This is a genomic window from Cupriavidus sp. 21MJTG02-4 (assembly GCF_057798975.1).
This window is the reverse complement of sequence record NZ_JBYOJP010000002.1, coordinates 620,175-661,764: the sequence shown is the minus strand read 5'-3', so window position 1 is coordinate 661,764 and position 41,590 is coordinate 620,175. Positions and strand designations below refer to the sequence as shown.

Genomic DNA, 41,590 nt, shown 5'->3' with positions numbered 1-41,590 from the left:
TGGGCGTGCCGACCGCGATGTTCACGCCGCTGTTCGTGATCGCGCGTACGTCGGGCTGGGCTGCGCACATCATCGAGCAGCGCATCGATAACAAGATCATCCGCCCGAGCGCCAACTACACTGGTCCGGAAAATCTGAAGTTCGTCCCGATCGCGGAACGGAAGTAAAGCGCGGAAGTAAAGCGCATGTGAGGCTCGCGTCCGCCACATTCCCCCGACTTGCGCCCGATTATGTAACGAAAGGGCAGGCTACTTGCCCTGTCCCGCAAATCGTAGAGAATATCGGCGGAATCTTGCCCATGCCTGGGAATCCTCCCAGGCGTGCCAGACCATAAAGACACAGACCCCGAAAGGTTATTTCTATGAAAAAGCTCGTCCTCGCAGCGTGCCTCGGCGCGTTCACCCTCGGCACCGCCGGCACCGTGATGGCCCAGGAACCGGCCCACAAGGCCACCAAGAAGGCGCCGGCCAAGAAGAGCAGCAAGGCCGCCCCGGCCGCAGCGGCCGTGACGCCGACCGGCGAAAAATGGCAGTGCGAACTTGGCAACGCCCTGTACATCTCGGGCAACATGCTGCGCGATGAAGTCCTGACCGTGAACTGGCAGGGCCGCGAATACAAGCTGCCGCGCCAGTCCACCGTGACCGGTGCCGACCGCTACTTCGACGCCCGTAGCGGCCTGGACCTGGTGGTGATCCCGAGCAAGGCCATGCTGTTCAACAAGAACCTCGGCCAGCGCCTGGCCGATGAATGCCAGAACGCCGAGATGCAGGCCGGCGGTGCCGCGCCGACCCAGGCTGGCGGCCTGCGCGCGCCGGTGACCTCGCCGCTGCTGGCCGCGCCGCCGCAGCAACAACAGCAACAGCCCGACGCGACCCAGCAATCGGCTGCGCCGAAGCAGTAAATCCGGCGGCTCCCGGGCCGGCCTACACAGGGCCGGGCCATCGGGCGCCATGCCGGCGGGGATGGTTGCCGGCATGGCAGTCATTGCGCGAACGCAGCGTTCGCCGGCACGCGCTGGCGGGCGGCGTGCGCGGCGGTTAGAGTATCAGTCGCAACGACATCGGACCGCGGTGAACGCCATGACGGCGCCGCCGGGGTCAGGTCCGACTCAACGCCACCGCAACATTCCTCGACTGGAGTATGGCAATGCCCCACAACCTCAATAAGACGCAGACCCTACAAGAATTCAAGATCGGCTCTTCAGGCAAGGGCCAGTTTTATTCCCTGCCCCGGCTGGGCGAGGAACTGAACGTGGCGATCGAACGCCTGCCCGTGTCGATTCGCGTGGTGCTCGAGTCCGTGCTGCGCAACTGCGACGGCAAGAAGGTGACCGAGGAACATGTCCGCCAGCTTGCCGGCTGGCAGCCGAACGCGGACCGCGTCGACGAGATTCCATTTGTGGTGGCCCGCGTCGTCCTGCAGGATTTCACCGGCGTGCCGCTGCTGGCCGACCTGGCCGCCATGCGCAACGTGGCCGAGAAAATGGGCCGGAATCCCAAGCAGATCGAACCGCTGGTTCCCGTGGACCTGGTGGTCGACCACTCGGTACAGGTCGACCATTTCCGCGAGAAAAAGGCGCTGGACCTGAACATGCAACTGGAGTTCCAGCGCAACAACGAGCGCTACCAGTTCATGAAGTGGGGCATGCAGGCCTTTGACACCTTTGGCGTGGTGCAGCCGGGCTTCGGCATCGTGCACCAGGTCAACCTGGAATACCTGGCACGCGGCGTCCACAAGAAGGACGGCGTGTATTACCCCGACACCCTGGTCGGCACCGACAGCCACACCACCATGATCAACGGCATCGGCGTGGTGGGCTGGGGCGTGGGCGGCATCGAGGCGGAAGCCGGCATGCTCGGCCAGCCGGTGTACTTCCTTACGCCGGATGTGGTGGGCGTGGAGCTGACTGGCCGCCTGCGCGAAGGCGTGACCGCGACCGACCTGGTGCTGACCATCACCGAGATGCTGCGCAAGGAAAAGGTGGTCGGCAAGTTCGTCGAGTTCTTCGGCGAAGGCACCGCCAGCCTGGCGCTGCCGGACCGCGCCACCATCGGCAACATGGCGCCCGAGTATGGCGCCACCATGGGCTTCTTCCCGGTGGACGAGAAGACCATCGACTACTTCCAGGGCACCGGCCGCTCGGACGAGGAAATCGCCGCCTTCGAGGGCTATTTCCGCGCGCAGCAGATGTTCGGCATCCCCAAGGCTGGCGATATCGACTACAGCAAGGTGGTCTCGCTGGACCTTGGCACCGTGGCCCCGTCGCTGGCGGGACCGAAGCGTCCGCAGGACCGCATCGAGATCGGCCACGTCAAGAGCACCTTCAGCTCGCTGTTCAGCAAGCCCGTGGCCGAAAACGGCTTCAACAAGGAGCCGGCCGAGCTGGACCGCACTTACCAGACCGCCGATGGCATCGACGTGAAGAACGGCGACGTGCTGATCGCGGCCATCACCTCCTGCACCAACACTTCGAACCCCAGCGTACTGCTCGGCGCCGGACTGCTGGCGAAGAAAGCCGTGGAAGCGGGTCTGACGGTGGCGCCGCACATCAAGACCTCGCTGGCGCCCGGAAGCCGCGTGGTCACCGAGTACCTGAAGGCCGCCGGCCTGCTGCCCTACCTGGAAAAACTCGGTTTCGGCGTGACCGCCTACGGCTGCACCACGTGCATCGGCAACGCCGGGGACCTGACGCCCGAACTGAACGAGGCCATCGTCAGCAACGACCTGGTCGCAGCCGCCGTGCTGTCGGGCAACCGCAATTTCGAAGCCCGCATCCACCCGAACATCCGCGCCAACTTCCTGGCCTCGCCGCCGCTGGTGGTGGCCTATGCCATCGCCGGCAACGTGACGCGCGACCTGATGACCGAGCCGGTCGGCAAGGGCAAGGGCGGCAAGGACATCTGGCTCGGCGACATCTGGCCGAGCTCGGACGAAATCCATGCGCTGATGAAGTTCGCGATGGACGCCAAGACCTTCAAGGGCAACTACGAGCAGGTCAAGAAGCCGAGCAAGCTGTGGGGCGCGATCAAGGGCACCAAGGGCCAGGTCTACGACTGGCCCGAGTCGACGTATATCGCCGAACCGCCCTTCTTCGATGACTTCACCCTGGAGCCGTCCGGCGTCAGCCCCAGCGTGCGCGGCGCCCGGGCGCTGGGCGTCTTTGGCGATTCCGTGACGACCGACCACATCTCCCCGGCCGGCTCGATCAAGGACACCTCGCCCGCCGGCAAGTACCTGCTGTCGCATGGCGTGCTGAAGGCGGACTTCAACAGCTACGGCTCGCGCCGCGGCAACCATGAGGTGATGATGCGCGGCACCTTCGCCAACGTGCGCATCAAGAACCTGATGATCCCGCCGAAGGCCGACGGTTCGCGCGTGGAAGGCGGCCTGACGATCCACCATCCGACCGGCGACGAGATGTCGATCTACGACGCCGCGATGAAGTACATCGCCGAAGGCACCCCCACGGTGGTATTCGGCGGCGAGGAATACGGCACCGGCTCGTCGCGCGACTGGGCGGCCAAGGGCACGCAGCTGCTTGGCGTGAAGGCGGTGATTGCCCGCAGCTTCGAGCGCATCCACCGCTCCAACCTGGTCGGCATGGGCGTGCTGCCGCTGCAGTTCAAGGGCACCGACAGCGCGCAAACGCTGGGCATTACTGGCAACGAGACCTTTGACATCGAAGGCATCGAGGGCGAGCTCAAGCCGCAGCAGGACGTGGTGCTCGTGATCAAGCGCGCCAACGGCGACGTGCAGCGCGTGCCGGTGCTGCTGCGCATCGACACGCCGATCGAAGTGGACTACTACAACCACGGCGGCATCCTGCCGTTCGTGCTGCGCCAGTTGCTGGCCGCCTGACCGGCTCGCGTACTGACGACCGCCGCCCGCCCTGCCCGGCCCTGTGCCGGGTACGGCGGGCGGTTTTCATTGGGGCGCAGGAAATCCGTTCATCACTTTTCGGGCTAGCCGCGTGTAAGTTCCACGCAAGCCAGCGCTGCCACACTGTGCCTCACAAGAATGGCGTTCAACGCCCGGAGGCCAGCCAGCCGGCCACAGTCCTCCGATCCACGAATCCAGGAGACACCATGGTCAAGATCATCATCGCGTTCGTCGTCGTCGCGGGCGCCGCCTTCTACCTGCTCAGCAAGGGCGGCGGCGACGTATCAATGGGCGGTGAGCAGCACGGCACCGAAACCCACGCACCGGCTGCTGCCGAGCAAAAGTAAACATTGCCGGCGACACGCCGCAAGACACTCGGACAGGGTCATTCCTGTCAACGCAGCGAGTAGAATACCGTTTTACGAAAAAACGGACGGTTTCTCTATATGGCAGGTTTTCGCCCCAAGGCTTCCCCGCGTCTTTCGCCCGATGCCGAGCGACTGGTGGCCGATGCGCTCGCCCTCGATGCATCGGGCAGCCGCATGGAGGACGCTTACTGGGAACGGCGGCTCTCGCAACGCCTGGGCCGGCTGCTGAAAAATGGCAGCCAGACCGCGCTCGACGCGGCGCTCGAACACCTGTTCAAGCACAACGCGGACGCCTCCGACGTGCTGGCCGAGCAGGCCGAGACGCTGGCCGAATCGGCCACGGTGGAAGTCGATGGCGTGCGCTATGACGCGCTGCTGGTCGCCGCGCCCATCCTGGCGCATACCCGCTACGCCATTCCGTCCGGCTCGCTGAAGCCCGACCTGGCGCAGACCCTGGCCGTGCACCTGCAGGCACACGTTCTCGCCACCGGCACAAAAGTGGCGCTGTCGCCGTACCTGTACAGCATCGACCAGCTGCCGCGCACCCATAGCGACACCTTCGCGCTGACCCACAAGCTGGCCGCCGCCGCACTGAGCGGTACGATGCCCAAGGTCGACCTGCGCGACCTGCCCGAAACCGCGCCGATCCTGGCCGATCCGCGCTACCTGCTGGCCGTGGTGGTGGCGCCGCACGAACAAGGGCTGTTCCGCTGGCAGGAAGATGCGAAGGAACACCACGCCGAGCGCTCGACCTGTCTCGAACAGTGGCGCAGCCAGGTGCAGGCCACCGTGGCCCTGCTGCTGCCGGGCTGCGAGTTCGAACTGCTGCTGCCGGATGCCTTCTTCCTGTCCTGCCGCGAATCCGACAAGAGCATCCGTCCGCTGACCGTGCGCGCTGCCGTGAACTACCTGAGCGGCACGCTGGACGTACCGGCCGGCCAGCTTGCGGCGGTGGTGGCGGCGTTCGGCGAGGAAGTGGTGGAAGAGTACCGCGTCGGCTTCACCATGCGCGGCGAAAAGGACGTCATCTACGGCATCGTCTGGCCAGTCTATGGCCGCGAAGCCGGCGAAGTGGATGCCGACGAAAAGGGCAACCCGCTCGAGCAGATCTGCGAAGAGCTGCGCAATGCCGGCGTCGAGGACATCTTCCGCCACGCCGCGTTGTTCGATCCGGAATACTGCGAAGACTGCGGCACGCCGCTCTATGCGGACCGCAATGGCGAGATCGTTCACGCCGAGTTGCCCGAAGACGCGCCGACGCAGCAGCCCCTGTTCCACTGAAGCAGGGATTTCTCCCGCTTCCACGCAACGGCCCGCACTGCGGGCCGTTGTGCTTTGCGGCTAGCGCTGCGTCACGCAGCGCCAGAGGCCATGCCCTGATGCCGCGTACTTGCGCTCGAACGGCGTCATCGCAGTCTCCGGCTGCCAGGCCTCGGTGGCGGACGAGCGGCCGAGCATGCCCAGCGCCGTCACGAACTCGTCGATGTAGACCTTCCAGTTGCTGCGGCATTCCAGGTAGTCACCACAGGCCGCCAGCGCGGGAAACACGGCGTGTCCCTGCCAGCGCCGTCCGAGATGCCCGATCTTCGGCCATGGATTCGGATAGAGCACATAGTGCCGCGCCACCGGCACGCGATCTTCCTGCAACATGCGCCACACATCGACGAGGTCGGCGCGCGCCCAGCAGAAATTGCCGGGCATGGGCGCGTCGCCCCACCAGTCCTTGCCGGCACCGAGGCGCTTCTCCGACTGATCCACGCCGATCACGAAATGGTCCGGGAATGCCGTGGCCAGGCGCAGCGTGCTTTCGCCCACGCCGCAGCCCGCGTCGAGGATCAGCGGACCATCGCCGGCCTGCCGCCAGCGCGCGAGCGCCTGGTCCAGCGCGCGTCGGCTGACCTCGCCGATCGGCTTGCGAAACGGCTCGGCAAGATGGCGCGCCACGCGCGCTGCGAGGTGTTCGTGTATGTCGGACTGTGCCGAGACAATGTTGGGAGAATTGGCAAACATGGCCGCCATTTTAACGGCGCCGGGCACCAGCGCCTGACTGGAAAGCCTGCATGGATGTCGTTTTGCCGGCACAATGCGGGCAAATTGCCTGACAACCGCCCATGGCCGCGCGCCCGCTTCGCACGCGGCCGACCGGGCCAGCATGAGGAGCCTAGCGCCATGCCTTTCCGCCGCCATTCCAACCCCTCCCGCGCCATCCGCGCCGCGTTGCTCTGTGGCGCCGTCTTCACGCTTTCGGCCATCGGCAGCGCACGCGCCGAAGACCTGCGCATTGGCCTGGCCGCCGATGTCACGTCGATGGACCCGCAGTGGAACAACGCTGGCCCGAACAACGCCATCGCGCTGCATATGTTCGAGTCGCTGGTGTTCATGGACAAGAACGCGCGCTACATCCCGGGGCTCGCGCTGTCATGGAAGCCGCTCAACCCGACCACGTGGGAAATCAAGCTGCGCCCCAACGTGAAATGGCACGACGGTTCGCCGTTCACGAGTGCGGACGTGAAGGCGTCGCTGGAGCGCCCCGAGAAGCTGGTCAACAGCCCCGGTTCGTTCACCAGCTACACCAAGCCGATCGCGCGCATCGACACGCCCGACGCCCTCACGGTGCGCCTGACCATGAACGTGCCGAACTACGCCAACCTGGCCAATGACCTGAACAGCGTGCCGATCCTGCCGAAGAAGGTGGCCGCCACGCTCACGCAGGCCGACTTCGATTCGGGCAAGGCCATGATCGGCACCGGCCCGTTCAAGTTCGTGCGCTTCGCGCGCGGCCAGGAGATCGTGATGGCGCGCAATCCCGACTACTGGGGTCCGAAGCCCGAATGGGACCGCGCGATCTTTCGCATCATCACCGACAACGGCGCCCGCTCCGCCGCCCTGCTGGCGGGCGATGTCGATGTGATCGAAAGCGTGCCGGCGGCCGATGTGGCCAAGCTCAAGCAGAACCCGAAGTTCCGCATCGAGCAAACCGTGTCATGGCGCACGATCTTCTGGCAGATGGACCAGTCGCGCGACAACCCGCCATACGTGACCGACAAGGCGGGCAAGCCGCTGGGCAAGAACCCGTTCAAGGATGCGCGCGTGCGCGCCGCGATCTCCAAGGCCATCAACCGCGACGCCATCGTCAGCCGCATCATGGAAGGCCTGGCGGTGCCGGCATCGTCGCTGGTGTCGCCGCAGATCTTCGGGCACCCGGGGACCAAGCCCGAGGCCTACGACGCGGAAGGCGCGAAGAAGCTGCTGGCCGCCGCCGGCTATCCGAACGGCTTCGGGCTGACGCTGCACGCGACCAACAACCGCTACCTGAACGATGCCGCCGTGGCGCAGGCCACCGCGAGCATGCTGACGCGCGTGGGCATCCAGACCAAGGTCGAAACCATGCCGGTGGCGGTGTACTTCACGCGCGCGCGCCAGGGCGATTTCTCGTTCGAAATGCTCGGCTGGGGCTCCGCCGCGGCCGACGTGGCGCTGCGCTCGATCGTCGGCACGCCCGATCCCAAGACCGGCTACGGTACGTGGAACTGGGGCAAGTACAGCAATCCGCAACTAGACAAGCTGATCGAAAAATCGCTCACCACAGTCAGCAGCGACAAGGCGCGCGAAGAGAACGCGAAGGCCGCCGCGAAATTCGCACTGGACGACCACGCGATCATTCCGTCGCACAGCCAGCTCGCGATGTGGGCGATGAAGAAGGGCCTGAAGTACGAAGCGCGTACCGACGAGTGGTCGCTCGCGCAGTTCTTCCACAAGGAGTGACGGCCCGCTGATGCCGGGGCTGGCCCCGCGCATCAGCTATCCATCAGATCACCAGCCTCTCTTCCTGGCGCGCATTGGCCGCGCGCAGCTTCTTTACCCAGTCGCGCGCCGGCAGCCCGGTGGTCGTTTCCACCACGTCGGCACGCGCTTCCAGCGTTTCCCACGGCACGTCGATGGCCGGCCCGTTGAACGCCAGCGCGATGACGTTGCCGTCGTGGACTTCCGGGAACACCAGCACGCGGTTGTCGAAAGCATCGCAGATGCGCTCGATGTTCTTCGGGAAGCTGTCGTGGTCGCCGAACAGGTTGATCGTCATCACGCCCGGCGATTTGAGGGTACGGCGGCAGGCGCGGTAGAAGGCGGTGGTGTCGAGCACCGGGCCGCGTGCCGTGGCGTCGTACAGGTCCACTTGCAGAGCATCCACCGAATCCGTGCTGGTGGCGTCCATCACATAGTCCCAGGCATCCTGCTCGCGCACGCTCAGGCGCGCGTCGTCCTCGCGCAGGCCGAACATGCTGCGCCCGGCAATGATCACCGCCGGGTTCAGCTCCACCGCGGTGACGCGGGCCCGCGCGAAATGCCGGTGGCTGAACTTGGTCAGCGCCGCCGCGCCCAGCCCGAGCTGCACCACGTGGAAGTCCGGCGCGGAGGGCGACAGGAACAGCAGCCACGCCATCATCTGCTGGGCGTATTCGAGTTCGATCGCATCGGGCTTGCGCAGGCGCATCGCGCCTTGTACCCACTCGGTGCCGAAGTGCAGGTAACGCACGCCGTCCAATTCGGAGAACGTCACCGGCGCAAAGCGCGGCGTCATGCGCTTTTCTTCCCTGGCCGGGCGTTCGCCGCCGGTACGGATGCCGCGCGCGGGGCGGCGCGAGGCCACGGCCTCGATCGATTTGCGTTTCAGTAGGGTCATGTCTTGCTTGTTCGGGCAGGCCAGCAGCCAGCGCAGGAAAGCCGCGATTGTGACAGAAACGCGCGCGGTCATTCTCCGGCGCCGCCGGGAAACCCGGCACCCGCGGCCACCAGTCCATCCACGGCCTGCGGCGTCAGCACCGGTTCGCCTTTCACGGCGCGGCCGATCAGCGCGTCCGCCGCGTCCACGTGGATGCGCTGCTCCTGGTACCAGTCGTCGTCATAGTAGGTGGTCGCGTACCGTTCGCCGCTGTCGCACAGCAGCGTGACGATCGCGCCGCCCTGCCCGGCCGCGCGCATGCGCTGCGCAAGGTACAGCACGCCGACAAAGTTGGTGCCGGTCGATCCGCCCACGCGGCGCCCGAACCGTTGCGCCAGATAGCGCATGGCGGCGAACGACAGCGCGTCGGGCACCTTGAGCATGGCGTCGATGCAGGTCGGGATAAAAGACCGCTCCACGCGCGGACGGCCGATGCCTTCGATGCGCGAGCCCGTGGCGAGCGTCAGCGCCGGATCGGGCTTGCCCGCCAGGCAGCCACGGAAATGATCGAAGAACACGGAGTTCTCCGGATCCGCACACAAGATGCGAGTCTGGTGCCGCCGGTAGGCCACGTAGCGCCCCAGCGTGGCCACCGTGCCACCCGTGCCGCCGCTGGCCACGATCCACGCCGGCACCGGATGCAGTTCCTGCGCCATCTGCTTGAAGATGGACTCGGCGATATTGTTGTTGGCGCGCCAGTCCGTCGCGCGTTCGGCGTAGGTGAACTGGTCCATGAAATGCCCGCCCGATTCGCGCGCGATGCGGTGGGACTCGGTGTAGATCTCCGACGGGTTGTCGACGAGATGGCAGCGCCCGCCATAGAACTCGATGGCCTCCACCTTGGCACGCGAGGTGCCGGCCGGGATCACCGCCACGAACGGCAGCCCCAGCAGGCGCGCGAAATAGGCTTCCGAGATCGCGGTCGAGCCGCTCGATGCCTCCACTACCGTGCTGTCCTCATGCAGCCATCCATTGCACAGCGCATACAGGAACAGCGACCGCGCGAGCCGGTGCTTGAGGCTGCCGGTCGGGTGGCTGGATTCGTCCTTGAAGTAGAAGCGGATGTCCGGATAGCCCGGCAGGTCCAGAGGAATCAGGTGGGTATCGGAAGACCGGTTGAAATCGGCCTCGATGCGGTGGATCGCTTCATGGGTCCAGTCTGAATGCGGCATGGCACTTCCCCGGCAATACTGCGAGTGACAGGCCCGGTCTGCGGAGGGACCGGGGCGGTGGGGCGTGCCGCCATCGTACAGGAAGAGGCAATGCCTACCCCATCGGCCGGCATGGCGCGAACAGCAGATGTAACAGCCCTTGATCTTCATTTAACCAACACGTTAAATGAAGGCATGCCAAACACCAGCGACCCGCTCTCCACCATCTTCGCCGCCCTGGCCGACCCGACGCGCCGCGCGATCCTGGCGCGGCTGTCCGAGGGCGATGCCCCGGTCAGCGAACTGGCGCGCCCGTTCGATATCTCGGGCCCGGCCATCTCCCGGCACCTGCGTGTGCTGGCCGATGCGGGACTGATCGAGCGCGAAATCAACGCCCGCTGGCGCATCTGCCATTTGCGCCCTGGGGCCATGCGCGATGCGCATGGCTGGCTGGAGACCTATCGCCGGCTTTGGGAAGGCAATCTCGACAGGCTGGTGGCTTTTGTCGAGCAAACGCAAACCGAGACCGCTGTCACCGATCGCAAGAAGGGGATCAAGTCATGACTGAAGCTGCAACGTTTCACCTGGAGATGACCCGCCAGATCCGCGCGCCGCGCGAGCGGGTGTTTGATGCCTTCACGGACCAGAGCGCCCTGGCTGCCTGGCATTGCCCGCGTGGCATGCAGGTGCGGGAAGCCAGCGCCGATGCGCGAGTGGGCGGCCGTTACAGGCTGGTGATGGGAGCGAAGGACGGCGAGCAACACATCGTCGGTGGCGAGTACCAGGCGATCGATCGCGCCAACTTCCTGGCCTATACGTGGCAATGGGAAGGCAGCGAACTACCGGCCGGCGTGCGCACGCTGATCGAGATCACGCTGACCGACAAGGATGGCGGCACGCACCTGCATATGCGCCATAGCGGCTTCCCCGACGCCGCCACGCGCGATTCGCACAATATGGGCTGGCAATCGGTCTTCAACAACCTCAGCGACTATGTGGATGCCGAAGGCAGCGCCGGCACGCTGACTGTCTACGGCGATGCGCGCAGCACCTACGTGCGCACGGTGCGCCTGGCGCTGGCGGAGAAAGGCGTGCGCTACACGTTCAAGCCCATGGCGCCGCACGTCGACGAACTGCTGGCCCACAACCCCTTCGGCCGCATTCCGGCATTCACCGATGGTCCGATCGACTTCTACGAGACGCGCGCCATCCTCGGCTACATCAACGAAGTCTTTGGCGGCCCGAACCTGTTGCCGCAAACCGGCCCCACCGCCCGCGCGCGCTGCGAGCAATGGATCAGCCTGATCAACTGCCACGGCTACGATGCAATGGTGCGACGCTACGTGCTCCACTACGTGTTTCCGAAGGGCCCGGACGGCAAGCCTGATCGCACCGCCATCGAGGCAGCCCTGCCCGATATGGAGCAGCAGCTGGATGCATTGGAGCAGGCCTATGGTGGCCGGGATTTCCTGGTCGGGAATGCGTTGTCGATGGCCGACCTGTTCTTTGCGCCGATCGTCGAGTATCTGGGGCGATTCCCCGAAAGCGCGGCGATGCTGGAGACGCGGCCGAATATCCGGCGGGGCCATGCGGTCATGCGCGCGCGGCCGAGCTATGCGGCCACGCAGCCGGATATTGGCTGACCGGTCGGAATATCAGCGTTGTTCCCGCGCCCTGGCAGGCAGCCATGCCTGCAATGCCTGCCAGGCGTGCAGCTTCTGCGCATACGCCAGCGTGTAGGCCGGGCTGCTGGAGGGAAGCATCACAAGCTGGTGCCGATCCGCGTGATGCGCCAGCGCTTTCGCGCCAATGCGCGCCGCCGTGCCACCATTGAACGCAACCGCCACGAGGCTGGGCAAGGACTCGACCAGGCCGATCAGGTCGTTGCCCGCATGGTCTCGGATACTGCTATCGAGGCTGCCTTCGCGCCGCGCCTCGGCCACCACGTCCCACAGGCCGATGCGGTGCGCGAGCAACGCCTGCAGCCGCGCGTCGTACTCCATAGCACGCAGGTCCACGCCGATCGTATCGCCAACCAGCCGCCAGAACTGGTTCTGCTTGTGCGCGTAGTACTGGCCCTGCGCCAAAGACGCCTCGCCGGGCAGGCTGCCGAGGATCAATACGCGAGTCTCGGCATCCACGACAGGGGGAAAACAGCGCTTCAGCGTCATGCGTCGTTATCGCTTACGTCCGGAGGCAAAAAGGGCCGGTCGCCCGGCCCTTTTCCTTAATGCCCGTGTTCAGGCAAGCAACTTGTTCACACGCTGCACATAGGCCGTCGGATCATCGAGCATGCCCCCTTCAGCCAGCAGCGCCTGATCGAACAGCACCAGCAGGCGGTCATTGAAGCCATCGCCCTCCGGCAGATCGCGCAGCTTCTTCACCAGCGCGTGCTCGGGATTCAGTTCCAGGATCGGCTGGGCATCCGGCGCCTTCTGACCGGCCTGCTTCAGCAGGCGTTGCAGGTATCCGCTCATGTCGCCTTCGTCCGAGACCAGGCACGATGCCGACTCCGTCAGGCGCAGCGTCACGCGCACATCCTTGGCCTTGCCTTCGAGCACGGTCTTGGCGCGAGCCACGACATCCTTCCATTCGGTCTCGGCCTTCTCCTGCTCGGCCTTTTCGGCCTCGTCGGCAAGCGACCCCAGGTCGAGGTCGCCGCGGGCGACCGAGACCAGTTCCTTGCCATCGAACTCACGCAGGAACGACAGCATCCACTCGTCGACGCGATCGGTCAGCAGCAGCACTTCGATGCCCTTCTTGCGGAAGACTTCGAGGTGCGGGCTGTTCTTCGCGGCAGCCCACGTATCGGCCGTCACGTAGTAGACCTTGTCCTGCCCTTCCTTCATGCGGCCGACATAGGCCGCCAGCGACACGGTCTGCTCCGCGTCGTCGTTGTGCGTCGAGTTGAAGCGCAGCAGCTTGGCGATGCGTTCCTGGTTGGCCTGGTCTTCGCCCATGCCTTCCTTCAGCGCCTGGCCGAATTGCTGCCAGAAGGTCGCGTACTTGGTGCGCTCGGCTTCGTCTTCGCTGTCGGCCAGCGATTCCAGCATCGACAGCACGCGCTTGGTGCTGCCTTCGCGGATCGCCTTGACGTCGCGGCTTTCCTGCAGCAGTTCGCGCGAGACGTTCAGCGGCAGGTCGGCGGAATCGATCACGCCCTTGACCCAGCGCAGGTACGACGGCAGCAGCTGCTCGGCGTCGTCCATGATGAAGACGCGCTTCACATAGAGCTTGAGGCCGTGCTTGTGGTTGCGGTCCCACATATCGAACGGCGCGCGCGCCGGAATGTACAGCAGCTGCGTGTATTCGCTGCGGCCTTCCACTCGGTTGTGGGTCCAGGCGAGCGGCGCCTCGTTGTCGTGCCCGATGTGCTGGTAGAACGCGGTGTACTGCTCGTCGGTGATGTCCGACTTCGGACGCGTCCACAGCGCGCTGGCCTGGTTGACGCTTTCCCACTCGTCGGTGCGCTTGTAGGTGCTGGCCTCGGCATCCCACACTTCCTTGGGCATGCGGATCGGCAGCGAGATATGGTCCGAGTACTTCTGGATGATGCTCTTCAGGCGCCAGGCCGAGAGGAAATCGTCCTCGCCTTCGCGCAGGTGCAGCGTGATGGTGCTGCCGCGCTCGGCGCGCGTGATGGCGTCGACGCTGAACTCGCCGTCGCCCGCGCTTTCCCAGCGTACGGCTTCGTCAGCAGACAGGCCCGCGCGGCGGGTTTCGACCGTGACCTTGTCGGCAACGATAAAGGCCGAGTAGAAGCCCACGCCGAACTGGCCGATCAGCGCGGCGTCCTTCTGCTGGTCGCCGGACAGCTGCTGGAAGAATTCCTTGGTGCCCGAGCGCGCGATGGTGCCGAGATTGCGGATGGCCTCGTCGCGGCTCATGCCGATGCCGTTGTCGGTGATCTTCAGCGTGCGGGCCGTGGCGTCAGCTTCAATGCGGATGGCCAGGTCGGCGTCGTTTTCGAGCAGCGAGGGGTTCGCGATCGCCTCGAAGCGCAGCTTGTCGGTGGCGTCGGAAGCATTCGAGACCAGCTCGCGCAGGAAGATTTCCTTGTTGCTGTACAGCGAGTGGATCATCAGGTGCAGCAGTTGCTTCACTTCCGCCTGGAAGCTCATCGTTTCGTGCGGTGCGGACATGGTTCTCCTTTTCGAATCCGGAAAATCAGGGTATGAGGGTGGCGCAAGGCCAGTGCTCAGGGAAATAGGGCCGGTTCCGGCCAATTTCAAGGCCGGCCAGCGTTTCAGCGCCGGTCCAGTTGCCGGGACAGGAAGTCGAGCATGTCCGGGTCGCCACTGCTGGCGACGTTGAAGCGCATCCAGCCCGACGGCATCTGCGACGGCGAAAACAGGCTGCCCGGCGCGAACAGGTAGCCCTTGTCATGCCCAGCCGTCGCGATGGCATTGGTATCACGGCCGGTATCGGCCCACAGGTACATGCCCGCATGCTGCCCGGGGAACAGCCGCAGGCCGCGGCGCTCCAGCTCGCGCCGGGTGTCGTCGCGGGCCCGGTCCAGCCGCCCGCGCACCCGCTCCACGTGCTTGCGGTAGTGGCCTTCGGTCAGCACCTTGTACAGCACGCGCTCGTTGATTTCCGGCGTGGCCAGGCCGGCCAGCAGCTTGCTGTCGGTCAGTGTCGCGGCCCGGTCCGGGTGCGCGGCGATAAAGCCCACGCGCAGGTTCGCCGCCAGCGTCTTGGAGAAGCTGCCCAGGTAGATCACGCGGCGTAGCTGGTCCAGGCTGGCCAGCCGCGTGGCGGCATGGCCGGGCGGGCACAGGTCGCAGTAGATGTCGTCCTCGACGATCAGGAAATCGTACTGCTCGGCCATCTGCAACAGCCGGAACGCCTTGGCGGCGGACAGCGAGGTGCCGGTCGGGTTGTGCAGCACCGAGTTGATGACGAACAGCCGCGGCCGGTGCGCCTGCACGATGCGCTCCAGCGCCTCGAGGTCCGGCCCTTCGGCCGTGTATGGCACGCCGATCACCTGCGCCCCCTGCGCGGCAAAACGGCCAAACATCACGAACCAGGCCGGGTCTCCGACCAGCACGGTGTCGCCGGGGCACAGGTAGAGCCGCGCGATCAGGTCGAGCGCCTGCGTGATGCCCGACGTCAGCACGATCTGCTCCGCCGTGGCGCCGATCTCCAGCTCCTCCAGCCGCGTGCGCAGCTGCTGGCGCAGCGGCAGGAAGCCCTGCGGCGTGCCGCTGGCCAGGAAATGGTTGCCAGGCTGGCGGCCCAGTCCACGCAGCGCGCTGGCGATCAGTTCGCCATCGAGCCACTCGTTGGGCAGGAAGCCGAGGCCGGGCGCCTTGCGGGTCTCGGCGGTATGGAACATGCTGCGCAACAGCCAGGTCACGTCGATATTGCGCGCGGCCACCGCCACGGGCGCCACCGGCGCGGCCGAGGCCTGCGCCACGCGTTCGCGCACGTAGAAGCCCGAGCCGCGGCGCGATTCGAGGTAGCCCAGCGCCACCAGCCGCTCGTACGCCTCCACCACGGTAAAGCGGGAAATGCCCTTCTCCTGCGCCAGCTGGCGGATCGACGGCATGCGCATGCCCGCGCGGAACACGCGCTCGTCGATGCGCATGCGGGCCCATTCGGTGAGCTGCTCGACCAGCGTCATCTGCGCCGACGGCACCGGGTCGGGCAGGCGCTCCGTACTGCCGGCCGCGCCCGGCGGCACGACCAGCCGCAACGCGCGCCCCGACGTGTCCTGCGCGCCGCTTCCGCTATCCTTGCGATCGGGCGCGGCGGAGGAATCCTGCTGGTGGCTGCCGTCCATGTGGTGCTCCTGCAACTGTACTGAATACGATCCGCATAACTGTACCGGTACTGTACCGACTACCTTGTCTACCATCAAGCCAACATGAAGCTCGCCCTCGATCACCTCGTCATTGCCGCATCGACCCTCGACGCCGGCACGGCATACGTCGCCGACGCGCTTGGCATTGCACCGCAAGGTGGCGGCGCCCATGCGGCCATGGGCACGCACAACCGCGTGCTCGGCTTGTTTGGCGGGATGTATCTGGAGGTGATCGCGGTCGATCCGGACGCGCCTGCGCCGCAGCGCCCGCGCTGGTTCGGGCTTGACAGCGACAGCGTGCGCGCGCGCCTGCAAAGCGGCCCCTTCCTTCTGCACTGGGCCGCGCGCGTGGAGCGCCCCGCCGACCTGGCGCGCTGGCAGGCGCAGTATCCCGACCGGATCGCGCCGGTCATTCCGATGCAGCGCGGCGACCTGCGCTGGCGCATCACGGTGCCGGAAGACGGCAGCCTGCCCGCCTGGCACGGTGAAGCCGCCAGCGCCGGCGACGGCCTGCTGCCGAGCCTGATCCAGTGGGACGTATCCCCGCATCCGGGCGCCAGCCTGCCGCGGCAGGACCTGGCGCTGCGCCGGCTCACGGGCCAGCATCCGCATGCCGAACTGCTGCGCCAGGGCCTGGCGTGGCTGGGCGGCGAGACGCTGATATCGCTGGAACAAAGCGACGGGCCGCCGCAGCTCATCGCTGAAATCGAAACCTCGCAGGGCATCCGCACCCTGCGCTAGAACCGAACACCAACAAGAACAAGACCACGGAGACCCACCGATGACCGTCACCGGCAAACGCTTCGACGACGACCCTTGCCTCGGCACCAACCGGCGCGTGGTCGTCGACTTCCACTGAGCGCCATGACCGGAGATTTCCTGACCGGCCTGTCGGCCGCGCAATTCCTGGCGCTCATCACGCTGCTTGCAGTGGGTTCCTTCACGCCAGGACCCAACACCACCATCGCCGCCGTGACGGGCGCCAATTTCGGCCTGCGCGCCACGCTGCCCCATTGCATAGGCGTGGCCTTCGGCTTTGCCAGCATCCTGGCGCTGTGCGCGGTCGGCGTCGGCGCGCTGATCCTGAGCAGCCCGGCACTGGCCACCATCGTGCATATGGCCGGCGTGGGCTACTTGCTGTGGCTGGCCGCCAGGATCGCGCACAGCACCGTGCTAGCGGAGAAGCAGGTCCTGCGCCCGCTCAATGTGTGGCAGTCCGCCGTGCTGCAGTACGCCAACATCAAGGCGTGGATGATGGCGCTGGCCACCGCCGCGTCGTACATGGCCGGCGCGCCATCGCCCGCGCAGCGCGTGCTGCTGGTATGCACCACGTTCGGCATGTTCGGTTTCGTCAGCAACAGCCTGTACGGCGTGCTGGGCGCCTCGCTGCGTCAATGGCTGATGCAGGGCAACCGCGTGCGCTGGTTCAACCGCGCCATGGGCCTGGCGCTGGCACTCACCGCCGTCTGGATCGCCGTCAGCGTGCGTCCCGCGACAGCCTGATCCACCCACATCACCATGACTTCTCCGCAGGCAACCGCAACCGCAACCACTTCCGCTTCGCACCCGCCGCATTCCGGCGGCATGCTGCTGGGCTTTATCGGCGTAGCGATCTTCAGCCAGACGCTGCCGTTCACGCGCATGGCCGTGACGGAACTGGACGCGAACTTCGTCGCACTCGCCCGCGCCGTGATCGCTGCCGTGCTGGCGCTGGCGCTGCTGGCCATGCGCGGCGCGCTCGATGCGCAGCGCCGCCCGCGTGGCAGCCAATGGGCCAGGCTGGCCGTGACCGCGCTTGGCGTGGTGGTGGGCTTTCCGCTGTTCTCGTCGCAGGCCATGCGTGAAGTGCCGGCGAGCCATGGCGCCATCGTGATCGGCCTGCTGCCGCTCGCCACCGCGGTGTTTGCGGCGTGGTTCGGACGTGAACGGCCTTCGCCCGCATTCTGGCTGTCGGCCGTGGCCGGCAGCGCGCTCGTGATCGGCTTTGCCGTATGGCAGGGTGCCGGGGCGCTGCAGCATGCGGACTGGTACCTGTTCGCCGCCGTGGTGCTCGGCGCGCTTGGCTATGCCGAAGGCGGCAAGCTGTCGCGCGAGCTGGGCGGGCTGGAGACCATCAGCTGGGCGCTGGTGGTGTCGCTGCCGGTGCTGCTGCCGGTGGTGGGCTGGCTCGTCTGGCGCGACAGCGCCGTGATCGCCGCCGCATCGCCGCGTGCCTGGATCGGCATGGCCTATGTGTCGGTGTTCTCGATGTTCATTGGCTTCCTGTTCTGGTACGCCGGGCTGGCAAAAGGCGGCGTGGCGCGTGTCGGGCAGATACAATTGCTGCAGCCGTTCCTGACGCTGGCAGGTGGCGCGCTGCTGCTGGCCGAGCCGCTGGATCCGGCCACCATCGCCTTCGCCGTGGCGGTGATCGCCGTGGTGGCGCTGGGCCGGCGCGCCGCCGTGCAACAGGCCGCGCCCGCGATCGCCAGCACCGCCGCCAACACCGTCACCGAAGCGCCCCCTATCCTTCCGAAACGCACTCACTGACAGGAGATCACATGTCCGTCTACGACACCCTTGCACGCCTTGGCATCGAACTGCCCACCGCCGGCGCCCCGGCCGCCGCCTATGTCATGGCCGCGCAGACCGGCAATACCGTGTTCCTGTCGGGCCATATCGCCCGCAAGGACGGCAAGGTATGGGCCGGCAAGCTCGGCAAGGACATCGACACCGAAGCCGGCAAGGCCGCCGCGCGCTCGATCGCGATCGACCTGCTGGCCACGCTGCACGGCCACGTGGGCGACCTGAACCGCGTCACGCGCATCGTCAAGGTGATGAGCCTGGTGAATTCCACGGAGGACTTCACCGAGCAGCACCTGGTGACCAACGGTGCCTCGGAACTGCTGGCCGAAATCTTCGGCGACAAGGGCAAGCACGCGCGCAGCGCGTTCGGCGTGGCGCAAATTCCGCTGGGCGCCTGCGTCGAGATCGAAATGATCGTCGAAGTGAACTGAACCATCGGCCGCTGCCGCGATGCGCATCGACAACCTGCCCTTCGGCACCACCGACTGGTCCGCGGTCGAACCCACGCGCCACCCCGGCGAACGGGGCGAGGCGCTGTGGCGCACGCGCCAGTTCGGCGAGATCCGGGTGCGCATGGTCGAGTACTCGGCCGGCTACCTGGCGGACCACTGGTGCACCAAGGGCCATATCCTGTTCGTGCTGGACGGCGAACTGCATACCGAACTGGAAGACGGCCGCCAGTTCGTGCTCAGCGCGGGCACGAGCTACCAGGTCGCCGACCAGGCGGAACCGCACCGATCATCGACGCCGACCGGGGCCAGACTATTCATCGTTGACTGAGCCGCCCGCCAGGCGGCTTCCCAAAGACAAAAGAGAAACATCATGCAATGGGCCATCTCCCGCCGGGCGCAGCAACTGACCAGCTCGGCCATCCGCGAAATCCTGAAGGTGACCGAGCGTCCGGAAGTCATTTCCTTCGCCGGCGGACTGCCCTCGCCGGCCTCCTTCCCGGTAGCGGCCATGGAGGCGGCGACGGCCCGTGTATTCGCCGACAACCCGGCCGCCGCGCTGCAGTACGCGGCCACCGAAGGCTACCTGCCCCTGCGTGAATTTATCGCCAAGCGGCACAACGTTGGCGTGGAGCGGGTGCTGATCACCACGGGCTCGCAGCAGGCGCTGGACCTGATCGCCAAGGTGCTGATCGATCCGGGCAGCAAGGTGCTGGTGGAAACGCCGAGCTACCTCGGCGCGCTGCAGGCCTTCTCGCTGTTCGAGCCTGAATTCACGTCGATTCCCACCGACGACAAGGGCCTGCAGCCTGAAGCGCTGACTGCCGAACTGACCGCTGGCGCGCGCTTCCTGTACGCCCTGCCCAACTTCCAGAACCCGACCGGCCGCCGCCTGCCGCTGGAGCGCCGCCAGGCCTTGGTGGCCCGCGCGAAGGAATTCGGCGTGCTGCTGGTCGAAGACGACCCATATGGCGAACTCAGCTACACCGGCGACCAGCTGCCGACGCTGCTGTCGATGAACCCCGACGGCGTGATCTACATGGGCTCGTTCTCGAAGGTGCTCGCGCCGGGCCTGCGCCTGGGCTTCGTGATCGCGCCGCCCGAGCTGCACTTCAAGCTGTGCCAGGCCAAGCAGGCATCGGACCTGCATACGCCGACTTTCACCCAGCGCGTGGCCTACGAGACCGTGCGCGACGGGTTGCTCGACCGCCACATCCCGACCATCCGCGAACTGTACGGAAAGCAGTGCCAGGTCATGCTCGACGCACTGGCGCGCCACATGCCCGAGGGCGTAAGCTGGAATGAACCGGAAGGCGGGATGTTCATCTGGGTGCAGTTGCCTGAAGGGCTGGGCCTGGACAGCATGGCGATCCTGGAAGAAGCCGTGAAGCGCAATGTCGCCTATGTGCCGGGCGCACCTTTCTATGCCAGCAACCCGCAGCGCAACACGCTGCGCCTGGCGTTCGTGACGGTGCCGCCAGAGCGCATCGAACAGGGCGTGGCGATCCTGGGCGAGGTGTTCCGCGAAGCCATCGCGTCGGCATCGCAGGCCCGCGCGGCCTGAATAACACCGCAAAAGATCAGGGGAGAATCTTCATGCTGCGGATCTGGGGTCGACTGTCGTCGATCAATGTACAGAAGGTGGTCTGGTGCGCGCGCGAGCTGCACCTGGACCATGAGCGCGTGGACATCGGCGTCAGCCAGGGCGACCTCGACACCGAGGCCTATGTCCGCCTGAACCCCAACCGCCAGATCCCCGTGATCGAGGACTTCCGCGGCACGGACGTGGGCGGCGAGCCCTTCGTGCTGTGGGAATCCAATGCCATCGTGCGCTACCTGTGCGCGCAGTATGGCGAGGGCACGCTGTGGCCGGAAGACGTCAAGGCGCGCGCCTCGGCCGACCGCTGGATGGACTGGCAGACCACCACCTTCAGCCCGGCCATGGTCACCGCCTTCCTCAACATGGTGCGCATTGCGCCCGAGAAGCGCGACGATGCCGCCGTGGCCGCGTCATGCGCGCGCACGAAACCGCTGGCTGCGATGCTCGACAAGGCCCTGACCGGGCGCGAGTTCATCGGCGGCGACCGCTTCACCATGGCCGACATCTCGCTGGCTTGCGCCGCCCATCGATGGATGGGCACGCCGGTCGAGCACGAGCCACGGCCGGAACTCGAGCGCTGGCTCGCCGCCATGCGCGCACGCCCGGCCGCCGAGGGCATCCTGGAACTGCCGCTGCGCTAAGCGCGCTGCGGCGGCCCCGCCCTTACTTGCCGGCGCGCGAACCCGACGCCGCCGTGAACACCCCGAGTCCGATAAAGGCCGCTGCCGTCAGGTAGCGGCCGGCCGCCCGTGCCCGCCCGGCACGGCGCAGCGCCGGCATCACGGCCGCCGCCGCCGTCACGTAGCAGACGTCGGTGGTGGCCGCGATCAGCACGAAACCCACGCCCAGCGCCAGGCTCTGCGTCAGCGCAGAAGCCGCCGGATTCATGAACTGCGGAAGGAAAGCGGCAAAGAAGATGGCGGTCTTGGGATTCAGCAACGCCACCACGAAGCCATCGCGCAATACCTGGCGCAGCGGCCGCGCCGGAGGCGGCGTATCCGCATCCACCGCCGGCGCGGCGCGCAAGGTGCGGATGCCGAGCCAGATCAGATAGGCCGCCCCGGCGTACTTCACGACCGTGAAGGCCAGCGCCGAGATCGAGAACAACACCGCCAGCCCGAGCGCGGCGCCCGCCGCATTGCCGAGGTTGCCCAGGGCCACGGCGCCGACCGACGCCAGCCCGGCACGCCGGCCCTGCGCCAGCGTGCGCGTCACGATATAGACCACGGCCGGCCCGGGGGTCACGGCCAACGCGAGGCTCGCCAGCACGAACGCGCCAAGCAGCGGCCACGGGGGGAGGAACTCAGGCATGGTGTCTCCTTGATCGGATCCCGGATCCCGACGGCATCCGGCAGACAGGCTAAGCACGCCTCGCGCCGTTGCCAAGCCGCCATTATGGCGGTTTCCTGGCTGGCATACATTTCTAAGAGGCGCCGTTTAGAGTACTCTGGGCTTTAGGCAGCACGTGCGCCATGCTGCCCCCTGGCAAACCCTGATCCCTGAATCCGGTTCATGTATGCCATGACCGGATTTAAAGCGGCGAACCAGGAACCCATCCTTACAATCCTTGTTCGACTCGCGTGTGCGGCCGACGCCGCACGTCGGTACGCGTGTACAGCGGCAGCCAAGGGCACGGAGATTGCCCGGGCCGCCCGAGCCAAACCAGAGGAGGATTTCAATCGTGTGGAGTCAAGTCTATGACCCGCTAGGCAATATGGCGCTGTCCACCATTGCCGCGGGCGTCCCCGTAGCCGTGCTGCTTGCAGCGCTGGCCTTCTTTCATATGCAGGCGCACCTGGCCGCAGGCCTGGCGCTGGTGGTGGGCGTCGTCGTGGCGGCCGCGGTCTTCGGCATGCCGGCGGCCATGGCGGGCAAGGCCGCCGGGCTGGGCATTGTCTCCGGGCTGTTCCCGATCGGGTGGATCGTCCTCAACATCATCTTCCTGCACCGGCTGACCACACTGAACGGGTCGTTCAAGGTCTTGCAGAACTCCATCTCCGGCGTGACCGAAGACCGCCGCCTGCAGTTGCTGCTGGTGGCCTTCAGCTTCGGCGCCTTCTTTGAAGGCGCGGCCGGCTTCGGCACGCCGGTGGCCGTGACCGGTGCCATCCTGATCGGCCTGGGCTTCTCGCCGCTAGCCGCCTCGGGCCTGGCGCTGATCGCCAACACGGCGCCGGTGGCCTTCGGCGCGCTCGGTGCGCCGATCATCGGCCTGTCGTCGGTGACGGGCATCGACCAGGTCACGCTGTCGGCCATGATCGGCCGGCAACTGCCCTTCTTTTCGGTGCTGGTGCCGTTCTGGCTGATCTGGGCCTTCGCCGGGTTCCGCGGCATGATCGCGATCTGGCCGGCCATTCTCGTTGCGGGTGTGACCTTCGCGGTGCCGCAGTTCCTGGTCTCGAACTTCCACGGCCCATGGCTGGTGGACGTGATCTCCTCGCTGATCTCGATGGGCTGCCTGACGCTCTTCCTGAAGATCTGGCACCCCAAGGAGGTCTGGACCTCGACCAAGATCCTCGGCCGCCACGACGACTCCAAGGTCGACCACCCCGAAGCCGTGGCCGCCGACGCTGCCGCCAGCGCCGCTTCGGCCGGCATCTCGGTCGCCAAGGCCTGGCTGCCGTGGATCATCCTGACCGTCTTCGTGTTCGTCTGGGGCATCCCCGAGTTCAAGAAGTTCATGGACGCGCTGTGGCAATGGAAATTCCCGATCCCGGGCCTCGACAAGGCGATCATCAAGCATCCGCCCGTCACGCCCAAGGAAATCGCCGAGCCGGCCGTCTTTGCCTTCAACGTGCTGTCGATGGCCGGCACCGGCATCCTGGTGTCGGCCGTCATCGGCGGCCTGCTGATGGGCTACTCGATCCCGCGCCTGGCCAGGGAATACTGGGAAACCATCAAGCTGACCAAGTTCTCGCTGCTGACCATCAGCGCGATGTTCGGCATCGGCTACCTGACCCGCTACTCGGGCCTCGATGCGACGCTGGGCCTGGCGTTCGCGCAGACCGGCGTGCTCTACCCTTTGTTCGGCACCATGCTGGGCTGGCTCGGCGTGGCGCTGACGGGATCGGACACCGCGTCCAACGTGCTGTTCGGCGGCCTGCAGAAGACCACGGCGGAGCAGCTTGGGCTGTCGCCGGTGCTGATGTCCGCGGCCAACAGCTCGGGTGGCGTGATGGGCAAGATGATCGACGCGCAGTCCATCGTGGTGGCCTCCACCGCGACCAAGTGGTATGGGCATGAGGGCGACATCCTGCGCTATGTGTTCTTCCACTCGATTGCGCTGGCGATCCTGGTGGGCATCTTCGTCACGCTGCAGGCCTACGTGCATCCGTTCACGCGGATGGTCATCCACTGACGTATCCGACCGTTTCCCCATGAAGCCCCGCCCCGGCGGGGCTTTTTACTGGATGAGTCAGAGCACGCCGAGCAGCCCGGCCACGCCGCCGATGGCTACCAGCAACAGCGGGTGCGCGCGTGTCTTCAGCATCAGCAAAACCGTCACCACGGTGATAGCCGCTGCGCCCCAGCCGTGGTCGACGCTGCGCGCCAGCACCCAGCCCGATGAGAACAGCAGGCCAATCGTCAGCGCCGCCAGCCCGCGCCGGATCAGGCCAGGCCAGGCCGCATGCGGCGAACGGCCGGAGAAATACTCGAACGCAAGCGCGATCAGGCTGGACGGGCCGCACATGCCGAACATGGCCGCCAGCGATCCGGCAAAGCCCGCCACCTGCCACCCGAACAGCGACACGAACAGCACATTGGGACCCGGCGCCGCCTGCGAGATCGCGTACATCGCCGAAAACTGCGCATCGGTCAGCCAGCCATTGGCCTCGACCAGGTAGCGGTGCATGTCCGGCAAGGTGGAACTCGCCCCGCCGATAGCCAGCAGCGACAGCGCGCTGAAATGCGCGAACAGGCTGGCCAGCACCTCGGCTGCGCTCATGGCTGCCCGCCGCGGGTTGCGCGCCACTCGAGCCACAGCGCGAGCGGCACGAGCACAACCATGACAGGTACCAGCGGCCAGCTCAGCAGACCGATCAGCAGGAAGGCTGCACCGCCGACAAGCACGGCTCGCAGCGTCATCGACAGGCTGTGCGCCAGCTTGATGGCCGTGGCCAGCATCAGGCCGGCCGATACCGCCGTCATGCCGGCCAGCATGCGCTGCACGGCGGGAATTTCCTGATAGTGCTGGTACAGCAGCAGCAAACCGAGCACGAGGCCCATCGGCACCATGACCAGGCCGCTGAACGCGGCCAGCGCGCCGCGCCAGCCGGCAAAGCGCAGGCCCAGCATCAAGGCCAGGTTGATGACATTGGGCCCGGGCAAGACCTGGCCCAGGCTCAGCAGTTCGACAAAATCGCGGTCATCCATCCAGCGGTTGCGCTCCACCACCGCGCGGCGCACGAAGGGCAGGACGCCGCCAAAACCGGAGAGGCCCATGCGGGCGAATTCGATGAACAGGGTGCGGGGGGTGGGCGGTGGAGCGAGGGAGGCCATGGAAGGGAAATAACAACAACGACACGCAACTGCGGCAGCGTTAAATCTGCGGCGGCGGTACTCCCCTCTCCCGCGAGCGGGAGAGGGGAGAAACCCCCGGGCAGAATCAGCTACCCGCAGGCTGTGCGATCTTCACCGGATCAATCCGCACGCCCTTCAGCTTGCTCTCCAGCGCCTTGCCCTTGCGCGCCCGCTTGCCCACATACGGCATCAGGTTCGCCCCTGCCAGCTTCTGCGAATCAGGCTTGCCGCCGCGCGGTGTGGTGCCGGACACCAGCAGTCCCGGCGCACCAACACCAACCGCCTGCAGCAGCGTCTCCTTCGGCTCCAGCTCCATCAGGATCACGCCGCGGCCGCCGGCCGACAGCACCTTGACCTCTTCCAGCGCCACCAGCAGCAGGCGTCCGTTGCCAGACAGGCAGGCCACGTGCGTGGCTTCGTCGCCGATCGGCGCAGGCGCGAGCGGTGCATCGCCGTCGTCCAGCGTCAGGAATGACTTGCCGCCCTTCTGGCGGCCGGTCATGTCGCCGACCTTGGTCAGGAAGCCATTGCCGCCCTGCGTGGCGATCAGCATGCGCTGCTCGGGGTTGCCGGCGAAGGTATGGGCAATCTGGCTGCCCGGCTGCAGCTCGATCAGCGTGGTCAGCGGCACGCCGTCGCCGCGCCCACCCGGCAGCCCGGCCACCGGCACCGAGTACACGCGGCCATTGGTGCCGAACGCCAGCAACACGTCCACCGTGCGGCACTCGAAGGTGTCGTACAGTGCATCGCCCGCCTTGAAGGCGAATTGCTGCGCGTCATGGCCGTGGCCCTGGCGCGCGCGCACCCAGCCCTTCTGCGACACCACCACCGTGACCGGTTCGTCCACCACGCGCACCTCGGCGCTGGCGCGGCGTTCTTCCTGGATCAGCGTGCGGCGCGGGTCCTTGTCTTCCGGGCTGTATTGCTTCGCGTCGGTCTCGATCTCCTTGATGATGCGACGGCGCATCATGGTGTCGGACTTCAGCAGCACGTCCAGGTCGGCCTGCTCTTCGCGCAAGTCCTTCAGTTCCTTCTCGATCCGGATGGCTTCCAGCCTGGCCAGCTGGCGCAGGCGGATTTCCAGGATGTCCTCGGCCTGGCGGTCGCTCAGGCCGAACCGTTCGATCAGCGCGGCCTTGGGCTCGTCGCTCTCGCGGATGATGCGGATCACCTCGTCGATGTTCAGCAGCACCAGCATCCGGCCTTCGAGGATGTGGATGCGGTCTTCCACCTTGGCCAGGCGATGGCGCGTGCGCCGCGTGACGGTGGCGAAGCGGAAGTCGATCCACTCGCGCAGGATGTCGCGCAGGCCCTTCTGGCGCGGACGGCCGTCCGTGCCGATCATCACGAGGTTGATCGGCGCGCCTGATTCCAGGCTGGTATGGGCCAGCAGCGTCTGGATGAATTCCTGCTGCCCGATATTCTTGCTCTTGGGCTCGAACACCAGCCGCACCGGCGCGTCCTTGCCGGACTCGTCGCGCACGGCATCGAGCACGGCCAGCACGGTGCCCTTGAGCTGCTGCTGTTCCGGGGTCAGGGCCTTCTTGCCGGCCTTGACCTTCGGGTTGGTCAGCTCTTCGATTTCTTCCAGCACCTTCTGCGCCGACGTGGCCGGCGGCAGTTCATTTACCACCAGCTGCCACTGGCCGCGCGCCATTTCCTCGATGGTCCAGCGCGCGCGCACCTTCAGGCTGCCGCGGCCGGATTCATAGATCTGGGCGATATCGGCCGCGGGCGAGATGATCTGGCCGCCGCCCGGATAGTCGGGACCGGGCATCAGCGCCAGCAGTTCGGCCAGCGTGATGTTCGGGTTGCGGATCATCGCCACGGTGGCGCCGGCCACTTCGCGCAGGTTGTGCGGCGGCACTTCGGTGGCCATGCCCACGGCAATGCCCGAGGCGCCGTTGAGCAGCACGAATGGCATGCGCGCGGGCAGCAGACGGGGCTCTTCCATCGAGCCGTCGTAGTTGGCGATGAAATCGACCGTGCCCTCGTCGATCTCGTCGAGCAGCAGGCGCGCGATCGGCGTCAGGCGCGCTTCGGTGTAGCGCATCGCCGCGGCGCCGTCGCCATCGCGCGAGCCGAAGTTGCCCTGGCCGTCGATCAGCGGATAGCGCAGCGAGAAGTCCTGCGCCAGGCGCACCAGCGCGTCATAAGCCGACTGGTCGCCGTGCGGATGGAACTTGCCCAGCACGTCGCCCACCACGCGCGCGGACTTGACCGGCTTGGAGTCGGCGCGCAGGCCCATCTCGTGCATGGCGAACAGGATGCGCCGCTGCACGGGCTTCTGGCCATCCGCGACCTCGGGCAGCGCGCGGCCCTTGACCACGCTGACGGCATAGTCGAGGTAGGCCCGCTCGGCGTAGCGCGCCAGCGTCAGCGAATCCGCCGGTTCTTCAGGTTGAAACGTGATGTCTTGTTGTTCCATGGATTGGCAAGAAGACGGCGCGCCATGATGTGATGCCGGCGCGCCGGGTGGCTTGTTGTTCGGGAATCCGGTCAGGGCATGTTGCGCCGTCCGCCGATCACCATCTTGACGCGCGACGGCCCGCCGGCTGCCGCGCTGGTCCGCATCACGGCCGGACCGCCGCCGGGCTGGTAGAGCCGGTAGAACTGCAGCACGGTGCTCACGTACTGCTGCGTCTCCGGGTACGGCGGAACGCGGTTGTTATAGCGCTGCACCGCGCCCTCGCCTGCGTTGTACGCGGCCAGCACCAGTTCCAGGTTGTCGGGAAACAGCTCCATCAGCCAGCGCAGGTAACGCACGCCGGCCGCGATATTGATGCGCGGATCGGCCAGCTTCTGCTCGACACTGCGGCGCGCGTCGGCGCTCACGCCAAAGCGCGCGCCGGTGTCGGGAATGACCTGCATCAGACCGATAGCGCCCTTGGGCGAAACGGCCGACGGGTTGAAGCCGGACTCCACCGCCATCACCGCCTTGACCAGCGCCGGGTCGACGTCCTGCTTGTCCGCGATCTGGCGGATCATCGGCTCGACCTTGGCGATGTTCGGGTGATTGATGATGTAGCGGTACAGCTTGTGCTGCTCGAGATCGATCGCGCCAGCGCCTGCATCGCCCGAGCTACGCGCACTGCGCGAGCTATCGAAGCTGCCGCCGTTGCGCATGAACAACTTGTAGCGCTCGTCGAGCTTGCGGTCGGCAAAGTGGGCGATGCCATCCGCGTCGATGAAGCCGTAGAGCTCGGCATGTGCCGCCGGTGCGCAGGCGAGACCGGCCACCATCAGCACGGCCGCGGCTGCGCGATGCCATGGTTTGCGTGTCGGTGTCGGTCTCGTTCTCATCATGCGGTCCGGCTTGCGTGCGGGGAAGCCAAAGGGGGCATTATGCCCCTTTGTCTGTCCGCGCACAGACAGCCCGTCAGATATCGGCCTCGACTTCGTTGCCCTTCTCTTCGAGCCAGCTGCGGCGTTGTGCGGCCTCGCCCTTGCCCATGAGCATGTTCATCATCTCGACGGTCTGCGGCAGGTCGAACTCGCCCAGCGCCACGGGCAGCAGGCGCCGCGTATCCGGGTTCATGGTGGTCTCCCAGAGCTGTTCGGCGCTCATTTCACCCAAACCCTTGAAGCGCGAGATCTGCCAGCTGCCGTCCTTGACGCCGTCCTTGAGCAGCTTGTCCTGGATGGCTTCCAGTTCACCTTCGTCGAGCGCATACAGCTTCTGCGCAGGCTTCTTGCCACGCGCGGGCGCGTCGACGCGGAACAGCGGCGGGCGTGCCACGCAGACGTTGCCGGCATCGATCAGCTTCGGGAAGTGGCGGAAGAACAGCGTCAGCAGCAGCACCTGGATGTGCGCGCCGTCGACGTCCGCGTCGGACAGGATGCAGATCTTGCCGTAGCGCAGGTTGGACAGGTCGGGCTCGTCGTTCGGGCCGTGCGGGTCCACGCCGATCGCCACCGCGATGTCATGCACCTCGTTGTTGGCGAACAGGCGGTCGCGCTCGGTCTCCCAGGTATTGAGCACCTTGCCGCGCAGCGGCAGGATGGCCTGGTACTCCTTGTCGCGGCCCATCTTGGCCGAGCCGCCGGCGGAGTCGCCCTCGACCAGGAAAATCTCGTTGCGCGTGACGTCGGTCGATTCGCAGTCGGTCAGCTTGCCGGGCAGCACGGCCACGCCGGAGCCCTTTTTCTTTTCCACCTTCTGCGCGGCGCGCGTGCGTGCCTGGGCTTGGCGGATCACCAGTTCGGCGAGCTTCTTGCCGTACTCGACGTGGTGGTTCAGCCAGAGCTCCAGCGCCGGACGGCTGAAGGTCGACACCAGGCGCACCGCGTCGCGGCTGTTCAGGCGCTCCTTGATCTGGCCCTGGAACTGCGGGTCCAGCACCTTGGCCGAGAGCACGAACGAAGCGCGCGCGAACACGTCCTCGCTCATCAGCTTGACGCCCTTGGGCTGCAGCGCATGCATCTCGATAAAGCTCTTGACCGCCTGGAACAGGCCTTCGCGCAGCCCGGACTCGTGCGTGCCGCCGGCCGGCGTGGGAATCAGGTTGACATAGGACTCGCGCACCGGCGAGCCCTCTTCGGTCCAGGCCACCACCCACGAGGCGCCTTCGCCGTGGGCAAAGCCTTCTTCGCCGGGGTTGGCGTCCGGGTCGGCGAAATGCTCGCCCTCGAACATCGGGATCACGAGTTCGGCACCGCTGCCCTGCGCCAGGGCCTCGACGAGGTAACCCTTCAGGCCCTGGTCGTACTGCCAGGTCTGGGACTCACCGGTCTTTTCAGTGACCAGCGTGACTTTCACACCGGGCAACAGCACGGCCTTGCTGCGCAGCAGGCGCTGCAGCTCGGCCTGTGGGATCGTGGCCGAGTCGAAATACTTCGCATCCGGCCACACCTGCACGCGCGTACCGTTCTTCTTCTCGCCGCGCTCGAGCTTGCGCGAGGCCAGCGGCACGGTCACATCGCCGCCGGAGAACGTGAGCGTCGAGGCCATGCCGTCGCGCCAGACCGAGACGTCCAGCTGCGTCGACAGCGCATTGGTCACCGACACGCCCACGCCATGCAGGCCGCCGGAGAACGCGTAGGCGCCGCCCTTGCCCTTGTCGAACTTGCCGCCCGCGTGCAGCCGCGTGAAGACGATCTCGACCACCGGCACGCCTTCTTCCGGGTGGATGCCGACCGGGATGCCGCGGCCGTCGTCCTCCACGCTGACGCTGCCGTCGCGGTGCAGCGTGACCAGGATCTCGGAACCGAAGCCGCCCAGCGCCTCGTCGGACGCGTTGTCGATCACCTCCTGCACGATATGCAAGGGGTTGTCGGTGCGGGTGTACATGCCGGGGCGCTGCTTGACCGGCTCCAGGCCCTTCAGGACCCGGATGGAGGATTCGCTGTACTGACTGGTTTTGCTCGCCATGGAGTCGCTACGAAAGTGGAGATCCCGGCCATTTCGGCCATTTTTGGCGCGCATATGTGGCGCCGCCGGGTGCCGGGCACTGCATTGTAATGGAAGCCCGGACCGGCAATCGTGGCAAAGGAACGACCGCGCCAGCCGGCTTTCTTGCCGGCCGTCCGGATTACCATGCCGCCCGTCCGGACTTGCGCGCCATGCCCGACGCGCTCCGGCGAGCCGGGGTAAACTCGCGCAACTGGATCGGGCACCCCCAACGCCGCGCCGGCCAGCACAACAAGAACCACAACAACCGAGGCACCCCGCCGCCCGCAGCGAGCCCGATATGCAGACCCAAAACCGACAACTCTCCCTGACCACCGTCCTGCTATGCGGCGGGCTGCTCGTCACCCTTTCGATGGGCATCCGGCACGGCTTCGGCCTGTTCAACCTGCCGATCACGCAGACTCATGGCTGGAACCGCGAGACCTTCGCCTTCGCGCTGGCGCTGCAGAACCTGATGTGGGGCGCGAGCCAGCCGTTTGCCGGCGCGCTCGCCGACAAGTTCGGCGCACTGCGCATCATGCTGATCGGCGTGGCGCTATACGTCGGCGGGCTGGTGGTGATGGCGCTGTCGACCAGCGGCACGGCCTTCGCGACCGGTGCCGGCGTCATGATCGGCATCGCGCAGTCCGGCACGACCTACAGCATCGTGTACGGCGTGATCGGCCGCGTGGCCAGCCCCGAGAAGCGCGTCTGGGCCATGGGCATTGCCGCCGCGGCGGGCTCGTTCGGGCAGTTCCTGATGATTCCGGTCGAGCAATCGCTGATTTCGGGGGTGGGCTGGCAGAACGCGCTGTTCGTGATGGCGCTGATGGCTTGCGTGATGCTGCCGCTGGCGTTCACGCTGCGCGAGCCCAACATGGCTTCGCATCATGGCGGGCATCACCAGACCATCGGACAGGCCATCCGCGAGGCATTCGGCAACCGCAATTTCCAGCTGCTGACGCTGGGCTACTTCGTGTGCGGCTTCCAGGTGGTGTTCATCGGCGTGCACCTGGCGCCGTACCTGAAGGACAAGGGCCTGACCGATCCGAAGATCGCCACCGTGGCGCTCGCGCTGATCGGCCTGTTCAATGTGTTCGGCACCTACTCCGCCGGCGCCCTGGGCCAGCGCATGCCCAAGCGCTATCTGCTGTCGGCCATCTACCTGACGCGCTCGGTGGTGATCGCCGGCTACCTGCTGCTGCCCCTGACGGCCGCCAGCACGTGGGTGTTCGCCGCGATGATGGGTTTCCTGTGGCTATCGACGGTTCCCCTGACCAACGGCATCATCGCCCAGGTGTTCGGCGTGAAATACCTGTCGATGCTGTCCGGCGTGGTGTTCTTCTCGCACCAGATCGGCAGCTTCCTGGGCGCATGGCTGGGCGGCTACCTGTATGACCGGACCGGCGGCTACAACACGGTGTGGATGATCGCGATCGCGCTGGGCGTAGTGGCGGCGCTGGTCAACCTGCCGATCCGCGAGCACGCGCTGGCGCGCCCGCAAGCCGCCGCGGCATGACCACCGTCATCCGCCAGCGCGCGCTGCGCGCCGCCGGCCTGCTGGCGCTGGCAGCGGCGCTGGTGCTGGGGTTTATCGGGTACCTGCGGCCGTCGTTTATGGTGGACCTGACGAATATGGTGCTGGCTTGGTGTGGTTAGCCCGCTTCGCCCTTCGACTTCGCCTCCAGCACTTCCCACCGCTCCAGCGCCTCCAGCAGTTCCATCTCGATCTCGTCGTGACGGGTGGCCAGCGTGGCAGCCTTCGCCGCGTCGCTGACATAGAGCGAGCCATCTTCGAGCTGCGCGGCGATGGTCTTCTGCTCGCCTTCCAGCGAAGCAATCCGCTCCGGCAACCCCTCAAGCTCGCGCTGCTCCTTGTAAGACAGCTTGACCGTGCGATTGGCGCCGCGCGCATCGCGCGAATCCTTCGCCTTGGCCGGTTCGGCGGCTTTCTGCTCGGTCTTGCGCGCCGCCTGTAGCGCGGCGCTGCGCTCGGACTGCGCGACCCAGTCGGAATACCCGCCAACCGATTCACGCCACTGGCCGTCGCCCTCCGCGGCAATCGTGGAAGTCACCACGTTGTCCAGGAACGCGCGATCGTGCGAGACCAGGAACACCGTGCCGCTGTAGTCCTGCAGCAGTTCTTCCAGCAGCTCCAGCGTGTCGATGTCGAGATCGTTGGTCGGCTCGTCGAGCACCAGCACATTGGCCGGCCGCGCGAACAGGCGCGCCAGCAGCAGGCGGTTGCGCTCGCCGCCGGACAGCGACTTGACCGGTGAACGCGCACGTTCCGGCGCGAACAGGAAGTCGCCGAGATAGCTCATCACATGCTTGCGCTGGCCGTTGACCTCGACCCAGTCGCTGCCCGGGCTGATGGTGTCGGCCAGGGACTTTTCCAGATCCAGCTGCGTGCGCATCTGGTCGAAGTACGCCACCTGCAGGTTGCTGCCGTTGCGCGCGGTGCCGCTGTCGGGCGGCAGTTCGCCCAGGATCAGGCGCAGCAGCGTAGTCTTGCCGGCCCCATTGGGGCCGATCAGGCCGACCTTGTCGCCGCGCATGATGGTGGCGGTGAAATCGCGCACCACGATCTTGTCGCCATAGCCCTTGCTCACGTCGGTCAGCTCGGCCACGATCTTGCCGGAGCGATCGGCCTGCGAGACCTCCAGCTTGACGTTGCCCTGCGCCTCGCGCCGTACCGCGCGCTCGTTGCGCATGGCGACCAGCCGCTGGATGCGCGCGACGCTGCGCGTGCGGCGGGCCTCCACGCCCTTGCGGATCCACACCTCCTCCTGCGCCAGCAGCTTGTCGAACTTGGCCTGCTCGACCTGCTCGGCCGCCAGCAGTTCTTCCTTGCGCGCCTGGTAGGCGCCAAAGTTGCCGGGGAAGGACAGCAGGCGGCCGCGATCCAGTTCGACGATGCGCGTCGCCACGCGGTCCAGGAACGCGCGGTCGTGGGTGATCAGCAGCACGCTGCCGCGGAACACCAGCAGCAGGTCTTCGAGCCAGCGGATGGCCTCCACGTCGAGGTGGTTGGTCGGCTCGTCCAGCAGCAGGATGTCGGGTTCCGCGACCAGGCCCTGCGCCAGCGCCACGCGCTTCTGCAGGCCGCCCGAGAGCGCATCGACGCGCGTATGCGGATCGAGGCCCAGCCGGGCCAGCGTGCTTTCCACGCGCGTGCGCAGATGCCAGGCACCGGCGGCGTCGAGTTCCGATTGCAGCCGGTGCAGTTCCGCCAGTGCCGCCTCGTCATGGCTGTCAGCCAGCCGCTCGGCCGCAGCTTCGTAGCGCACCAGCAGGTCATGCGCCTGGCCCATGCCCTGCGACACCGCGTCGAACACCGTGATGCCGGGCTCGAATTGCGGCTCCTGCGGCACGTAGGCCGACGTCACGCCGGACTGGCGCGCGATCAGGCCGTCATCCGGCGCGGCCAGCCCCGCCACGATCTTCAGCAGCGAGGACTTGCCCGAGCCGTTGCGGCCGATCAGGCCGACGCGCTCGCCGGCTTCCAGCGAAAAATCGGTGTGGTCGAGCAAGGCCACGTGCCCGAAAGCAAGCTGGGCATCGGTAATGGAAAACAGGGCCATGGGAGGAAATCAGGCGGGAGATTCAGAAGTTACGCCGGCAACAAGCGGCATCGGCGCGGAGCAGGCCGCATTGTAGACCACCGGCGGGCGCCGGCTTGTGGCGGGTCTTGCGCCAGGGAGCCGGCGCAAAAGAAAGGGCCCGCAACGCGGGCCCAAGAGTCTCTCCTCGGTGCCCTGCTCGCAGGACACGGAACCAAGCATATCAATCGCCGGCACAACGCTCCAGTTCGGAGATATCCGTAAGGGAAAGCCCCGTCAACTGCGACGGCGGCTTGCCGTTGCTAGCGTCGCACGGCCGTGTTTGCGCATGTTGTCCGCCATGGGGCGCACATGGAACAATAGCCCGCGCAGCACTCGCGCTCCCGGGGCAGGTTACCGGCACGAGCGCCCGTCCGGGGTTACAGCACGACAACGACACTTCAGAGCCGCACGGGGCCAGACGGACCCGACCTAACGGCCGCCACTTGCTTGTTATCTTTTGACGAGGGTTTCCATGATCGATCCGGGTCAGTCGCGCCGGGCTTCGCGCCCCGATGTCGCCTTTGTCTTGTCTTCCCTTGCCTGCGCCGGCTTGCTGGCCGCCGGGCCCGCGCAAGCCGCCCCGCCGCCGGTGCTGCAGCACATCCAGCAGACCGGCGTGATCCGCATTGCCCACCGCGAAAGCTCGGTGCCGTTCTCGTTCGTGGCCAACGGCAAGCCGGTCGGCTATGCGGTGGACCTGTGCCTGAAGATCGCCGATGCCGTGCGCAGTTCGCTGCATATGCCCGGGCTGCGCGTCGAATGGGTGCCGGTCACGCCGGCCAACCGGATTGCCGCGATCGCCGGGGGCAAGGCGGACCTGGAATGCGGCTCCACCACCAACAACCGCGAGCGGCGCGAACAGGTCGCCTTCACCATCCCGCACTACATCGCCGGCAGCCGCATGATCGTGAAGAGCGATTCGGGCATCGCCAGGTGGGCCGACCTGCGCGGCAAGACCGTGGTTTCCACGTCGGGCACCACGCCGCTGGCCATGCTGCGCAAGATGGACGAAGGCGGCGTGATGCAGTGGCACCTGATCGAGGCCAAGGACCATGCCCAGGCCTTTGCCATGGTGGAAGCCGGCAAGGCCGACGCCTTCGTGATGGACGACGTGCTGCTGTACGGCCTGCGCGCCAACGCCAGCCGCCCCACCGATTTCAAGGTGACGGGCGAGATGCTGACCATCGAGCCCTACGCCATCATGCTTCCCAAGGGCGACGTCGAATTCAAGAAGCTGGTGGACAAGACGCTGGTCGCCGCCGTCTACGACCAGGAGACGCCAAAGCTGTACCACAAGTGGTTCCAGGCCCCGATTCCCCCGCACGGCATCACGCTCGACATCCCCATGAGCTACCTGCTGCGCGATTCGTTCAAGTTCCCGAGCGACAAGGTCGCGGACTGAGTCACGGCCAGTCCTGCAGGCATGGCAGGGCGGCCGGCAGTCATGCGAAGATGGCGGGCGTGCCGCTTACGTCGCCCTGTCGCCCTGCCGTCCCATGCCTGCCACCTCCCTCAAGCTCTCCGATCTTTCCGTTTCCGCATTCGTCGCCGGCCTGATCGCCACGCTGACCGGCTATACCAGCTCGCTGGTGCTGATGATCCAGGCCGGCCAGGCTGCTCACCTGAGCAGCGCGCAGATTTCGTCATGGCTGTGGGCGCTGTCCATCGGCATGGGCGTGACCACCATCAGCCTGTCCCTGGCCATGCGCGTGCCCGTCGTGGTGGCGTGGTCGACGCCGGGCGCGGCGCTGCTGATCGCCAGCCTGCCCGGCGTGCCCTACCCCGAGGCAATCGGCGCTTTCCTGATGGCCGCATTGATGATGACGGCCGCCGGGCTCACCGGCTGGTTCGACAAGCTGATGCGCGCGCTGCCGGCCAGCATCGCGTCGGCCCTGCTGGCGGGCATCCTGTTCCGGATCAGCGTGGATGTGTTCGTGCAGGCCCAGGACCAGACCGTGCTGATGCTGGCGATGTTCGCGGCCTACCTGGCCGGCCGCCGCTGGTGGCCGCGCTACGCGGTGCCGGGCGTGCTGCTGGTCGGGGTGGCGCTGGCCGGCGCGCTGGGCCAGTTGCACTTCGAGGGATTCCGGCTGGCGGTGGCGGTGCCGGTCTGGACCGCGCCGGCATTTTCGCTCCAGGCCTTTGTCAGCATCGCCATCCCGCTGTTTATCGTGGCGCTGGCTTCGCAGAATATCCCGGGGCTGGCGGTGCTGCGCGCCGACGGCTACCACGTGCCGGCATCGCCACTGATCACCGTGACGGGCTTCGCCTCGGCCGTGCTGGCGCCGTTCGGCTCGCACGGCATCAACCTGGCGGCGATCACGGCAGCCATCTGCACCGGTCCGCAGGCCGACGCCGACCCGGCCCGGCGCTACACCGCGGCCGTGGTCTGCGGCGTGGGCTACCTGGTGGCTGGCGTCCTCGCCGCCAGCATTGCGGCACTCTTCGCCGCCTTCCCGAAGGCCGTGGTGGTGGCGCTGGCCGCCTTTGCGCTGCTGGGATCGATCGCCAATGGCCTGACCGTGGCCATGCAGACGCCGGACGAACGCGAAGCCGCCCTGCTCACCTTCATGATCACGGCATCCGGCATGACGCTGGCCGGCGTGGGCTCGGCCTTCTGGGGCGTGGCGGGCGGCATGCTGGCGCTGCTGGTGCTGCGCCGCAAGGCAGCCTGAGGCCGCCCCGGAAAACCTAGAGCAGCAGGAAGGCGATATCGCGGAACCGGATGTCTTCGAGCGCGACGCCCTTGCGCCGCTGGAACAGCACGTGCTGGAGCACGCGGTCGCGATGCTCGCAGAAGGCGGCGGTGTCGAAGCGCAGCGCCGCCAGTCCGTAGTGCTCGGACAGCAGCTTGTAGACGCGGTGGCGCACCAGCAGCATCTCGTTCTCGGTCTGCAGGCGGCCGACTTCGGCGGCCTGCTCCTCCTCGAGCTGGCGCATGCTGACCACCACGCGCGCATGCATGCCGCGGTAGCGGTCGGCCTCCGCGTGGGCCTTGCGCAGTTCCTCGCGCAGCGCCCGGACTTCCTGCATCAGCTTGAGATTGCTCTGCACCCCGCGCTGGATGCGGGTTGCCTCCTCGAGCGCGTAGTCTGCCGCCGCGATGGTGTTCTGCCAGACGCCCGATTCATCCGCGTCGGCGGCGGCCATACGCGTGGCAGGCCAGACGGTTTCTCCGTCGATGCCTTGATGTGTCATACCGCTCCCCCCCAGGAAACCACAAACCCGCCGCCGTACGTTTTTTTTGAAGGTCGGCCGGGAACCGCTGCAATGCGTGACAGCCGGTCATGCCACGCAGGCTGCACACTATCATTCAAAACTGCAATACTGCTTCGCACAACCACCGCAAGGTGGGGATCCGTCCTTTTCTGCTGTGCCTGCACAACACTTGCTGCCCGGGCACACTTTGCGACCCTGCCCACCCGCATCCCCTCGTTTCCATGATGAACGGATATTTGCTCCTGGCGTTGGCCATTGTTGCCGAGGTCATCGCCACCAGCAGCCTCAAGGCTGCCGAGAACTTCACCCGGCTGGTGCCCAGCCTCCTGGTCGTGGCCGGCTACGCCTGCGCCTTCTACCTGCTGATGCTGGTCATGAAGACCGTTCCGGTCGGGGTCGCCTATGCCATCTGGAGCGGCGCCGGCATTGTGCTGGTCACCCTGATCGCCATGGTGCTGTACCGCCAGGTGCCAGATCTGGCGGCCTGCGTCGGGATCGGCCTGATCATCGCCGGCGTGGCGGTGATCCAGCTTTTCTCGAAAACCAGCGGGCACTAGCGCCGTGGCTGCCTAGAATGAAGTCGGTTCCTGCCACGGGAGACCGCCATGCTTACCGCCCTGCTCGTCGCCGCAGTCATCGTCGCCCTGTACATCTTTGCCGTGCGGGCCGAATTCTTCCATAAGTCGCCGTTCTATCCGGAGCATGAACATCCGGTGCAGTATTGGTGGGACCGGTTGGTGCATCACAAGAAGTAATTGCCAGATACCGCGCGGTGGCAGCCAAGAGAAGCCGCAGCGCAGCGGTTCCATGCGATCCGTGCTGGCAACTGCGAACTTGTGAACTTCGGCGGATTGCGTGTCGCCAGGGTCGGCAATGGCCGGCGCCCGGTGGCGGTGTTCTGCCTTACTAGCCTCTGGAACACGCTCCAGGCGAGAGGTTTTTGATATACTCCGCCCCGTCTTCAGGATCACCGCAAACCTGCGGAACCGCGGTCCTGACAGCTCTGTCCCTCGCCGTAGTTCAATGGATAGAACGAGCGCCTCCTAAGCGCTAGATACAGGTTCGATTCCTGTCGGCGGGACCAAGCCCTCGCTTTATCCTCAACAGATCCTCCCCAAGCACCCACAGTCACCGCCGCCGGCATTCGCCTGCGATCGGAGGCCGTCCCTGCGAAGCCAGCCGCGCGCGGCGCGGCATGTGGTGGCCAAACCTGCTGCCGGCGTGCCGGCCTCCCACGGCGGCAGGCTGGCCTGTGCGGTGGCTCTGGCGACCGCGATACACGGCGCAATCTGCTCTGACGATCAGTCCGGACATGGCTGGCTCCTTCGTGTTCTGTACAAGAAACGTTTCAGGCCGCCCGCAGGCTGACCTGGGCCATGCTTGTACTGGCTAGCCTGGCCTCGGGTGTCTGGACGCGGCGATCATTGTCGCGTCGTGCCAGACTTCAGCAGGAAGTGTGCCAGTGCACCCAGCTGGGGCCGCCTGGGCAATAGCGGGGAATGTGGCCCCCCAGCGCCTCGGCGCCTGTCGGAACGCCGCCAACACCATTGACGGCCCGGCTGTTGGCTCGTCGCCACCACTACACTGGAAGGCGACATGGGCAAAGATGGATGCGCGGGCTCACCAATCGGCCGGGACCACGTTGATCAACTTTTGCGAGACCAGCAACAACTTCTATGCTGGTCAGATAAACAACCGGTCCTTGACCCTTGGAGGGCATCTTGACTGGCGTGACGCAATTCCGCTGGGCATCGGCGGCCTGCACCGACGTGGGCCGCGTGCGCGAGCGCAATGAAGACGCGTGCCTGGATCTGCCGGATCAGGGCCTGTGGGTCGTGGCTGACGGCATGGGCGGCCATGCCGTCGGCGACTTCGCCAGCCAGGCCGTCACGCAGGCGCTGGCATCGCTGCCGGCACGGCCGTCGCTGGAAGAACGGCTGGCCGACGTAGGCGCCGCGCTGCAGGACGTCAATCGCACGCTGATTGCCGAAGCCTCGCGCCTGCAGGTGCGCTGCGTAGGCACCACTGTCGTGGTGCTGGCAACCGGTGACCGGCGTTGCGGATTTCTTTGGGCCGGCGACAGCCGGCTCTACCGGCTACGCGGCGGGCGGCTGCAGCGCCTTACGCGCGATCACAGCCAGGTGGAGCGTTTGCTCGCACGCGGGCTCATCACGGCAGAGGAAGCGCGGCACCATCCCGCGCACAACACCATCACGCGCGCCGTGGGCGCAGCCGACACACTGTTGCCTGAACAGCTGTTCGTCGATGTCGCCGATGGCGACGTGTTCCTGCTTTGCAGCGATGGCTTAAGCAATGAAGTCGAGGATGATGCCATTGCAAGCGCACTGGCCAGCGGTAGCGACCTTGATGCAACTGCCCAGACGCTCGTAAAGATGGCGCTGGATCATGGGGGCCACGACAATGTCACCGTGGTGGTAGTACGTGCTGAGGATCCTTATGCGGACAGGACCCTGGTAAATCCGGACGTAGAGGCATAGGCCCTGCGTTTCGCAGCGCACCGCGTATGCGATTGCTGCGGCGACTGCCGAGCCCCTTACCCCCCTCCGCCCTTGGCCCCTCGGAAATCCTTCGAATGAATCCCATGCTTCTTGAGCAGCATCTGCAAGTGCGACCGGTTCATATCGCAGCGCCGCGCCAGTTCCGCCACCGTCCCCCCGACCTCTTGCAGACCGCGCTCAAGAAACGCCCGCTCCGCCTCATCGCTGGCGGCCCGCTTGGCCTCGCCCAGGGACGTGGGCAGCGCTGAGAGCGCGCCGACAGGACCGATCGGCACCACGGCCAGCGCGGCCGGCTTCGGCCGTATATCGACCGGCAGGTGGACCAGGTCCGCCGTATCTCCTGCCAGGCAAGACACCCGGTACAACAGGTTCCGTAGCTCGCGGATATTCCCCGGATATTCGTAGTGCATCAGGAAATCGCGCAGCCGCGGCGTGAGCCTGACCGGCCGGCGCTTGAGCAGGCCGGCGGCCTCGTCACTGAAATAGGCCACCAGCAACGGGATTTCATCGCGCCGCTCGCGCAATGCCGGCAGCGACACGTGGATCACGCTGAGCCGGTAGAACAGGTCTTCGCGGAAGGTCCCCTCCTGGCTCATGCGCCGCAGGTCCTTGTTGGTCGCGGCGACGATGCGCGTATCGACGGCAATCACTTCGTCGGACCCCACGCGCTGGATCTCGTGCGCCTCCAGCACGCGCAGCAGCTTGACTTGCCCCGTCAGCGGCAGCTCGCCGATCTCGTCGAGGAAGATGGTCCCCGTATGCGCGCTTTCGAACTTGCCGCGCCTGTCATTGCTCGCGCCCGTAAACGCGCCCTTCTTGTGCCCGAACAACTCCGACTCCAGCAGGCTGTCCGGGATCGCCCCGCAGTTGACCGAGATAAACGGCCGCTCCTGGCGCGAGCCGTTGGCGTGGATCACCTTCGCCATCAGCTCCTTGCCGGTGCCGCTCTCGCCGTCGATCAGCACGGGCAAGTCGGTGGGCGCCGCCTTCTCCGCGATCTCAAGAGATTCGAGCAGCTTCGGATTGTCGCCAAAGGTGCCCTCAAAAATAAAACTGCGTTCAAGCAGCGCCTGGCGCCGCTCGCGCGGCATGCGTTCGACTTCCTCCGGCACCGGCGCCTCGCCCCCGGCGGCGGCCTGCACGAAGCGCTCCTTGTGCGACAGCCCCATGACTTCGTCGCGCAGCGTGGTGGCCTGCTTGAGCAGCTTCTCGATATCGACCCGCTCCAGCCGCGACGACCAGCGCAGCGTGGAGCGCAATATCTCGATCTTCTCCATCAGCCCCGCGAACGAGACGGCGGAGGTGCTGGCGGCATCGGCGGCGGGCGGCCGGGCGCCCTGGTTGTAGAGCTTCATGCTGAACTCAGTTGCTTGTGCACCAGCTGGTAGTACATGCCCTTGCGATCGAGCAGTTCCTCGTGACGGCCCTGTTCGACGATGGCGCCTTCGTACAGCACCAGGATCTTGTCGGCCTGCATGATCGTGCTGAGGCGGTGCGCGATGATCACCGCCGTGCGCCCGCGCAGGATCTCCTGCATATTGGCCAGGATGTTGCTCTCGGACTGGGTGTCGAGCGCGGACGTGGCTTCGTCGAACACCAGCAGGCGCGGGTCGTGGTACAGCGCCCGCGCAATGCACAACCGCTGGATCTGCCCGCCCGACAGCCCCATGCCGCGCTCGCCGACGATCTGTTCGTAGCCGAGCGGCAGCTTGGTGATGAACGGGTGGGCGTCGGCCATGCGGGCCACTTCCTCGATACGGCGGCGGTCCGGGCTTTCGTCGCCACAGGCGATGTTCTCG

The 41,590-nt window shown here is 66.4% G+C and carries 39 protein-coding genes and 1 tRNA gene (1 of these 40 running past the window's edge); 24 read left to right on the top strand and 16 right to left on the bottom strand.

Annotation, left to right across the window (positions count from 1 at the left end; translation table 11 throughout):
• The 5 genes from AC3FKH_RS06285 to AC3FKH_RS06265 form a co-directional block, all read left to right on the top strand.
• Positions 1-167, top strand: a 167-nt coding sequence (locus AC3FKH_RS06285) for a citrate/2-methylcitrate synthase (RefSeq protein ID WP_488673874.1), incomplete at its 5' end; no start/stop codon positions are given.
• A 194-nt stretch (positions 168-361) separates the two neighbouring features.
• On the top strand, positions 362-901 hold the full coding sequence (locus AC3FKH_RS06280) for a hypothetical protein (protein WP_488673824.1): 540 nt from the start codon (positions 362-364) through the stop codon (positions 899-901).
• A 245-nt stretch (positions 902-1,146) separates the two neighbouring features.
• The gene (acnA, locus tag AC3FKH_RS06275) at positions 1,147-3,858 is read left to right on the top strand and encodes an aconitate hydratase AcnA (RefSeq protein WP_488673822.1); all 2,712 of its coding nucleotides are present in this window, start codon (positions 1,147-1,149) and stop codon (positions 3,856-3,858) included.
• 227 nt (positions 3,859-4,085) lie between these two features.
• Positions 4,086-4,226, top strand: coding sequence for a hypothetical protein (locus AC3FKH_RS06270; RefSeq protein WP_483708712.1), 141 nt, complete (start codon positions 4,086-4,088; stop codon positions 4,224-4,226).
• 99 nt (positions 4,227-4,325) lie between these two features.
• A complete protein-coding gene (locus AC3FKH_RS06265; RefSeq protein WP_488673820.1) occupies positions 4,326-5,528 on the top strand; it encodes a DUF2863 family protein in 1,203 nt (400 codons plus the stop codon).
• 60 nt (positions 5,529-5,588) lie between these two features.
• Here the strand turns inward: AC3FKH_RS06265 and trmB are convergent, their stop codons facing one another.
• The gene (gene trmB, locus AC3FKH_RS06260; protein WP_488673818.1) at positions 5,589-6,266 is read right to left on the bottom strand and encodes a tRNA (guanine(46)-N(7))-methyltransferase TrmB; all 678 of its coding nucleotides are present in this window, start codon (positions 6,264-6,266) and stop codon (positions 5,589-5,591) included.
• A 150-nt stretch (positions 6,267-6,416) separates the two neighbouring features.
• Here trmB and AC3FKH_RS06255 point away from each other — a divergent pair, with 150 nt between their 5' ends.
• Positions 6,417-8,012 carry an ABC transporter substrate-binding protein gene (locus AC3FKH_RS06255; RefSeq protein ID WP_488673817.1) on the top strand — a complete coding sequence of 532 codons (1,596 nt, stop codon included), beginning with the start codon at positions 6,417-6,419 and terminating at the stop codon, positions 8,010-8,012.
• A gap of 43 nt (positions 8,013-8,055) precedes the next feature.
• Here the strand turns inward: AC3FKH_RS06255 and AC3FKH_RS06250 are convergent, their stop codons facing one another.
• Complete coding sequence (locus AC3FKH_RS06250) at positions 8,056-8,928, bottom strand: class I SAM-dependent methyltransferase (protein WP_488673815.1); 873 nt, start codon at positions 8,926-8,928, stop codon at positions 8,056-8,058.
• A gap of 68 nt (positions 8,929-8,996) precedes the next feature.
• Positions 8,997-10,139 (bottom strand): PLP-dependent cysteine synthase family protein, encoded by a 1,143-nt coding sequence (locus tag AC3FKH_RS06245; protein WP_488673813.1) that lies wholly within the window; start codon positions 10,137-10,139, stop codon positions 8,997-8,999.
• 174 nt (positions 10,140-10,313) lie between these two features.
• Between AC3FKH_RS06245 and AC3FKH_RS06240 the strand changes: the two genes are divergently transcribed.
• Positions 10,314-10,682: an ArsR/SmtB family transcription factor gene (locus tag AC3FKH_RS06240; RefSeq protein WP_483711517.1), complete on the top strand. Its 369-nt coding sequence runs from the start codon at positions 10,314-10,316 to the stop codon at positions 10,680-10,682.
• Positions 10,679-11,761, top strand: a complete 1,083-nt coding sequence (locus AC3FKH_RS06235) for an SRPBCC domain-containing protein (RefSeq protein ID WP_488673811.1) — start codon at positions 10,679-10,681, stop codon at positions 11,759-11,761. The genes AC3FKH_RS06240 and AC3FKH_RS06235 overlap by 4 nt, the downstream gene beginning before the upstream one ends.
• A 12-nt stretch (positions 11,762-11,773) precedes the next feature.
• On the opposite strand, the gene AC3FKH_RS06230 is transcribed toward AC3FKH_RS06235, so the two are convergent.
• From AC3FKH_RS06230 to AC3FKH_RS06220, 3 genes are all read right to left on the bottom strand, one after another.
• Entirely contained in the window at positions 11,774-12,289 is a 516-nt protein-coding gene (locus AC3FKH_RS06230; protein WP_488673809.1) for a DNA-deoxyinosine glycosylase, read from the bottom strand.
• A 69-nt stretch (positions 12,290-12,358) separates the two neighbouring features.
• The gene (gene htpG / locus AC3FKH_RS06225) at positions 12,359-14,260 is read right to left on the bottom strand and encodes a molecular chaperone HtpG (protein WP_488673807.1); all 1,902 of its coding nucleotides are present in this window, start codon (positions 14,258-14,260) and stop codon (positions 12,359-12,361) included.
• 104 nt (positions 14,261-14,364) lie between these two features.
• On the bottom strand, positions 14,365-15,903 hold the full coding sequence (locus AC3FKH_RS06220) for an aminotransferase-like domain-containing protein (protein ID WP_488673805.1): 1,539 nt from the start codon (positions 15,901-15,903) through the stop codon (positions 14,365-14,367).
• An 84-nt stretch (positions 15,904-15,987) separates the two neighbouring features.
• Here AC3FKH_RS06220 and AC3FKH_RS06215 point away from each other — a divergent pair, with 84 nt between their 5' ends.
• From AC3FKH_RS06215 to AC3FKH_RS06185, 7 genes are all read left to right on the top strand, one after another.
• Complete coding sequence (locus tag AC3FKH_RS06215; RefSeq protein ID WP_488673803.1) at positions 15,988-16,665, top strand: VOC family protein; 678 nt, start codon at positions 15,988-15,990, stop codon at positions 16,663-16,665.
• 123 nt (positions 16,666-16,788) lie between these two features.
• Complete coding sequence (locus AC3FKH_RS06210; protein WP_488673801.1) at positions 16,789-17,427, top strand: LysE family translocator; 639 nt, start codon at positions 16,789-16,791, stop codon at positions 17,425-17,427.
• Positions 17,428-17,508: 81 nt separating this feature from the next.
• On the top strand, positions 17,509-18,453 hold the full coding sequence (locus AC3FKH_RS06205; protein WP_488673872.1) for a DMT family transporter: 945 nt from the start codon (positions 17,509-17,511) through the stop codon (positions 18,451-18,453).
• Between the two features lie 11 nt (positions 18,454-18,464).
• Complete coding sequence (locus AC3FKH_RS06200) at positions 18,465-18,920, top strand: RidA family protein (RefSeq protein WP_483731581.1); 456 nt, start codon at positions 18,465-18,467, stop codon at positions 18,918-18,920.
• A 19-nt stretch (positions 18,921-18,939) separates the two neighbouring features.
• Entirely contained in the window at positions 18,940-19,269 is a 330-nt protein-coding gene (locus AC3FKH_RS06195) for a DHCW motif cupin fold protein (RefSeq protein ID WP_488673798.1), read from the top strand.
• Between the two features lie 42 nt (positions 19,270-19,311).
• Entirely contained in the window at positions 19,312-20,502 is a 1,191-nt protein-coding gene (locus tag AC3FKH_RS06190; protein ID WP_488673796.1) for an aminotransferase-like domain-containing protein, read from the top strand.
• Positions 20,503-20,534: 32 nt separating this feature from the next.
• Complete coding sequence (locus AC3FKH_RS06185) at positions 20,535-21,179, top strand: glutathione S-transferase family protein (RefSeq protein ID WP_483708728.1); 645 nt, start codon at positions 20,535-20,537, stop codon at positions 21,177-21,179.
• A 22-nt stretch (positions 21,180-21,201) separates the two neighbouring features.
• Here the strand turns inward: AC3FKH_RS06185 and AC3FKH_RS06180 are convergent, their stop codons facing one another.
• Positions 21,202-21,849, bottom strand: a complete 648-nt coding sequence (locus AC3FKH_RS06180) for a LysE family translocator (RefSeq protein WP_488673794.1) — start codon at positions 21,847-21,849, stop codon at positions 21,202-21,204.
• 370 nt (positions 21,850-22,219) lie between these two features.
• Between AC3FKH_RS06180 and AC3FKH_RS06175 the strand changes: the two genes are divergently transcribed.
• Positions 22,220-23,896 (top strand): L-lactate permease, encoded by a 1,677-nt coding sequence (locus AC3FKH_RS06175; protein ID WP_488673792.1) that lies wholly within the window; start codon positions 22,220-22,222, stop codon positions 23,894-23,896.
• A gap of 57 nt (positions 23,897-23,953) precedes the next feature.
• On the opposite strand, the gene AC3FKH_RS06170 is transcribed toward AC3FKH_RS06175, so the two are convergent.
• From AC3FKH_RS06170 to AC3FKH_RS06150, 5 genes are all read right to left on the bottom strand, one after another.
• Positions 23,954-24,484, bottom strand: coding sequence for a chromate transporter (locus tag AC3FKH_RS06170; RefSeq protein ID WP_488673790.1), 531 nt, complete (start codon positions 24,482-24,484; stop codon positions 23,954-23,956).
• Entirely contained in the window at positions 24,481-25,038 is a 558-nt protein-coding gene (locus AC3FKH_RS06165; protein WP_488673788.1) for a chromate transporter, read from the bottom strand. Before AC3FKH_RS06165 ends, AC3FKH_RS06170 begins: the two co-directional genes overlap by 4 nt.
• Before the next feature lie 106 nt (positions 25,039-25,144).
• A complete protein-coding gene (gene parC / locus AC3FKH_RS06160) occupies positions 25,145-27,487 on the bottom strand; it encodes a DNA topoisomerase IV subunit A (protein ID WP_488673786.1) in 2,343 nt (780 codons plus the stop codon).
• 71 nt (positions 27,488-27,558) lie between these two features.
• Complete coding sequence (locus tag AC3FKH_RS06155; RefSeq protein ID WP_488673870.1) at positions 27,559-28,362, bottom strand: lytic transglycosylase domain-containing protein; 804 nt, start codon at positions 28,360-28,362, stop codon at positions 27,559-27,561.
• Positions 28,363-28,438: 76 nt separating this feature from the next.
• Entirely contained in the window at positions 28,439-30,430 is a 1,992-nt protein-coding gene (locus AC3FKH_RS06150; RefSeq protein ID WP_483708734.1) for a DNA topoisomerase IV subunit B, read from the bottom strand.
• Between the two features lie 319 nt (positions 30,431-30,749).
• On the opposite strand from AC3FKH_RS06150, the gene AC3FKH_RS06145 reads away from it, so the two are divergent.
• Both AC3FKH_RS06145 and AC3FKH_RS06140 read left to right on the top strand, forming a co-directional pair.
• The gene (locus AC3FKH_RS06145) at positions 30,750-31,967 is read left to right on the top strand and encodes an MFS transporter (protein ID WP_488673783.1); all 1,218 of its coding nucleotides are present in this window, start codon (positions 30,750-30,752) and stop codon (positions 31,965-31,967) included.
• Positions 31,964-32,107, top strand: coding sequence for a hypothetical protein (locus AC3FKH_RS06140; RefSeq protein ID WP_488673782.1), 144 nt, complete (start codon positions 31,964-31,966; stop codon positions 32,105-32,107). Before AC3FKH_RS06145 ends, AC3FKH_RS06140 begins: the two co-directional genes overlap by 4 nt.
• On the opposite strand, the gene AC3FKH_RS06135 is transcribed toward AC3FKH_RS06140, so the two are convergent.
• Complete coding sequence (locus tag AC3FKH_RS06135; RefSeq protein WP_488673780.1) at positions 32,104-34,032, bottom strand: ATP-binding cassette domain-containing protein; 1,929 nt, start codon at positions 34,030-34,032, stop codon at positions 32,104-32,106. The two genes, AC3FKH_RS06140 and AC3FKH_RS06135, sit on opposite strands and share 4 nt — an antisense overlap.
• A 493-nt stretch (positions 34,033-34,525) precedes the next feature.
• On the opposite strand from AC3FKH_RS06135, the gene AC3FKH_RS06130 reads away from it, so the two are divergent.
• Both AC3FKH_RS06130 and AC3FKH_RS06125 read left to right on the top strand, forming a co-directional pair.
• Complete coding sequence (locus AC3FKH_RS06130; protein WP_488673778.1) at positions 34,526-35,455, top strand: amino acid ABC transporter substrate-binding protein; 930 nt, start codon at positions 34,526-34,528, stop codon at positions 35,453-35,455.
• A 94-nt stretch (positions 35,456-35,549) separates the two neighbouring features.
• Positions 35,550-36,728 (top strand): benzoate/H(+) symporter BenE family transporter, encoded by a 1,179-nt coding sequence (locus AC3FKH_RS06125; protein ID WP_488673776.1) that lies wholly within the window; start codon positions 35,550-35,552, stop codon positions 36,726-36,728.
• 16 nt (positions 36,729-36,744) lie between these two features.
• On the opposite strand, the gene AC3FKH_RS06120 is transcribed toward AC3FKH_RS06125, so the two are convergent.
• Complete coding sequence (locus AC3FKH_RS06120; RefSeq protein ID WP_488673774.1) at positions 36,745-37,251, bottom strand: hypothetical protein; 507 nt, start codon at positions 37,249-37,251, stop codon at positions 36,745-36,747.
• Between the two features lie 245 nt (positions 37,252-37,496).
• On the opposite strand from AC3FKH_RS06120, the gene AC3FKH_RS06115 reads away from it, so the two are divergent.
• From AC3FKH_RS06115 to AC3FKH_RS06100, 4 genes are all read left to right on the top strand, one after another.
• Positions 37,497-37,829, top strand: coding sequence for a DMT family transporter (locus AC3FKH_RS06115; protein ID WP_488673868.1), 333 nt, complete (start codon positions 37,497-37,499; stop codon positions 37,827-37,829).
• Between the two features lie 48 nt (positions 37,830-37,877).
• Complete coding sequence (locus AC3FKH_RS06110; RefSeq protein WP_488673772.1) at positions 37,878-38,027, top strand: hypothetical protein; 150 nt, start codon at positions 37,878-37,880, stop codon at positions 38,025-38,027.
• Positions 38,028-38,281: 254 nt separating this feature from the next.
• Positions 38,282-38,356, top strand: a tRNA-Arg gene (locus tag AC3FKH_RS06105).
• A 637-nt stretch (positions 38,357-38,993) separates the two neighbouring features.
• Positions 38,994-39,770: a PP2C family protein-serine/threonine phosphatase gene (locus AC3FKH_RS06100; protein ID WP_488673770.1), complete on the top strand. Its 777-nt coding sequence runs from the start codon at positions 38,994-38,996 to the stop codon at positions 39,768-39,770.
• Between the two features lie 56 nt (positions 39,771-39,826).
• On the opposite strand, the gene AC3FKH_RS06095 is transcribed toward AC3FKH_RS06100, so the two are convergent.
• Both AC3FKH_RS06095 and AC3FKH_RS06090 read right to left on the bottom strand, forming a co-directional pair.
• The gene (locus AC3FKH_RS06095) at positions 39,827-41,146 is read right to left on the bottom strand and encodes a sigma-54 interaction domain-containing protein (protein WP_488673768.1); all 1,320 of its coding nucleotides are present in this window, start codon (positions 41,144-41,146) and stop codon (positions 39,827-39,829) included.
• Positions 41,143-41,590, bottom strand: the 3' portion of a protein-coding gene (locus AC3FKH_RS06090) for a peptidase domain-containing ABC transporter (RefSeq protein WP_488673766.1). 2,672 nt of this gene lie beyond the right edge of the window; the window shows 448 of its 3,120 coding nt (coding positions 2,673-3,120); the start codon falls outside the window, past its right edge; its stop codon occupies positions 41,143-41,145. The genes AC3FKH_RS06095 and AC3FKH_RS06090 overlap by 4 nt, the downstream gene beginning before the upstream one ends.

Coding starts and splice junctions, on each gene's coding strand:
- AC3FKH_RS06280 (WP_488673824.1), top strand. CDS start 362: ATGAAAAAGCTCGTCCTCGCAGCGTGCCTCGGCGCGTTCACCCTCGGC.
- acnA (WP_488673822.1), top strand. CDS start 1,147: ATGCCCCACAACCTCAATAAGACGCAGACCCTACAAGAATTCAAGATC.
- AC3FKH_RS06270 (WP_483708712.1), top strand. CDS start 4,086: ATGGTCAAGATCATCATCGCGTTCGTCGTCGTCGCGGGCGCCGCCTTC.
- AC3FKH_RS06265 (WP_488673820.1), top strand. CDS start 4,326: ATGGCAGGTTTTCGCCCCAAGGCTTCCCCGCGTCTTTCGCCCGATGCC.
- trmB (WP_488673818.1), bottom strand. CDS start 6,266: ATGGCGGCCATGTTTGCCAATTCTCCCAACATTGTCTCGGCACAGTCC.
- AC3FKH_RS06255 (WP_488673817.1), top strand. CDS start 6,417: ATGCCTTTCCGCCGCCATTCCAACCCCTCCCGCGCCATCCGCGCCGCG.
- AC3FKH_RS06250 (WP_488673815.1), bottom strand. CDS start 8,928: ATGACCCTACTGAAACGCAAATCGATCGAGGCCGTGGCCTCGCGCCGC.
- AC3FKH_RS06245 (WP_488673813.1), bottom strand. CDS start 10,139: ATGCCGCATTCAGACTGGACCCATGAAGCGATCCACCGCATCGAGGCC.
- AC3FKH_RS06240 (WP_483711517.1), top strand. CDS start 10,314: ATGCCAAACACCAGCGACCCGCTCTCCACCATCTTCGCCGCCCTGGCC.
- AC3FKH_RS06235 (WP_488673811.1), top strand. CDS start 10,679: ATGACTGAAGCTGCAACGTTTCACCTGGAGATGACCCGCCAGATCCGC.
- AC3FKH_RS06230 (WP_488673809.1), bottom strand. CDS start 12,289: ATGACGCTGAAGCGCTGTTTTCCCCCTGTCGTGGATGCCGAGACTCGC.
- htpG (WP_488673807.1), bottom strand. CDS start 14,260: ATGTCCGCACCGCACGAAACGATGAGCTTCCAGGCGGAAGTGAAGCAA.
- AC3FKH_RS06220 (WP_488673805.1), bottom strand. CDS start 15,903: ATGGACGGCAGCCACCAGCAGGATTCCTCCGCCGCGCCCGATCGCAAG.
- AC3FKH_RS06215 (WP_488673803.1), top strand. CDS start 15,988: ATGAAGCTCGCCCTCGATCACCTCGTCATTGCCGCATCGACCCTCGAC.
- AC3FKH_RS06210 (WP_488673801.1), top strand. CDS start 16,789: ATGACCGGAGATTTCCTGACCGGCCTGTCGGCCGCGCAATTCCTGGCG.
- AC3FKH_RS06205 (WP_488673872.1), top strand. CDS start 17,509: ATGCTGCTGGGCTTTATCGGCGTAGCGATCTTCAGCCAGACGCTGCCG.
- AC3FKH_RS06200 (WP_483731581.1), top strand. CDS start 18,465: ATGTCCGTCTACGACACCCTTGCACGCCTTGGCATCGAACTGCCCACC.
- AC3FKH_RS06195 (WP_488673798.1), top strand. CDS start 18,940: ATGCGCATCGACAACCTGCCCTTCGGCACCACCGACTGGTCCGCGGTC.
- AC3FKH_RS06190 (WP_488673796.1), top strand. CDS start 19,312: ATGCAATGGGCCATCTCCCGCCGGGCGCAGCAACTGACCAGCTCGGCC.
- AC3FKH_RS06185 (WP_483708728.1), top strand. CDS start 20,535: ATGCTGCGGATCTGGGGTCGACTGTCGTCGATCAATGTACAGAAGGTG.
- AC3FKH_RS06180 (WP_488673794.1), bottom strand. CDS start 21,849: ATGCCTGAGTTCCTCCCCCCGTGGCCGCTGCTTGGCGCGTTCGTGCTG.
- AC3FKH_RS06170 (WP_488673790.1), bottom strand. CDS start 24,484: ATGAGCGCAGCCGAGGTGCTGGCCAGCCTGTTCGCGCATTTCAGCGCG.
- AC3FKH_RS06165 (WP_488673788.1), bottom strand. CDS start 25,038: ATGGCCTCCCTCGCTCCACCGCCCACCCCCCGCACCCTGTTCATCGAA.
- parC (WP_488673786.1), bottom strand. CDS start 27,487: ATGGAACAACAAGACATCACGTTTCAACCTGAAGAACCGGCGGATTCG.
- AC3FKH_RS06155 (WP_488673870.1), bottom strand. CDS start 28,362: ATGAGAACGAGACCGACACCGACACGCAAACCATGGCATCGCGCAGCC.
- AC3FKH_RS06150 (WP_483708734.1), bottom strand. CDS start 30,430: ATGGCGAGCAAAACCAGTCAGTACAGCGAATCCTCCATCCGGGTCCTG.
- AC3FKH_RS06145 (WP_488673783.1), top strand. CDS start 30,750: ATGCAGACCCAAAACCGACAACTCTCCCTGACCACCGTCCTGCTATGC.
- AC3FKH_RS06140 (WP_488673782.1), top strand. CDS start 31,964: ATGACCACCGTCATCCGCCAGCGCGCGCTGCGCGCCGCCGGCCTGCTG.
- AC3FKH_RS06135 (WP_488673780.1), bottom strand. CDS start 34,032: ATGGCCCTGTTTTCCATTACCGATGCCCAGCTTGCTTTCGGGCACGTG.
- AC3FKH_RS06130 (WP_488673778.1), top strand. CDS start 34,526: ATGATCGATCCGGGTCAGTCGCGCCGGGCTTCGCGCCCCGATGTCGCC.
- AC3FKH_RS06125 (WP_488673776.1), top strand. CDS start 35,550: ATGCCTGCCACCTCCCTCAAGCTCTCCGATCTTTCCGTTTCCGCATTC.
- AC3FKH_RS06120 (WP_488673774.1), bottom strand. CDS start 37,251: ATGACACATCAAGGCATCGACGGAGAAACCGTCTGGCCTGCCACGCGT.
- AC3FKH_RS06115 (WP_488673868.1), top strand. CDS start 37,497: ATGAACGGATATTTGCTCCTGGCGTTGGCCATTGTTGCCGAGGTCATC.
- AC3FKH_RS06110 (WP_488673772.1), top strand. CDS start 37,878: ATGCTTACCGCCCTGCTCGTCGCCGCAGTCATCGTCGCCCTGTACATC.
- AC3FKH_RS06095 (WP_488673768.1), bottom strand. CDS start 41,146: ATGAAGCTCTACAACCAGGGCGCCCGGCCGCCCGCCGCCGATGCCGCC.